This is a genomic window from Pseudoalteromonas sp. 0303 (assembly GCF_013349995.1).
Taxonomy (GTDB): domain Bacteria; phylum Pseudomonadota; class Gammaproteobacteria; order Enterobacterales; family Alteromonadaceae; genus Pseudoalteromonas.
Map to the genome: position 1 here is coordinate 1 of NZ_JABVXF010000002.1, position 57,671 is coordinate 57,671.

The window sequence follows — 57,671 nt, forward strand, 5'->3', positions numbered from 1 at the left end:
AGAAAAAAGAAAATGGCAGGGCTAGACGATGATTATCGCTCAACCCTGTTAGAATCTGGGATTAAAATGCGCTAGCCGTGTCGAGGCATATAAATTAAGCTAAAATAAATTTGCCTCAATCTAATGATTCTGCTATTTATAGCCGCCGGCTAACGCTGGGCAAAATATTAAGGATTTAGGAGAAAGTTATGCCAGACCAAAAAAGACTAGGGTTATTGGCTCAGGCCGGGTTGGAACCATACCAAGAACAACCAGGTGAAGAGTATATGAATGAAGCACAACGTGCTCATTTCAAAAAAATTTTAGAAGCTTGGCGTAACGATTTACGTAACGAAGTAGACCGTACTAAATCGCATATGCAAGACGAAGCAGCTAACTTTCCGGATCCAGTAGACCGTGCAGCACAGGAAGAAGAATTCTCATTAGAACTTCGTACTCGTGACCGTGAGCGTAAACTGATCAAGAAAATTGAAAAAACGATTCAATTAATCAAAGAAGATGACTTTGGTTTCTGTGAATCATGTGGTATCGAAATTGGTATCCGCCGCCTAGAAGCGCGTCCTACAGCTGATTTATGTGTAGACTGTAAAACGCTTGCGGAAATTAAAGAAAAGCAATCTGGACGCGGTTAATTACATCCTTTAATTAGCCCATGTCTACCACAGCCGTTAACACGCCAATGCGTGAATATCGTGGCCGCTTTGCGCCATCCCCTTCAGGGCCATTACATTTTGGCTCACTTATAGCGGCTGTGGGTAGCTTCCTTGATGCAAAAGCCAATCAAGGAAAATGGTTAGTACGCATTGAAGATATCGACACAACGCGTGTTGTAAGCGGTGCTAGCGACGATATATTACATACCTTAGAGGCTTACGGTCTTTACTGGGACGAGCCTGTCATATACCAAACCCAGCGTCATGAGCAATACCAAGCCATTGTTGACGAGTTAATTTCGCAAAACCTTGTTTATGCATGCCATTGCACGCGCAAAGAAATTAAAGCAATCGGTGGAATATACCAAGGCCACTGCCGGTATAAAAACCACGCTTTAACTGATTCAGCGCTACGTTTAACCCAGCAATTTGCAACCAGTCACTACCATGATTTAATTCAAGGTGAAGTGTATGTTGATAGCCAACTTGCCAAAGAAGATTACTTAATAAAGCGCAGCGATGGTTTATTTGCTTACCAACTGGTCGTAGTCGCCGATGATATTACACAAGGTATTACAAGAGTCGTTCGCGGCGCTGATTTACTCGAACCGACGGCACGACAACTCAGTTTGTTTAAGCAGCTAAATAAACCGGCCCCAGAATACGCCCACCTACCTTTAGCAGTAGCTAAACCCGGTTTTAAGCTATCAAAACAAAATTACGCTCCGGCAATAGCAAAATCAGATCCAAAGCCCGCGTTGTTCGATGCCTTGCGCTTTTTAGGCTTAAAGCCAGAAAGCTCACTTTTATCGTTAAATATCGATCAGATGTTAGCTTGGGCTATTGAAACTTACCGCCTTGAACACATACCAAAGGTGCAAGAAATACAAGTTAGCGAGGATCCAAACTCTCCTTTTTGTAACTTTGTTACTATTGAAAAATAAATTGCCAATTTTAAAGGCCGAGTAACTTAATTTTTCAGCCCTGCTGGTATATGATAGCGACCCAAAGTGTGCGAATCATCAACACCTTAATTTAGCGCCATTTAAAACACACTGATTACACGTCAATCTCACATCGGCGAAGTATCAAACAAACGCTATACTTGATGAGTCGCAAAGTCCGCGTCGTAGGAGACAGATTATTATTTCTAAGCTTTTTCAATTTTGTCGGCAGATTATTGGCCCAAATGCCACGACATCAAGTGATGCTTTGCCAACGAGCGAGTTACCTTTGGTGATCGAACGCAGTGAACATGGTATTTCGCGCAAACAATTTAGCCCAAATGCAATCAAAGTATTGTACCGCCTTAAAGAAGGTGGTTTTGATGCCTACCTTGTAGGTGGTTGTATTCGAGATATATTGTTAGGCCAACAACCCAAAGACTTCGACGTTGTAACAAACGCAACCCCAGAGCAAATCAAAAAGCTATTTCGTAACTGTCGCTTAATTGGTCGTCGCTTTCGTTTAGCGCATATTGTATTTGGTCGAGAAATTATTGAAGTGGCGACCATGCGTGGCCATCACGAAGCTGAAGAAAGCAAAAATCAAATTAGCCAATCAAGTGAACACGGCCAACTCCTGCGCGACAATGTTTATGGCAGTATTGAAGAAGATGCTGAGCGCCGCGACTTTTCGATTAATGCACTTTATTACTCAATTAATGACTTTTGTATTTATGACTATGCCAATGGCATTAGCGCGATAAAAGCAAAACAAATTGAGCTAATTGGCGACCCAGAAACACGTTACCGTGAAGACCCTGTGCGCATGTTACGTGCAGTGCGTTTTGCCACCAAACTAGGAATGAGCATTGCACCTGGCACCGAAAAGCCAATTAAAAGCCTTGCTAACTTGCTTGATCATATTCCGCCAGCTCGTTTGTTTGAAGAATCACTCAAATTGTTCTTAAACGGCAAAGCAGAAGAAAACTACTTAATGCTCCGCCAGTATGGTTTATTCAAAGCATTATTTCCTGCGCTTGATAAAATCTTAGATGCCAACCCTGAAGGCTTTGAACATACGTTTATCCTGCAAATGTTTAAAAACACCGATAAACGTATTAATGCTGATAAAAAAGTCACCCCAGCCTTTATTTTTGCAGCCTTATTGTGGTTCCCATTACTGAGCATTACTAAAAAGTTACAACAACGCGATCAACTTTCAGAGTACGATGCATTTGCACAAGCAATGAACAAAGTACTGAGTGAAAACGCGCAACAGGTAGCAGTACCAAAACGCTTCACCTTGGGTGCACGCGATATTTGGCATATTCAGCAACGCCTTGATAAACGAGGTGGTCAGCGCGCTTATAGGCTCACTCAACAGCCTCGCTTCAAAGCCGCTTATGATTTCTTATTACTGCGTGTGCAAGCTGGCGAAGAGCAACAAAAAGAGCTTGCTGATTGGTGGACAACCTACCTAAGCCAAGACATCAATGGCCAAAAAGAGATGGTTAAAAGTTTAGGACATCAAGGTGGCCCTAAGCGCCGTCGTCGCCCACGCAAGAAAAAAGTAGACTAAGTATGCATACCGTTTATTTAGGTTTAGGTGCCAACTTAAACACACCACGTAAACAAATTCATGCTGCTGTCACTGCCCTAAAAGCATTAAAAGATGTTGAGTTTGTTTGTGTATCCCATGATTACGCAAGCAAACCAATGGGGCCACAAGATCAACCCGATTATGTAAATGCAGTCGCGTGTGTTAAAACTGCACTTAAGCCAGAGCAGTTGCTTGATTTAACTCAAGCCATTGAGCTTGAGCATGGCCGTGTTAGAAAAGAAGAACGCTGGGGTCCGCGTACCCTTGATATAGATATTTTATTGTTCGGTAATGACATGATAAACACCCCTCGCTTAACTGTGCCTCATTACGGCTTAACAGAGCGAGAATTTGTTGTTTATCCCTTGTTAGAAATTGCACCAACACTTGTATTACCGAATAATCAATCACTTGCTGATATAACAAAAACGTTGCCTTTAAACGATTTACAACAACTCCCTCAGCAGTAATCAACCAAGGCTAAGCCTTAGAGGAAATTATGTCTAAAATCACCGTTTCAACTCTCAATAAAATGAAACAAGAACAACAAAAAATCACCGCATTAACGGCTTACGACGCCAGCTTTGCTAAATTGTTTCATGATAATGGCGTCGAGGTGATTTTAGTCGGTGACTCACTAGGCATGGTATTGCAAGGTGCTGATGACACCCTTGCTGTAACCAACACAGATATTGCATACCATACTCGCTGTGTGCGTGCCGGTAGCCGCGAATTATTTGTGATTGCTGACTTACCTTTTATGACCTATGCCAACCCAACTGATGCCTGTAAAAATGCAGCAGAGCTGATGCGTGCTGGGGCAAACATGGTTAAGCTTGAAGGTGGCGAATGGCTGCACGACAGCATTCGTGCGATGACCCAACAAGGTATTCCAGTATGTGGCCACCTAGGCTTAACACCTCAGTCAGTGCATGTTTTTGGCGGTTTTAAAATTCAAGGTCGTGAGCAATCTCAAGCCGATAAAATGGTCAGCGATGCGAAAGCACTTGAAGCGGCAGGTGCACAGTTACTTGTTTTAGAATGTATTCCAAGTGAGCTTGCTAAACGTATTACTGATGAGCTAAACATTCCTACCATTGGTATTGGTGCAGGTAATCAAACTGATGGGCAAATCTTAGTAATGCACGACCTAGTTGGTATTTCGGCAGGTTATATCCCTAAGTTTTCAAAGAATTTTTTATTAGAAACCGGCAATATGCCAGCAGCAGTGCAAAAGTATTGTGAAGATGTAAAAAGTGGTGCTTTCCCAAGTACCGAACACGAGTTTAAATAAATGCAATCAATCACTGAAATTAAATCGTTACGCAGCCAAATCAAAGCTTGGCGTCAAGCGGGCCTGAGCATTGCGCTAGTGCCTACCATGGGCAATTTACACCAAGGTCACTTTTCACTTGTTGAAAAAGCCAAAACATTGGCTGATAAAGTGGTTGTGAGTATCTTTGTAAATCCGATGCAATTTGGTGCCAATGAAGACCTTGATAGTTACCCGCGCACACTAAACGAAGATAAACAAGGTTTAGCAGATCTTGGTACTGATATCGTGTTTACCCCATCCGTTGAAACGATTTACCCAAATGGTTTAGGCGAGCAAAGCTTTGTCGATGTACCGGGTGTTTCTATGGGTTACTGTGGAGGCTCGCGTCCTGGTCACTTCAAAGGCGTTGCAACCGTTGTCACTAAGCTATTTAATTTGGTTCAACCTGACTTTGCTTGTTTTGGTGAAAAAGATTTTCAGCAGCTACAGGTTATTAAAACCATGACGCGCGACCTATCTATTCCAGTTGAAATTATTGGCGTACCTACTTGCCGCGAAATCTCTGGTTTAGCAATGAGCTCTCGTAATGGCTATTTATCTGATCAGCAAAAAGACACCGCAAAAGTACTGTTTGCCACACTAAATAATACTGCAACGGCACTTAAACAAGGCAGCGCAGACATTGCAGCACTTGAGGCAGATGCAAAAGTACAGCTTGAAAAGGCTGGACTAAAACCTGACTATTATTCGATTGCAGAGCGCTCAACACTAAAACCAGCCACCGCGGCTGATAAACAACTTGTTATTTTAGCTGCTGCTTATTTGGGCTCAGTAAGATTAATTGACAATTTACAAGTTGAGCTGGATTAAATAGCAACAATCTGGGTAAGATGGATTGCAAAGAAAAGACATAAACTAGGGATAAGCATGAAAAAACTACCAGCAATTGCAGCAACATTGTTTGCTATGACATTACTGTCTGCCTGCTCAAGCAAAATTGACAACCCAGAAATGCAGCAATGTGCTCAGCAAAACTATCAATGCGAAGCAAGCTGTGAGCAACAAAGCACTGCTGACGGCTTAGTTCATAAAGTCTGTAGCAACAAGTGCATTGAAGCTTACAACCAATGTAAAGCTAATGCAGAAAAGTTAGGCGAAGTTAAATAACAACAGCTCGCTTTTAAGGCACTGATAACCTATTCGGTGCCTGCACTCCCCCTCCCGATAACAATTTCGCTTTCACAATTAAGCCTCTGGTAATTTTGTTCATATTTTTGTTTACCCTTTAAGCTATTCATATTAGGGCAAGCTTTCGTTCATTAAACTTCTCCATATTGGTGACGAATAAACAACTGCAACTGTGTAATTGTTTCTCACTAATTTCAAAATTTTACTCTTCGCATTTAGCTGCACCAACTCAAAGCCATTGAGATTATTAGTTTTTATTTTGGGCCCAGCAATTGCTATGAGATATGAAAGAATTAACGTGATTTACGGCTAAAGGAAAATTGAATGAAACCAGAAACCCGAACTAAGCTCTTCAGCGCTATTAAAAAGAAGACCTTCTTGGGCGTATTATTAGCCATCAGCGCAGGTCATAGTTACGCAGTTGAAGACCCAGAGCAGCCAAAAGCAACTGAAACAGCACAAACAGCCGCTGAGGTTCAAGCAACCGCAAATGAAAAACAGCAAGTAGAGGATACTGCTGCTGTTGAGCTTAAGCCTGCAATGATCACGATTCCAGAAGAAAAGCTATTTGAAGTTATCACTGCACGTGCGAAAAAATTAGCCTCTGAGCCGTATGTAGCGCCTAAAGAGTTAGAGCTTGAAGCATTAACTAATATTGGTTATCAGGACTACCGTGCGATTCGTTTTCGTACTGAGCAAGCAATTTGGAAAGATCAAAGCCTGTATGAAGTGCAGTTATTCCACCCTGGCTTTTTATATCGCTCACCAGTTGCAATCAATACTCTTGAGCAAAATGCCGAAGTAAAAAGTTTACCTTTTAAAACAGATTACTATCGTTACGATGCAACTGCTGCCCCGTTAGAGCAAGAGATCAGCACCGCTATTGCCAATACACAACTTGGCCATGCAGGTTTTCGTTTGCATTTTCCACTGAACAACAACCAGTACAAAGACGAAGTAGCTGTGTTCCAAGGTGCTTCGTATTTTCGTTTAGTTGGCCCGCATCAAGTATATGGTCTGTCAGCTCGAGGTCTTGCAGTTGATACAGCACTGAGCTCAGGCGAAGAATTTCCTGTTTTCAAAGAGTTCTGGTTAGTAAAACCTGCACCCGAAGATACTACCATCGTGCTTTATGCATTATTAGATAGCCCTTCAGTGTCGGGAGCCTATCGTTTTGAACTAACACCTTCTACTAACACTGAAGTAAAAACCGAGATGCAAATTTTTGCCCGTAAAGACATTAAAAAACTCGGCATAGCCCCGCTAACAAGTATGTTTTACCACGGCGAAAATAGTACTAAGTTTTTTGATGATTACCGCCCTGAAGTACATGATTCTGATGGCCTATTAATGCAATCAGAACAAGGTCAATGGATTTGGCGTGCACTGAATAACCCAAAAAAATTAAGTGTCACTTCGTTTAGCTACGAGAACCCTAAAGGCTTTGGCCTTGCACAGCGAGACCGAGACTTTAATAACTACCTTGATACCGAAGCGCATTATCACAACCGTCCGAGCATGTGGATTGAGCCAGTGGGTAATTGGGGTAAAGGGCGTGTTGAGTTAGTAGAGATTCCTACAGATACCGAAACCAACGACAATATTGTTAGCTATTGGGTGCCAGAGCAGCCTATGAAAGCTGGTGACAGCTTAAGCTTTAGTTACAAGCTGTCGACTTTCAATGCCACGCTTGCAACTCAAGATAAAGCGAGTGTGTTAAGAACCCGAATTGGTAGTGCAGCATTACCTGGTGAAGACAATCCACCACCAAAAAGCCACCGCCAATTTACCGTTGATTTTAGTGGCGAAACCATTAATCAACTATCAGCTAATTTTGCCATGCAGGCGGACCTTACACTCTCTGCTGGGCAAATAAGCGATAAAACGGTACAGCAGTTACCAAACAATCAAGGATGGCGCGTAGCATTTAAAGTGGCGCCAGAGGGAGATAAGCCTGTTGATATGCGCTTATCGTTAAAACTACGTGATAAAGAAATCAGCGAGGTATGGAGCTATGTCTGGTATCCAAACGACGTCCAATAGTAAAGCATTAAAGGCAACAGCAATGCCATTTAAGAAGACCCGCGCTTGGCTTTTTTCAAGCATAGCGCTTACCATTACCGCCTATGGCGTGTGGATCATGTTCGATATTTTAAATTCTAACGGCATGACACCGCTTGAGTACGCTTTACTAGCATTATTTACAGTTACCTTCGCGTGGATTGTTACAGCCTTTTGTAGTGGCTGTATGGGCTTCATCCTGCAATTATTTCGTATTGACCCGTTGACCTTAAAACGTCAAAAGCCAATCGAGATTAATCAGCATGCCTTGAGCCAAACTAAAACAGCCATTGTTATGCCTATCTACAACGAAGATACAGAGCGTGTCATCGCCGGTTTTGAAGTTAGTTTACGCTCGCTGGCTAAAACAGGGCAAATGCCGCATTACGACTTTTACTTGCTAAGTGATACGCAAAACCCTGAAATTGCACGTAATGAACTTAAAGCGTGGAATGCACTTACTGAGCGCTTAGGTGATTTAGCAAAGCATACTTTTTATCGTCGCCGTGAAGATAATAAACACCGTAAAGTGGGTAACTTAACTGATTTTTGTGAACGTTGGGGCAGCCAGTACGATCACATGATTGTGCTTGATGCCGATAGCATTATGACGGGTCAATGTATGCTTGAACTGACTTCTAGCATGATCAGCAATCCAAAATCAGGCTTGATCCAGACGATCCCGATTCCGGTTCGCCAAGACACGTTTTTTGGTCGCTTTTTACAGTTTGCATCAATTTTATATAGCCCAATGCTGGCAACTGGTTCTGCTTTTTGGCAAACAAACCAAGCAAACTACTGGGGCCACAATGCGATTATTCGCGTTGAAGCATTCACAAAGTGCTGCGGCCTACCTGTTCTAAAAGGTAATGCCCCATTTGGTGGTGAGATCTTAAGTCATGACTTTGTAGAAGCTTCTCTGCTACACCGCAGTGGTTGGGATGTGTTATTGCTTAGCGATGTTGAAGGCAGTTACGAAGAAGTACCAAGTAACATTCTCGATTACGCGATTCGTGATAGACGCTGGGTGCAAGGTAATATCCAGCATTTAGGTTTACTACCTAAATCAGGTCTTAAGCTAATGAGTAAAATGCACTTTTTATTTGGTGCCACAGCGTATATTTCATCGTTGATTTGGTTATCGATGCTGGCATTAAGTACCTTAGATGCAGTAACTCGTGCACTTAATAGCGACGTGTACTTTAACCATGCATATCAACTTTTCCCAACCTGGCAAATTGCAAAAACTGATTTAATTGATTCGTTGTTATTTATTACAGCTGTATTGTTGTTACTGCCTAAATTAATGGGCGTAATTGTGACTTTAGTGCATCGTAATAAAGCCTTTGGCGGTACGATGAAGTTAATTGCCGGTTCACTCATCGAAACTATTTTTGCGATTGTGATTGCCCCTTTAATGATGGTATTTCATAGCTACTTTGTCGTGTGCGTATTTTTAGGCAAAAAAGTTAGCTGGGATGCACAACCTCGCGAAGGCAGAATGGTACCGTGGAAAGAAGCGATTGGTTATACGTTATTTTCGACTATTACCGCGATTATCTGGGGCTCGGTTGCTTACTATTACACACCGACTTTCTTTTGGTGGTTATCACCAATTTTAGTAGGCCTTATTTTAGCAGCGCCAATTGTACGCTATTCAAGCAGCATCGGCTTAGGAGTGAAAATGCGTAAAATGGGTTTATTTTTATGCCCAAGTGAAGTTGAAAACGATGATACCTTAGCGGCACTTCGTGTACATCAACAAGAAATTGGCTTGCCAAAGGATGAGCACGCTGACTTTAGTGTGCCAGCATTACCCAATGAATACCCAACAGTAATGCCTATCCAAAGCTTTAAGGCACCCTCGGGTAAAAAGCGCAAGCAAGTACGTATTGCTCAGCAACGTATTAAAGCCAAGCTCTTTGCCAAAAGCTAAACGAAAAAAAACCGCTCAATGAGCGGTTTTTTCATCTATGTCTGTATGGTTGTTACAGAAGGCCTAGCTTTTTAAGTTCAGCCATTGCCATTTTACCTGAAAGTGGCACATAACCATCTTTCTCAACAATTTTTTGACCGTCTACAGAAAGAACCATTTTTAAGAACTCTGCATCGATTGGTGAAAGCGGCTTGTTAGGGTGCTTGTTCACATAAACGTATAAGAAACGAGATAGTGGGTATTTACCTGTTGCTACGTTTTCTAATGTTGCATCAACAAAGTTATCGCCTTTCTTAGAAAGTGGAACTGTGCGTACACCTGATGTTTTATAACCGATACCTGAGTAACCAATCGCGTTCACTGAAGAAGAGATTGACTGTACTACAGATGCAGAACCAGGTTGTTCATTTACGTTGTTGCGGAAGTCACCTTTACAAAGTGCTTTCTTCTTGAAGTAACCGTAAGTACCTGATACTGAGTTACGACCGTAAAGCTGGATATCTTTTGCAGCCCAATCACCCTCAAGACCTACTTCGCTCCAACGATTAACTTGTTCACTTGCACCACATTTACGTGTAGAAGAGAAAATCGCATCAACTTGGTCAATACGTAAACCTTTGATTGGGTTATCTTTGTGTACGAATACAGCTAGAGCATCGATTGCAACGCGAACTTCAGTTGGCTTGTAGCCGTAACGCTTTTCGAATGCTTCGATTTCTTTTGACTTCATACGACGGCTCATTGGGCCGAAGTTTGCTGTACCTTCTGTTAATGCTGGAGGAGCAGTTGAAGAACCCGCTGCTTGGATTTGAATATTTACGTTTGGATAGAAGCGTTTGTACTCTTCTGCCCAGAACGTCATCATGTTTGCAAGAGTGTCAGAACCAACAGATGAGAAGTTACCAGAGATACCACTTGTTTTAGTGTACTCAGGCATATCTTTATCAACTGCAGCTGCTTGTGCTGATACAAATGTTGTTACAGCCACACCCATTGCGGCAACGAGATTTTTGAATTTCATAGGGGTTACTCCGATTTGTTCGTCCCATTTCCTAACTGCGGTCTACTCTAATGACACTAGATGACAGTTAGATTACCCTTAAATGACATTTTTATGACTTTGCAGTTTTTTTGGTATTACCTGCAATACGCACGACTTTTTCGCTACCAAATGCAAACGCAAAGGTCGAGCCTTGTCCTAATTTACTGCTGATATCTAAACGACTATCATGCCTTGTAAGTACATGTTTTGTAATTGCTAAACCTAGCCCAGACCCACCTGTCGTACGGCTACGAGCTTTATCGACACGATAAAAACGCTCGGTTAAACGGTTAATATGCTCTGCGGCAATACCATCACCATTATCGGTCACACTAAATGCGGCTTGGTTATCTTTAAGCTGCCAATCAACCACAATCTTGCCACCTGGCTTGGTGTAATGAATGGCATTAAAAACAAGGTTAGAAAAGGCACTGCGTAATTCATCTTCGGCCCCTTTAATATCTAAACTCGTATCAACATTAAATATAAGCTCATGGCCTTTGTCTTGGTTCAATGACTGTGCTTCGGTTTGAATATAGGTAAGAAGCTGCGGCACATTGACAGGTTTATCGTTATCTTGACGACGTGCCCCTTCAATACGCGACAACGAAAGTAATTGATTGACCAAGCTATCCATACGCTTACATTGTTCAAGCATGGTTGTTTGCGCTTTTTGCCACATTGCAGGAGGTGGTAAGCTATCTGAATCAAGCATTTCTAAGTAACCGGTTACCACAGTAAGCGGTGTTCTCAGCTCATGAGAAACATTGGCCACAAAGTCTTTACGCATCTGCTCAAGTTGCTTTAAGCGAGTAACATCACGCACCACCATCATCAACTGTGAACTCGCATAGGGCATAACACGAAACTCTAAGGTTTGATCGTAGCTGTGGCCACCATCAAGCTCGAGCGGTTCATCGAAACAGGCTTTATGCATGTACTTTGCAAACTTAGGATCGCGAATAAGATTATCTAAGCGTTGCCCATGATCAGTAGGCCACTGTAACCCTAAAACTTTTAAAGCCAATTGGTTACACCAAATAATGCTTAGGTCTTTTTGTAATACGACAACCGCATCAGGCACAGCCTCGGCGCCGTCACGAAAACGGCGTATTAAGTCTGCCAATTCATTGCGTTTTTTACGGTTGCGGTGTTGTAAATGATAGATCCCTTCAAAGACTTGCTCCCACGCTCCCTCCCCTTCGGGTGGGTTAAAACTACGTTGATTAAGGAGCCAATCGCTGAGGCGATATAATTGATGATAATGCCAAATTAAAAGTGCAAAAGAGCCTAAAAATAAAAGCAAAAAAGGCGCACCTACAAGTACGCCAACTAATAACAAGGGTAAGAAATACATAAACAGGCGTTTTGCTAACGCCTGTTTATTCACTACTCGATACATACACTCACTTTACCTTAAGTATGTAAATTAGCTTGTTAAGGTCATTGCCATGACACTTATAATTTACTTGAAAAACGATAGCCTGCACCGCGAACGGTTTGCACTAAACGGTCATGCCCTAATGGTGCAATCGCTTTACGTAGACGACGAATATGTACATCAACAGTACGGTCTTCTACATATACATTTGTTCCCCATACATGATCAAGTAATTGTTCACGGCTGTAAACACGTTCAGGATGCGTCATGAAGAAATGTAGTAATCTAAATTCAGTAGGCCCCATATCTAATTCACTACCTTCTGATGTTACACGGTGTGAGATTGGGTCAAGGCGTAAGCCATGAACTTCAATGGCTTCTTCTAATGAGGTTGGTGAAACACGGCGAATAACCGCTTTAATGCGCGCCATTAATTCTTTAGGAGAAAATGGTTTGGTTACGTAATCATCAGCACCTACTTCAAGGCCGCGTACTTTGTCTTCTTCTTCACCGCGAGCAGTCAGCATAATGATAGGGATCTGACGAGTATATTCGTTTTGCTTAAATTTCTTAGCAATTTGAATACCGCTACCACCAGGTAACATCCAATCTAATAAAACCATATCTGGGTATGGTTCAACCATAGCTTCAATCGCAGAGTCATAATCTTCTGCTTCAATTGCTTGAAAACCATTTTGCTCTAAAACAAAAACCAGCATCTCTCTGATAGGCGCTTCGTCATCGACGACTAGTACTTTACGTGACATTCCAATTTATCTCTTTCGTTAGCGAACTGGTTTCATTATTATGACTAAGTATGACATTTTTATGAAAGTCTAACGAGTAATTGAAAAAGCGCAAAAAAATCAATGCAAAAATAGCCATTTTTTACGCTTAAATAGTAAATTTCGGATTAAAAGTCATACCTTAAAGTGACTGCAAGATGATCTTCATCAGCATTATTATCTAGTGAAAATTGCGTATACCACATGTACATACGTGCTTGTTTTGACAGGCTTCGTTCAACCCCAATAGAAGTACCACTGCCCGAATCTTTCAACTTACCAAAGCTGCCATCAGTATCTTGATATTGCGCCAGCAACTTATATTTATCTATTTTGTAAGATGCGCTCACTAAAAACCCATCTTCTTTGTCAGAACTGGTGACTTTTTCGCTTTGTTGATACATACCGCCTAAGGTTAAATCGCCTAATTTGCCTTGCGCCGTAAACCGTGTTGTATCATAACCGGCTACTTTACTGTCGTGGGCAACACTTACAAAATAAGGCGCTTTTTTAAATTTACTATCACCATACATAAATGCCGCAGAAACACCGGTTTCTTCATCTTGTTTGGAGTTATCTTCAGCAATATAGGTGACCACAAATTGCATATTGCCAACAATTGGCGAACTGTAATGAACCACATCACCAAGGCGATTTTCACCATTGAACAAGGCTTTAACATCACCATCAAAGTCGTTCATTAAATCAATTTTACCCTGCGATACTTTTAACGCGGTATCGTGACGACCAAGCACTACCTGCCCATAACTGCCTTGTAGACCAACATATTGATTACGCGCGGTAATATTCTCTTCAGTTTTACCATCGCTATCTTGATCTGCCGCATTTACTGCAAATTCAAACTTATATACGGCTTTTAACCCATCGCTTATTTCACCGCTGCCTTTGATCCCCATACGAGAGTTATAGCTCTCAATAGACGTTTCGCTGCCATCGCCAGTGTCGCTATTAGCAACCCCTAAATGGGCCCGACCATACACATCTACAGCTTCGGCAGCACTATGAAAAGAAATAATGCACATTGCAAAGCTCGACAACATCATGGCAGGTTTATTCATGGTAGCGATCCTCAATTTAAGCAATAACTTAAAAATCGAACATAAAGGGCTTTTGGTCAAGGCGAGGAGGAGATATTTCAAATAAAAATCACGGATCACTGATCTACCAACTTAATCAGATCAGGATCAGATTTTTACTAAGAAGATCAACTTCAGATCAGTTTTTTACTTAGAGAATAAGATAACTTGTTGATTTAATGTTAAGGCGCTCAGCATTTCGTTTAAAAGATGAGCAAAGAAAAGCCTGTGATCAGTATACAACTAGTAAAATAATGATCCGTGAAAGCGAAGGTTAGTAAAACAGTGATCCTGAAAAACACGAGTAAGTATATCGCTGATCCGCCTTGATCGAATCATATAAAAAAACCGGCATAAAGCCGGCTTTTTCAAATTACTATCAATTACTTAATTTGTGGATCAAGTTCACCTGATAAGTATTTAAGATGCATATCATCTAAAGAGATAGGCTTGATCTTACCAGCTTGTCCTGCCGTACCAAATGCTTCGTAGCGAGCAACACAGATCTCTGTCATTGCTTTCGTTGCTTCAGCTAAGTATTTACGTGGATCAAAGTTAGCTGGGTTTAAAGCTAAGTGACGACGAATTGCACCTGTTGATGCTAAACGAAGATCGGTATCGATATTAACTTTACGAACACCGTACTTAATACCTTCGATGATCTGCTCTACTGGCACGCCATACGTTTCAGGAATTTCGCCACCGTATTGGTTAATCACTTCTAACCACTCTTGTGGAACAGAAGAAGAACCATGCATTACTAAGTGAGTGTTAGGAATACGCGCGTGAATTTCTTTAATGCGATCAATCGCTAAGATATCGTCTGTTGGTGGACGAGTGAACTTGTACGCACCATGTGATGTACCACAAGCAATAGCAAGTGCATCAACCTTAGTTTTACTAACGAAATCAGCGGCTTCTTCAGGATCTGTTAGCATTTGATCAGTAGACAATTTACCTTCTGCACCCACGCCGTCTTCTTCACCTGCTTCACCTGTTTCCAGTGAACCTAAAACACCTAACTCGCCTTCAACAGACACACCACAAGCATGAGCCATTTCAACGGTTTGACGAGTTACATCAACATTATATTCATAGCTTGAAGGAGTTTTACCATCAGACATTAATGAGCCATCCATCATAACTGATGAAAAGCCTAACTGGATTGAGCGCTGACATACACCTGGTGAAGTACCGTGGTCTTGGTGCATTACAACTGGGATATGAGGCCATTCTTCAACGGCTGCTAAAATCATATGACGAATAAAAGGGGCACCAGCATAGGCACGTGCGCCTGCTGAACCTTGTACAATTACCGGGCTGTTTGTTTTGTCAGCCGCTTCCATAATTGCACGCATTTGCTCTTGGTTATTAACGTTAAACGCAGGTACGCCGTAACCATTTTCAGCTGCATGATCAAGAAGTTGTCGCATACTGATTAAAGCCATTTGGTATTCTCCAAATTGTATCGACAGTAGTTCCCTACTATCTAGTTTGAACGGATAAGTTATTTTTTTGATGCATCACTGCATCACGAAAAGCTCGCGCCTACCGTAACAGCTGTAAATAAAACGAGGGTGAGAGGTATTTTATTAACAGCCAAACCAGCGTAATTACCTAATAACTACGCTGGCATACGCACTAATTACTTAGCACGTTCTTCAAGCATAGCAACTGCTGGTAATTTTTTCCCTTCTAAAAATTCAAGGAAAGCACCACCACCGGTTGAAATGTAAGAAACTTTATCGGCAATGCCGTATTTATCAATCGCTGCAAGCGTATCACCGCCACCAGCAATCGAGAATGCACTTGAGTTAGCAATCGCATCAGCAATAGCACGTGTGCCATTACCAAATTGGTCAAATTCAAATACACCAACTGGACCATTCCATACAACAGTGCCCGCATTAGCAATGATTTTTGCTAATTGGTTTGCTGTATCAGGACCAATATCGAAGATCATGTCTTCGTCAGTTACTTCATTCACATCTTTTAATGTTGCCACTGCAGATTCTGAGAACTCATTACCTACAACAACATCAGTTGGTACCGGTATTTCACCGTTATTAGCTTTTGCCGCAGCACTTAATTTGTTTGCTTCATCAATTAAATCAGCTTCAAATAAAGATTTACCTACTGGGTGACCTGCCGCTGCGATGAAGGTATTAGCGATACCACCACCCGTTACAAGTTGATCAACCACTTTAGAAAGTGAATCAAGTACAGTTAACTTAGTCGATACTTTAGAGCCACCAACGATAGCAACCAAAGGACGAGCTGGGTTATCAAGCGCTTTACCTAGTGCGTCTAGCTCCGCCGCAAGTAGTGGACCTGCACATGCAACATCAGCAAATAAACCCACACCGTGAGTCGATGCTTGTGCACGGTGAGCCGTACCAAATGCGTCCATTACGTAAACATCACATAATGCAGCTAGTTTTTTAGACAGTGCTTCGTCATTTTTCTTTTCGCCAGCGTTAAAACGCACGTTTTCGAAAACAACAACTTCGTTATCAGCAACGTCTACGCCTTCTAGGTAGTCTTTTTCAAGACGAACTGTTTGCTCAAGGGCATCATTTAAATAATTAACCACAGGGGCAAGCGAAAACGCTTCATCATATTCCCCTTCCGTAGGGCGGCCAAGGTGTGTCATCACCATTACTTTAGCGCCTTTTTCTAACGCTAATTTGATAGTTGGTAATGCTGCACGAATACGTGCATCAGAGGTCACTTTACCTTCTTTTACAGGCACATTTAAATCTTCACGAATTAACACGCGTTTGCCGTTTAAATCTAAATCTGCCATTTTAATGACCGACATGGACTTCTCCTTAGTTAACGATACTAATATTATATTTATAAATTATTGGCTTACAGCCATCATCGCACGCGCAGTGTCGAGCATACGATTCGCAAAGCCCCACTCATTATCGCACCACACTAACAACTTTATCAGTCGTTTATGACTAACACGTGTCTGAGTGCCATCTATGATACAAGAATGTGGGTCATGATTAAAATCTACCGATACCAATGGCTCTTCTGTGTAGCTTAAAATACCGTCAAGGCGGTCTTTTGCAGCTAACTTAAGTGCCTGATTGACAGTCGCTAAATTCACATCGGTATTCACTGTTACACTTAAATCCATCGCCGTCACATTGATAGTTGGTACCCTAACAGCAATGGCTTCGAAGCGACTATGAAACTTAGGCAAAATACGCTCAATACCACGAGCAAGCTTTGTATCTACCGGAATAATAGACTGGCTTGCAGCGCGAGTACGACGTAAATCATGATGATACGCATCAATCACTTGCTGATCATGCATCGAGGCATGAATCGTTGTAATAGCCCCGGATTCAATCGAAAATGCGTCATCCAGCACTTTAATTACTGGCACAATACAGTTTGTGGTACATGAACCGTTTGAAACAATCGTATGTTCAGCTTTTAGCTCATCATCGTTAATACCATACACAATTGTGGCATCAACATCAGCATCTGCAGGCTGTGAAAACAATACTTTTTTTGCACCAGCAGCTAAGTGTAGTTCTGCATGTTCACGAGAGTGATACACCCCAGTACATTCAAGAACCACATCAACATCAAGAGTTTGCCAAGGCAGTTCTGCAGGGTTTTCTTCTGCAAATAAGGCTATAGAGTCGTTAGCAACCGTTAAAGTATCTTCGCCAAGATTAACTGGGAATGAAAAGCGGCCGTGAGATGTATCGTATTTAAGGAGATGGGCAATGCCCTTAGGGTCGGCTAATTCGTTAATAGCGACAATTTTGATTTGATCTTCAAGCCCTGATTCATACAGAGCACGGACGATGTTACGCCCGATTCGACCAAAACCATTAATTGCAAGTTTGATTGCCATGAAGAAGAAAATCCACTCTATTTGCTTGCAGATAAAGGCAGCTGCCTTTTAGATGGCGGTATTGTAATCGACCTTACACATTATTATAAGAGGTCAAGTGAAATAAAAGTTGCTTAGCATGTTTTAGATGGCGCAGTTTTGGTAATCGACCTTACACATTATTATAAGAGGTCAGGTGAAATAAAAATTGCTTAGCATGTTTTAGATGGCGCAGTTTTGGTAATCGACCTGAAGAGTTTTTATAAGAGGTCATGTGAAATAAAAGTTGCTTAGCATGTTTTAGATGGCGCAGTTTTGGTAATAGACCTTACACATTTTTATAAGAGGGCAAGGTAAATAAAACTGCGTTAGCGAGCTCATATAGCTTTCTGTATTCCTTTATAGCCAGCGACGAACAGATTTTTTGTATTGCTGGTATGCTGACCCAAACTTCTCTGCCATAAACGTTTCTTCTGGCATAATTTGAAATCGATTCATATAGAGAATAAATACCGGCAACATAATAAAACTCGCAATATTACCAAGATAAATTCCCCAACCAACTAGTATTAGTAACATACCAACATACATTGGGTTACGGCTAAATTGATAAACACCACTTGTAACAAGACTCGCCGACTTTTCTGGAATTCGAGGGTCAACGGTCGTACCTTGTTTACGAAATTGATAAACACCTAATAAAGCAAACACCACACCTAAAAATGCAATGAGTAGTGCTACAAAAGATGATGCGAAAAACGAGAAGCTAAAACTCGTAAACAAGTCTGCTATGCCCCACATCATCAACGCAATGATCAGCAGCAGCAAAACTGGGGGCACTTTTAATTCTAACTGATTCACACAAGCTCCCCTACTTTCAATGCTTTACCACGACTAATTTGATGACACTGGGCTAAGAATAACTCCGCCGTTGCCATGGCATCAGTAAGGGCATGGTGCGAGCTGTAATGTGGTAAGTTGTAGCGTTTACGGCATTCGCTAAGTGTTAAATCATCGTGGCCAATTTCGTGGCCTTGCTGGTGCAGGCGTTTTTTTTCAATAACAAAGGTATCAAGAATTAAACGCGCTTTTGCATCTAAGCCAAGCGTTCTGCAAGCCTGTTTTAAAAACCCCCAATCAAGTGCCGCGTTATGAAACACTAAAATGCACTCACCAAAATGCTGATGCAGCTTACCCAGAATGGTTTCGAGGCTTTCACCTGTATCTATATCTTGTTTTGCAATACCGTGATAAATCGGGCTTTGCTCTAAGCTTTGCACGTCTTTATTTATTAAGTGCTGTGCACCACTGAGTTTAATGCATTGATCTTCTATCATTACCCACGCCACCGAGACAATTTCGTGCTGGCGAGGGTCAAGGCCCGTTAATTCCATGTCTATCACTACATAACGCTCTTTATAAGCATCGACTGCCAAAAGTTGCTTGCGCGCTAAATACCGACTTAACCAGCGTTTAACCATAACGCCTCCTATAAACTACCGCGAGCAAATTTAAATGCGGCCGCTTGCTGTGCCTGTTTAACCAAATAAAATGCTTCTTTTAATTGATGTCGCTCTAATGAATTCAACGCATTTGGGTTAATACAGTTGCTAGGCAATCCCTCTTCGTTAATTTGCGTACCTAAACGCAGCTGGGTTAAAAAGCGCCAACAGTCTTTTAGGTTATATAAGTCATCTTTATTGAGTAGCGAAAACTTCATTAACGCATCAATACGCTCTTGCGTATTAGCGCGTTGAATACCCGCTTTAAGGGAATATAAACGCACTATGTCGTTGATGATCACCACACCGCGTTTTTTTAAGTCGAGGTACTTATGCTGTTTTTCGTCAGTTTCTAATTTAAATTGATTAAACAAACCAATGGGCACTGGGGTATTTTTAATGTCGCTCGCCATAGCTGCATAGAATAAGTCATTTTTAGAAATGCGTTTTAGCTGCTCACAAAAGCGCGCATATAAAGTAGTGGAACCTTCAATAAACCGTAAATCAAAAAATATCTTACAATTGAGCATCGCCTCTGGTGTGGGTGAGGTGATCCACTTATGAAACTTTTCTGTCCAATCGTTAATGCCCATTCGACACGCTGCATTGCTCGCCATAATATTGCCAGGGCAACGTTTTATACCGCACTCAATTAAATGCTCACAGACATACTCGCCCATGCGTTTAAAGTAATCTTGTTGTTCTTCTGTTAAATCATCAGGTAGCAACAGGCCATTATCTTGGTCTGAATGCAGCGTTTGTTCTTCCCTTGCTTGTGAACCAAAACAAATAAAACTAAAGCTGGTTGGTGCCGCGCCATTATCTTCTTGAAATAAACGGATCAAACGCGAAGTCAGTGCATCGGTTAAACCACTTAATAATTTACCAATCAAGGAGATATCATCAATATTGTTCGAAAAGCCTTTTAATAAACCGGGTATCTCTTGCGAATAACGTTTTAAGTCAACCACGCTATGCGCTTTATAAATTCGTCCAATCAATTGTACTGGGTCGCTTTTTTGCTGACGCAGTAAATCAGTACTGGTGAGCATACCAAGCGGTTTGTGATGTTCATCAAGCACAGGTAAATGGTGAATATTGTGCTTAAGCATTAAGTGTAGCGCCGAAAACACGCGGTTATTTTCAAAAATAAACTTGGGTTTACACGTCATGATGCTACTTACTGACTCTTGAGGGTCAACCTCATCGGCCAATACGCGATTGCGCAAGTCTCTGTCGGTGACAACCCCAACGAGGCGATCATGTTCAGTTAGCATAATCGACGAAACACCCTGTTGTTTCATTTTTTTAGCGGTTTGACGAATACTTGCATCTGGCGCCAAGGTGACGGCTTTGCGATTCATCAATTCGCAAATTTTCTTCTCCGACCAACTGTCGTTTTGACTTTTATAATGAGAAGACAATAAACGGTTTTTGTGGGCGCGAACAAAGTATTGCTCAAACACTTTATACTCACGGCGTAAGTAATCAAATGCCGCTTGGTTTAGCATGTAAACAATGCCTTCCTTTTGCACTGAAATGCTATTTTGAATCGCTTCGCCAGTTAACAGTGAAGGAAAACCAAAGTAATCGCCACTCGATAACTTAGTAATCACATCGCCTTTTGGGTCGACTAAATCATAATCGCCAGAGCGAATTAAAAATAATCTGAGATTATCTGAACTTAACCACTGATTTTGATTCTCACGGGTCAGATAAATAATATCGAGATGGTTTACAAAATACTCACTGGCAGCGCCATCAAGCTGATTAAATGGCGTTTGTTGCATCACAAATTGGGCGACTTCCTGTTGCTCGGTATTCATGGTCATTCTCGCTATAAAATAGAGACAATATCTACACTACCCCTGTTTGAAATAAATAAAAAGCCCGACTTAAGTCGGGCTTTTGAACTTCAAGAGTGTGTTCTTATAAAATGGTTTTATTAGTGCGCGTGTGCTGCGCTCGAACCTTTAGGATTACGGATACCTTCAACCATTTCTTGGATTTCAACTGGTGTTTCAGCCGTTAGTTTAAGTACGATAGCTGCAACCACAAAGTTAACTATCATACCAATTAGACCGATACCCTCTGGTGAGATACCAAATAACCAGTTTGCAGGTGCATTCAATTCAGGGCTTACGAACTTGAAGTAGATAATATAAGCCGCTGTAAATGTAATACCTGTCACCATACCCGCAATCGCACCTTCTTTATTCATCTTCTTAGAGAAGATACCCATAATGATGGCTGGGAAGAAGCTCGCCGCTGCTAAGCCGAAGGCAAAGGCAACAACCGAGGCCACGAATCCTGGCGGGTTAATACCAAAGTAAGCTGAAATTACAATCGCTATCATCGCAGCTAGGCGCGCTGCTAGTAGCTCTTGTTTGTCACTTATATCTGGTTTTAAGGTGCGTTTTAATAAGTCATGCGATACCGAGGTCGAGATCACCAATAGTAAGCCTGCTGTTGTTGATAGCGCTGCTGCGATACCACCTGCTGCTACTAATGCAATCACCCATGCTGGTAAGTCTGCAATCTCAGGGTTTGCAAGTACCATGATGTCGCGGTCAACTTTAACTTCGTTTGCGCTGTTTGGATCATCAATCTTACCTGCTGAGTAGAACATTTTGCCGTCACCATTTTTATCGTTAAAGGTGATTAGGCCTGTTCTTTCCCAGTTTTTAACCCAAGCTGGTGCTTCTGCGTACTCTGTACCGCTACCATCTTTACCGTTAATTGTATCAATCATGTTTACACGAGCGAATGACGCTACAGCAGGTGCTGTTGTATAAACAACTGCAATGAAAACAAGTGTCCATGCAGCTGAGATACGCGTGTCTTTAACACGTGGAACAGTGAAGAAACGAACGATTACGTGCGGTAAACCTGCAGTACCAACCATTAGCGCGCCTGTGATTGCGAATACATCAATCATGCTCTTCGAGCCTTCGGTGTACTGCGCAAAGCCAAGCTCAGTACTGAGCCCGTCTAATTTATCGAGTACAAACTGTCCTGAGCCATCGCTAAGCGTTGCACCAAAACCTGTTTGTGGGAAGAAGTGACCTGTCATCATCATTGAAATGAAGATTGCTGGAACAAGGTAAGCAAATACTAGTACACAGTACTGAGCGACTTGCGTATATGTAATCCCCTTCATACCGCCTAATACAGCGTAGAAGAATACAATCACCATACCAATGTAAACACCGGTCTCAATATCTACTTCTAAGAAGCGAGAGAAAACTACGCCCACACCACGCATTTGACCTGCGATGTATGTGAAACAGATAAAGATGGCACATAAAATTGCAACAACACGTGCAGCTTGTGAGTAATAACGGTCACCGATGAAATCTGGCACCGTGAACTTACCAAACTTACGTAGATAAGGAGCTAAACAAAGTGCAAGTAGTACATAACCACCTGTCCAACCCATTAGATATACACCACCGTCATAGCCCGCAAACGAGATAATACCCGCCATTGAGATAAACGATGCCGCACTCATCCAGTCAGCAGCAGTTGCCATACCATTTGCTAGCGGCGGTACACCGCCCCCTGCAACGTAGAACTCATTTGTTGACCCAGCACGAGCCCAGATTGCGATGCCGATATAAAGCGCGAAGCTTAAACCGACGATAATAAATGTGAGTGTTTGAACATCCATTGCTTAGCTCCTATTCGTCTACGCCATATTTTTTATCTAACGTATTCATTTTGAAAACGTAAACAAAAATCAAAGCAACAAAGGTGTAAATAGCGCCTTGCTGGGAGAACCAGAAGCCGAGTTTAAACCCAAAGAAACGTATCTCGTTAAGTACGTCTACCAGTAAAATGCCGAAGCCAAATGACACGACAAACCAAATTGCTAATAATTTAAATAGCAGTGCGAGGTTTTCCGCCCAATAAGCTTTTGCTTGTTCTTCATCTTTAAAAGCCATTTTTTATCCCCTTATGCATTACAAGAAAGTAATGAGTGGTATTAGTTGTCATTAACTAAGTTAGCAAGGGTTCTGATTTATGGAATTGAGACCATAGTCGTAACAGCTGGTTTACGTTTACGTAAACTGCAAAACACCATTTGTTAATGGATGGTAAAAAACAATAGTTAACAACAACTTAACCTATAAAGATAAATTTGCGAAATAGCGAAAATAGTAAAAACGAATGATCTGCGACATTAGTCTAATAAAGATACATAAAACAGTACTATTCATTAATTTTCAATAACTTGCATTTCATTAATTATTATTACAAAAAATCTTGCCATCGAAATCGCGCATAATTCTGGTAAGGTAGTGTTATTACAATAATTACTGAATTTAAACATGACAGCTGCGCTTTTATTTGTTGCACTCGCCTATATTGGCGTGTTGTTTTGGTTGGCAAATTGGGGAGACAAAACCACTCCTCTTGCTAAAAGAATTAGTCACCACCCATTTGTTTATTCTTTTTCATTAGGGATTTACTGTACGTCTTGGACCTACTACGGTTCAGTTGGTACAGCAGCCACCAGCAGTTGGAATTACTTACCTATTTTAATCGGCCCTGCGTTGCTTTTTTTCTTTGGCCAAGGGTTTTTACGCAAATTAGTACTGGTCAGTAAAAAACAAAATATTACTACCATCGCCGACTTTATTTCAGCTCGCTATGGTAAACGGCAAACCACCGCCATTATGGTGACAATTATCGCTTTATTGGCGACGATTCCGTATATCGCTCTGCAATTAAAAGCACTGAGTAGCAGCTTCTTACTGCTGCAAAACGACGATCGTATTTCTGGCTCTGTGCTGGCCCTTTCGGCAACACTCATTATGGCGATGTTTGCGATATTCTTTGGTACTCGTAAAGTCGATGTAACCGAATATCGCTCAGGGCTAATGCTCGCTGTCGCCTTTGAATCTATGATTAAGTTATTAGCTTTGGTGGCCGTTGCTGGGCTTGCTTTATACACATTATTTAATTTAACTACGGTGCAGACCGAGCAGCTAACGGGCTCAATTTGGCAACATTGGCAGAACTTCGACTTTTTTAGCTTTAACTTTATCGGCCAGTCATTAATGGCCGCAGCGGCGATTATCTGTTTGCCAAGGCAATTCCACGTAACTGTGGTCGATAACCAAGATAAACGCCACCTTTATACAGCCCGCTGGGCATTCCCCCTGTATTTGTTACTAACTGCTGCAATGATTTTCCCTATTGCAACGGCAGCTATTCACCCAGGCATTGGCAGTGGCTTCTCACCAGATAGTTTTGTATTAGCCCTACCGCTGATGCACGAAAACGCCTTTTTAACGACCTTTGTATTTATCGGCGGTCTATCAGCGGCTACGGCGATGATTGTTGTAGCCACACTCACGCTCAGTACCATGATTTCAAACGATGTAGTGTTGCCGTTAATGCTGCGTCGTAAGTTTAAACGTAACCTCATTACTAGCAGCTATAAGTCGCAAATCCTGTTAGTGAGACGCTTCACAATTGCTGGCATTTTGATTTTGTCGTATTTCTACCAGCAATGGTTTGGCCATGGTAAAGCGCTGGCTAGTATGGGTTTAGTGGCCTTTTCTTTGGTATCGCAATTACTCCCAGCTATTGTTGGCGGCTTATACTGGCGAAAAGGCCATGCTTATGGTGTTTATGCTGGGTTATTAGCAGGCTTTATTTGCTGGGTTTTGTTCTTAATGCTGCCTATTTTAGATGCAGGCAATACCTTAAACGCAGAGCTGCAACAAACACTTATTACTCGTGGCACCCTAATCGCCTTATTTGCCAATATTGGCTGTTACATAAGTTTTTCGCTCGGTGCAGATGAGCGTTTAATTGATAAAATTCAAGCAGCTGCTTTTGTAAATCCAAAAGAGCAAGCGGTATTCGCCAGACGTTTAAATAAAAACGTAAAAGCCACTGTTTACGACTTTAAAGTACTGCTACAAACCTTCTTAGGTGTGCAGCGCTCGCAGCAAGTGCTGGCTCACTTTGCGTTGTCGCATAACTTAGATGACAACAACGCGCACCCAGAACCTGAGTTTATTGCTTATTGTGAGCGCGCCTTAACCGGTGTACTTGGCGCCTCTTCAGCACAAGCGCTGATCCACACGGTTGCTTCTGGTAAACGTATGGCCTTTGAAGAAGTGGTTAACTTTTTTGATGAAACCACACAAGCCCTGCAATTTAATCAAAACTTATTATTTACCTCTCTCGAAAACCTCAGCCATGGTATTTCGGTTGTTGATAAAGAACTTAATTTAGTGGCGTGGAATAAGCGCTACGCAGAAATGTTTGCTTACCCAGATGACTTTCTCGAAGTAGGCCAACCAATTGAAGATGTGCTTAGATACAATGCCGAGCGCGGTGAATGTGGCCCCGGTGAAGTTGAACGCCATGTAGAAAAGCGCGTGCAGCATCTTAAAAACGGCACGCCCCATCACTTTATTCGTCACCGCCGTAATGGCCAAGTGTTCGAAATGATTGGTAACCCACTGCCTGATGGCGGCTTTGTGACAAGTTTCTCTGATATTACCACGCATATCGAAACGCAAAATGCGCTTGAAGAAGTAAACATGGATCTTGAAAACCGTATTGAAGCGCGTACTCAAGAAATCCGTACTATCAATAAAGATTTACAAGCACAAATCGATAGCCGAGTACAAACTGAGCAAGCACTTACTTTAGCTAAAAAAGAGGCAGAACAAGCTAATGACAGTAAAACGCGATTTTTAGCCTTGGCTAGCCATGATATTTTACAACCGCTGAATGCGGCGCGCCTGTACCTTGCTGCTATTGATGATAAAACCCTTTCGAGCAACAACTTAAATAACTTTGAAAAGCTGGGTGCAAGCTTAGATTCAACGGTGCATTTGATGTCGGCGCTGTTAGAAATTGCCAAGCTCGAACAAGGAGCAATGACCCCTACTCCGCGTCACTTTAGTATTGATGATATACTTGCCCCGCTGAAAAATGAATACGCCATTATGTCGAGCGAAAAAGGCTTAAAACTGACGGTACGTTCAAAAGGAGTTATCGTTCACAGTGATATCACTTATTTACGACGAATTATTCAAAACTTGGTGTCAAATGCGGTTAAATACACCGATAGTGGCCGAGTTTTAATTGCTTGTCGCAAACGCAAACATCATTTACGGATTGAAGTATGGGACACAGGCCCCGGCATTACAGAAGTAGAGCAAGCGAAAATCTTCAATGACTTTTACCGTATTGAAGCGGGAGATAACAAAGGGGTTGGCCTTGGCTTAGGAGTTGTAAAACGAATGGCCGACTTACTCTCTTTACGTTTAGATGTCAGTTCAACGCCTGGCAAAGGTAGCCGCTTTAGTATTGAAGTACCTTATGGTGAAAGCCAATTTATTCAACAAAAAGATACGCCTAAAAAAGGGGTTGAGAACCGCAGTGCGATGAACATTATTGCAGTGGATGATGACCCTGAAAACCTTAATGCCATGGCAAGCCTATTGCAAAAGTGGCAGGCAAATTATCAGCTCTTTGATCAAGTTGAAACCGTGATGGCCTATGCCAAAGAGCACCGAGCGCCCGATGTGATCTTAATGGATTACCAGCTGGGTCATGATTGCGATGGCATAACCCTTATTAAAACCCTAAGAGAAATTTGGCAAAGTCCAGTGCCTGCCATTTTAATCACAGCGGTGCGTGATGAAGCCCTAAAACAGCAAACCAAAGAAGAACAAATTCATTACCTTAGTAAACCCGTTAAGCCCGCAAAACTCAAAGCACTGCTTAATCACAGTACTTAACAATAGTGCTTAACCAACGTATTTAACAACACCGATTTAAGGCAAAGCAGTAGGCTTTGCCTTAAATTTTTGGAACAACCAACTAAGCGCCACTAACGACAAGCCTAAGCCGATAAACGAAATAGCCCGCAGCAACCCGGTTAAGTTTGCCATATCAATCAAGAACACTTTTAACACCACCAGCGCCAATAAGCCAAAGCCGAGCTTTTGTAATACCGTAATGGTTCTTAACTGCCCCACCACAACCACCAAGGCACCGATAACAAGCCAAACTAAAGAATAACTGTAAAGCTCGGCATCTGAGGTTGGCAAAGCAATATTTATAAACTCACCTTGCCAGTTATGGCGAATTTCCGCATTGATATATAAAACACTCATCACACCTGCAAGTGCTGTAAACAGCTTTTGTAAATAGTGCTGAGATTTAGTCAGTTGGCTTGCCCAAATTGCAATACAGGCGGGGACTAACCAAAGTAATAGTAACCAGTTAATAATCGGCCAACTGCCTATATTTATCGGCTCAAAAAACGGATTTACAGCAGTAAAGCTTTTCAGTATTAGTAAGCCACTCAGTGTTAATAACGCAAAACCTGCTACTTGATAGAGTTTTGCCAATTGCGCAGTAAAGCGTGAACGCAGTAAATAAACACAACCTAATATACCCCAGTTACAGGTTAATAAAATATGCTCATACACAGACAAGTTCTCAAAGTCTGGGTAGTGCCCCACCAACTGATAGCTCGTCTCTGTGGTAATAAATAAAGCAATACAATGAAGCGTTGCACCTTCTAGCCACACCCGAACAGATTGCTGCTGCCAGTGCCTCGCTGCAAAGTAAAATAAGCAAGCGCATACTGGGTATACAACCAAACTCCAGTGCACACCGAGCAGCAACGCACCACTGTAATCAGCTGACCAAGGTGCAAAGCTTAACCTAACTAGTAAAGCGCCAACTAAGCCCTTAAGCGGCCAAGTAGGTATGCTGAGTGACTGTTTATTGACATAAAAACTGATCAACAACACCTGCACAGCAAGCGCTAAGGTCAAGCTGCTGCCTTCAAGGAGCATGGTTAGCGCTAAGCTAATATTGGCATTACCGCCAAGCCAGTAAATAAATACCCGCATTGGATTTGTGCTATTAAGTGATAACTTAAATAACCCAGCAGACAGTGCCAGTAATACAAAGCACCAAACCGGATACGCCGTCATCAAGGCATGATCGGGAGTGATGACATATAAGCAACTAATAATCACAAAACTTGAAAGTGAAGCGGTTAGAGCAAAACCTAAGCGTTTGGGGTATTTACGACCAAACAAAAACCCATAACCCGCAAACAAAGCAATAAAAAACAGCCCTGCTCCGTAATTTTGCCGAAATACAAAAAGTTGCTCAGAGTAATCAACAGCATTGTATTGCCCTGTGAGCAAACACATTACACTCACAACAGCTAGTATCAGCCAGTGATCCCATGCACTGTTTTTTAATACCAAAAGAAGCAGTAAAGCCACTAACGACAACATACTAAGCTGCCAAGTAAGCAGTTGGTTACTGCTCATGAGTAAAAGATAAAGTGGCACGACAACAGCTATCAACAGAGGGTTGTCGGGCAGTTGCTTAAGTAGTGTTTTAAAGCGATGTGGACGGTATTCTATTTGTTTAATACTCAGCCCTAGGCGCGGAATCGCAATTAACAATACGATGCTAAATAGAGCATAAAGATTAATAAACCAATGCAGGTTTTTAGCTGCACTCATTGCAACTAGGTAATACCAGCCTAAATGACCCGCCCATAACAGATACCACAACCAATGCCGTTTTACGTAATGAGCAACTAGCGAAGCCGATACACTAACAAACGCAACATAAGTTAGCAGTGCTATAAAGTCATTGCTCCCGGTATTAACCCAAACCGGCACGCTGTAGGCGCCAATAATGCCAATGACTGCTAGCACAGGACCAAAACGTAGAGCCATCCAGCTTGCTGCTACAGAAACTAAGGTTAAAATGCTAAATGCAGGTAAAGCTTGCAGTAAGCCATAATGGCTGTAGGCCAGCAAAGTCAATGCAAAACAACTAATAAAGCCGCCACTTGCCAGCGCCGCGGGAATATAGTTGCTAAACCCATCAAAGATAATACCTTTACGATGTAAAACCTCAGCCGCAACAATTAAGCTCAAACCAAAAATAGCGCCAAGCGTGAGTCGCATGGTTTCAGATAATAAGCCTGCCTCCAGTGAATAGCGGGCTAAAAAGATACCGCCAAAGGCAAGTGCAACCGCTCCTACCCAAGTTAACCAATTGGCTTTGATTTGTGTAACGAGTTGGCTTACTAGCGGATTTAAAGTCGCAGGCTTGGGTTTTGTTTGCTCGGGCTTTTTAGGGATAGCCTCAATCGGCTTACTAATGATTACAGGCTCTGGTTCAAATTTTGCTGTGTCAGTCAGATCTTCGTTTGAATTATCAAACTGGTTTGCAGTATTTGTTTGTGGATGTTGGGTATATGTCGCGTTAAGTTTGACTCGAAGAGCAGCTACCTCTCGCTTTAAACTAGAGAGTTGAAAAAAGGCAAAAATACCCGCAATTGAGCCACCTACAACAACTAGTGCTAGTAATATTAGTAACGCAATACCGCCGTCCATATCCTCTCCTTGTGTACGCTTTAAACAAAAAAGCAAAAAGCCTTAATTGTTTATACAATAAACACTTAGCAAGAGTAAATAAACAACGATATTGCGTTTTAGCCGGTTAAGACTGTTCAGTCACCGTACGCTCTAAGGTCATTTTAAAACCTGAGTCTGTGGTTTCATCGTGTTCAATCACCAAGATATAGTTACCTTCTTCAGTAAAATCCATATCGCTTTGTTGTAATAACACAATCTGTTGACCGTTATCTTCAAACACCACATAAGTTGTATAAACTTCGTTATCAACCACCTGCTCTTGTTGGTCGTATTGATCTAACCCTTCTACAACATTGCTAGTATCTTCAACCGTTTCACCATTGAGGGTGAAGTACACATCAACTTCGTCAATCTCTTGCCCTGCATAACTATCAATTAAGTTAACCACAGTAACTGCGTGGCTGTAGCTGCTTGGAGTTAGGTTTTCTTCAATGGTCATCATACGAGGCCCGTAATCTTTGTCATTGTAGAAAAGACCAACCGCACTTTGCTCACGTTCTAATGTCATTAAGAAGTTATCTACAATCGTGTCACCCGCTTCATCTAACATGGCGACGCTGTAACTATTTGGCGACATGCTCATGTATTCAGAGTAACTATCGTTGCTAACAACTTCGGTGTTAGTCGCCGTTGTGCCTCGGGTTACTTTAAACTGGGTTTGTGTGTAATCATCAATAGTATTGATAAAACGCAGCTGACCTTGCGCGTCTTGGTGGTTTAGTTGTGTTACTGAGCTACTAGCCGTCACAACATCAAGCGTAATGCCATCTTCCTCTGTTGCATAACTTGGACGGATCATCGCCATGTACGTTGCTTCATCATTAAAGTACACGGTTGGTGATTCAAAAATCACATCAGTGCTGCCGCTAGCAGTAATATAAATAGTGTAATAACCTTCCTCAAGCGTCGCTAATTCTGGCTCAACGAGGTATTGCGAAGTCATTAATAACTCAGCGGTATCAAACAACCCGTCGTCAGTAGCAACGTATACATCGTAAAGGTTATCTTCACCAACGATATTAAAAAAGCCAACATTGAATTCATCTTCATCGCTTGACGTCGGCACACTGAGCTCAGTAAAAATTGGTTCAGCAAAATCACCGTTCATTACTAGCAACTGAGTTTGATCATTTTTAATTTTGATGGTTTCTTCATCGATGGTGATATAACTATCATTGGCATCAACATATTCAAAACTGAGTTCATACTCCCCCGAACTGTAGTTATGACGAGTTGATACATCACCAAAATCTGCGCCCGAACGTTCAGTGTCATCAACAAATAAACGTGTGTATGGGCTGTTGTAAGAGCCATTGTACAGTTGCACATAGCCACTGTTGCTACTGCTGCTGTCATCGCTTGAACAGGCAGCCAGTACCGAAAGCAAACTTGAGGCAACAATTGTTTTAAGCAGAGTGCTTTTCATGGAATTTTTTCCTTATTGTTTGTAATACCCCATTCTGACTCGAATAGTGTGAAAAAATTCTATGTTTTACAAACTATTACCTTCACTTACAGTTACTTACGATAAGGTTAAAAAGTGTAGAAAATGATGTAGAAAAGCACTTAATTAATCATAATTATGGACAGAAAATCACATTTATAGTGAAAGCAGCTTACTTTTACACGAAAAGTAAATAATGATTACATTTTAGGCGCTTATGCAATCAAATCAGATAAATTATTAGATAGTTAAATTTGCGCTATGCAGCACAAAAAAATTAGCAAATAATGGTGTTCACACACACGGGATTAGAATGAGGACTATGAACACGATTTTAACCACACAATGCGATGATGATGTTGGTCTAATTGCCAAGATCACCGGCCTTTGTCATCAGCATAATTTAAACATTACACGTAATAACGAATTTGTAGATAAAGACGCTAAACGCTTTTTTATGCGTACAGAGTTAAGCGGCGTTATTTCAGATGACTTTTTACCAAGTCTTGCTGAGCTACTTCCTGATGGCGCAGAGCTTGCCCTGCACAGCAGCGAAAAAACGAAAGTGGTATTGCTTGCCACCAAAGAAGCGCACTGTTTAGGTGGGGTATTACTAAAGCAATTCGAAAAAGCCTTAAACATCGAAGTACTGGCTGTGATTGCCAACTACGCCGACTTAGCGCCACTGGCTGCAGGCTTTGGTGTGCCATTTCATGTGGTATCGCACGAGGGTTTAAGCCGTGCAGAGCATGATCAACAAGTCGGTGATTTAATAGCCAGCTATCAGCCTGATATCATCGGCCTTGCTAAATATATGCGTATTTTAAGCCCTGAATTTGTGGCGCGCTTTGAAGGTAAGATTATTAATATTCACCATTCATTTTTGCCTGCCTTTATTGGTGCGAAGCCTTACCATCAGGCATTTGAGCGCGGTGTAAAAATTATTGGTGCGACCGCTCACTTTGTTAATAATGAGCTCGATGAAGGGCCAATTATTTTACAAGATGTGACGCATGTCAGTCATGCTGATACCGCAGAGATGATGGCAAAAATGGGTAAAGATGTAGAGAAAACAGTGTTCTGCAAAGCGTTGCAACTCGCATCTGAACATAAACTGTTTATCAATGGAAATCGAACCGTGGTGTTCGCTTAGGCAATAAAATGAAGAGGCTGAGTGGCCTCTTTATTGTTTTTATTATCGTTTGTTATGCCGACTCAATAGGCTCTAATTGTAACTTAGAGGCAATTAATACCGCTTGAGTACGGTTATACACACCTAGCTTTCTAAAAATTGCTGTAATGTGTGCTTTGACTGTTGCTTCAGAAATATGTAACTCGTAAGCAATCTGTTTGTTTAGCAAGCCTTCGTGCAAGTATTGCAACACCTTGTATTGCTGCGGCGTCAGTGAAGCCACTTGCGCTGCAATTTCCTTGTCTTCGCCATCTACGGCAGCCACCTTATCTTTAAGCTCAAGTGGAAGCCAAACATCGCCTTCAAGAATGTGGTTAATTGCCAGCGCAATATCATCTGATGAAGATGATTTAGGAATAAATCCCATCGCACCATAACCCATTACTTTAGAAACTACATTGATGTCTTCGCTGCCAGAAACAACAGCTATTGGTAAGCTTGGATAGTCTTCGCGAATGCGAATAAGGCCGTATAAATCGCCATTGCCTGGCATGTGAAGGTCTAGTAGTAAGATATCAAGATCTTCTTGTTCGCTCAGCACCTGCAAGGTGGTATCAAAGTTTTCCGATTCAAACACTTCTAAATCAGCGAACTTAGCACTCAATGCCCCTTTCAGCGCTTCACGAAATAACGGATGATCGTCCGCTATTAAAAACTGACTCATGGTTCACTCCTAATAAATTCGGCTGACACCTATTTCTAAGTGACAGCCGATATACTACGTTTAGAATCAACTTCTAATCAAGTTTTTAACGCGATTTTAACGATTTAATCGGTTTTCGATTAGCTCATCAACAACGCTCGGATCGGCTAGTGTAGAAGTATCTCCAAGCTGTTGGTGCTCATTTGCCGCAATTTTACGTAAAATTCGACGCATGATCTTACCAGAACGAGTTTTCGGTAAACCTGGAGACCATTGGATCATATCAGGTGAAGCAATTGGGCTTAATTCTTTACGAACCCAGTTACGTACCTCTTTTGTTAGTTCATCGCTTACTACAATCCCCTCATTTGGAGTGATGTAAACATAGATGCCCTGACCTTTAATATCATGTGGGTAACCTACGACTGCAGCTTCTGCTACTGCTTCGTGAGCAACCAATGCACTTTCGATTTCTGCAGTACCTAGGCGGTGACCTGATACGTTAAGTACGTCATCTACACGGCCTGTGATCCAGTAGTAGCCATCTTCATCACGACGACAACCATCACCTGTGAAGTACACGCCTGGGTATGCTGAGAAATAGGTTTGTTCAAAGCGTTCATGGTCTCCATAAACTGTTCGTGCTTGTGATGGCCAGCTATCTAAAATAACAAGGTTACCGTCAACCGCACCTTCTAGTGTATTACCCTCAGCATCAAATAGTGCTGGTGCAATACCAAAGAATGGACGTGTTGCTGAGCCTGGCTTCATATCTGTCGCACCTGGTAATGGTGTGATCATGATGCCGCCAGTCTCTGTTTGCCACCAAGTATCTACGATTGGGCAGTTTTCGTTACCAATATGTTCGTAATACCATGCCCACGCTTCTGGGTTAATTGGCTCACCTACAGAACCCATAACACGAAGACTTTTACGAGTTGAAGTCGCTGTTGGCTCATCGCCTTTCGCCATTAGAGCACGAATAGCAGTTGGTGCTGTGTAAAGAATAGTCACGTTGTGCTTATCAATTACTTCACCCATACGGCCCGCTGTTGGGTAAGTTGGTACACCTTCAAATACGACTTGCGTGCAGCCATTCACTAATGGGCCATAAGCAATGTAGCTGTGACCAGTGATCCAGCCCACATCGGCACTACACCAGAAAATATCGTCTTCTTTAAGATCAAACACATATTCATGTGTCATAGATGCATAAACAAGGTAACCACCGGTAGTATGAACCACACCTTTTGGTTGACCCGTTGAACCTGAAGTATAAAGAATGAAAAGCGGATCTTCTGCATTCATTGGCTCTGGTTCGCACTCGGCTGGTAAGTCAGCGACAAGCTCATGCCACCAAACATCATGACTATTCCACTCAACTTCACCACCCGTTAGCTGATGAACAATAACGTGCTCAACTGTGGTTACTGAGTCTTGTGATACCGCTTCATCAACATTTGCTTTAAGTGGTACGCAGTTGCCAGCACGGCGACCTTCGTCTGAAGTAATTACCACTTTAGCGCCTGAGTCATTAATTCGGTCAGCAATCGCTGATGGAGAGAAACCACCAAATACTACAGAGTGAATAGCACCAATACGCGCACACGCTTGCATAGCGTAAATAGCCTGCGGTGTCATTGGCATATAAATAGCAACACGGTCACCTTTTGATACACCTAATTTTTTAAGGCCGTTGGCTAGCTTAGCTACTTCGTCGTGAAGCTGTTGGTAGCTAATATTTTCGTTGTGTTCAGGGTTATCGCCTTCCCAAATAAGAGCTGTTTTATCGGCTTTAGTGGCAAGGTGGCGATCAATACAGTTGTAAGATGCGTTAAGTTGGCCGTCTTCATACCAGCGAATGCTGATGTGGCCTTTGTCGAATGAGGTGTTCTTTACTTTGTTATAAGGAGTTGACCAATCAAGGCGTTTACCGTGCTCTCGCCAAAATCCTTCAGGGTCATCAATAGATTGCTTGTACAGTGTATTATATTTATCGTTATCAACTAGTGCTGCATTCTTGATATGCGCTGGTACTGGATAGATACTTTCTGACATTGTTGTCGTCTCCATTTTAATTACTTGCCTACGGCCTGCTTCAAGGATCACTCAGCAAAGCCCCTGAAAGTATTAGACCTTAGTTGTATATCTTGTCATTTAACAAAAAACTTTAAAATTGCCTTCTATAATCTAGTCCAATGTTAGGTTGGATGCGATTTAACTACCCATTCCACCTTAGTCTAATAGACCAATAGATAATTGAGAGAAGTCATTTCTTAAACAACAGTGATACAACAACATTAATGCAATCAACAAGTAGCTTCGACAGGAATACACATTATGACAACAACAAAAGTAACCGCATTAAAAACACTCACAGCTTCGGCTGTTTTATGTGCACTTGCAGGTACTGCTAACGCCGCAACCATTGGTAACACAGACGTCTCTTATGGTGGCTATGTAAAACTTGATGCTATGTGGAGTGATTACTCTGCAGGCGTACCAGCTGGCGGCAGCATTGGCCGTGACTTCTATGTACCAGGTACAACACCGGTAGGCGCAGACAGCGACAGCGATGCAGTATTTGACATGCATGCACGCCAATCTCGCTTTAACCTAGGTACAGCAACAAAATTAGACGATGGTAAAACCATCAAAACTAAAATTGAAATAGACTTTATTGCTTCAGCGCCAGGCGGTAACGAACGTGTTAGTAACTCTTACGCGCCTCGTATTCGTCAAGCATTTGTGACTTATGATGGTTGGTTATTTGGTCAAGCTTGGTCAAACTTTCAAAACGTAGGTGCATTACCAGAAACACTCGACTTCGTTGGTCCTGCAGAAGGTACTGTGTTCGTACGTCAAGCACAGGCACGTTACACTACCGGTAATTGGTCATTCTCTATCGAAAACCCAGAGAGCACTGTCACAGTTGGCGGCGCACGTGTAGCTACTGATGATGCATCAATGCCTGACTTTACAGCACGTTACGCACATAAAGCTGACTGGGGTGAATTAGTATTTACCGGTCTTGCTCGCCAGTTAACTTATAAACAAAATGGCATTGATGCAGATACATCATCGTTCGGTATCAGCGCCTCAGGTAAAGTAAATTTTGGCCAAAACAACCTTAAATTTATGCTAACTCAAGGCTCAGGTTTAGGCCGCTACATTGGTTTAAACGTAGCAAATGGTGCTGTGCTTGATGGTGATGATTTAGATGCAATTGATTCGACATCAGGTTTCATTGCCTATCAACAACACTGGAACAGCCAATGGCGCTCAACTTTCCTTTATTCATTCTTTTCAGCAGATAACAACACAGATTTACTTGCTGTGACTGGCGACCCTACAGAAATGAGCCAAAGTTATAGTGCCAACCTTTTATATTCGCCTGTTAAAAAGCTTACATTTGGTGTTGAGTTTAAACATGCTGAGCGTGAACTAGAAAGCGGTGCTGACGGCGATATGGACCGTCTGCAGTTCTCTGCAAAATACGTATTTTAAGATTTAAACTTATTTTACTTCCTGAAGCGGCTTCGGCCGCTTTTTTTATATCTCCTTTTTATATTTCTGTGCCCTTTAAACTTTTTGCAAACAATTACTCACCAAAACAGCAAGACCTAATTGTAAATTATTTTCATTTAGATTAAATTACGCATTAATTTCACTATTCATTGAACTAATTGGAACTTTGCATGTCATCAACAAAATTTTTGCGCTTATCTCAATTAAGCCTTGTGACCTCAGCACTTTTAAGTGGCCACGCTTTTGCAGAACAACAAAAAGAAGAACAAGCAATTGAAAAAATTGCCGTGTATGGCCAGCATCATAAAAACTACATCACTGAAGAAGCACAGTCAGCAACCAAATTAGGGCTAACAATTAAAGAAACACCACAGTCAATCTCTGTTGTATCACGTGCGCTAATGGATGACTTCTCACTCGATAATTTAAACGCTGTACTTGAAAGCACACCGGGTGTCACTGTTGAGCAAATCGAAACTGATCGTACTTATTTTAAAGCTCGTGGTTTTGAGATCACCAACTTCCAAGTTAATGGCATGGGTATGCCGCAAGACAACGGTTCAATCCAAGGTACTCTTGATACTTCTATTTTCGATAGTGTTGAAATTGTACGTGGTGCCAATGGTTTAATGACAGGTGCTGGTAACCCATCTGCAACAGTCAACATGGTTCTAAAGCGCCCTACTTATCAAACGCAAGTCAATGCGTCTGTATCGTATGGTTCTTGGGACAACAAGCGTTTAGAGCTTGACGCTTCAACTGCTATCAACGAAAACCACGCTGTACGTGCTGTATTCACAAAGCACAAAACTGAGTCATACCTTGACCGTTACGAGCAAGATAAAACTATTTATTATCTAGCCTACGAAGGCCAGCTAACTGATAGCACAGTTGTCACTGCAAACTATGTAAATCAAAAGAAAGATGCCGACAGCCCACTTTGGGGTGCATTACCGCTCTATTACAGTGATGGTTCGGCAACAAACTTTGACGCTTCAACTAGCACAGCGTCTGATTGGTCATACTGGAATAACACAACTGAGCAGCTGTTCTTATCAATTGAGCAAGCAATCACCAATACTTGGTTCTTAAAAGCAAGCTACGCGCACTTAGAAAATGAGCAAGATTCTGAGCTTTTCTATGTTTACGGTACACCAGATAGAGAAACAGGTCTTGGCCTAACTGGTTATGCCAGTGAATATGATCACAAAGATAAGCACGACATTTTAGATATCTACGCAACGGGTAAATTTGATTTATTTGGTATGGAACATGATCTATCGTTTGGTGTAAACCAAGCAGATATGGATAACAAAGATAAATCATTGTATGACTACACCACAGGCAATGGTTTCCCTGCAATGCCAGAGCTAGGTGGTTGGGACGGTGTAGCGCCAGTACCAACACTTACTGATGGTTTAACAGGAGCTGATATCACTAGCCGTCAACGCTCTGCATATATTTCGACACGCATTCGTGCAACTGACGCATTCAGCATTTTAGCAGGTGTGAGCCAAGTAAATTGGGAAACTGAAGGTGCCTCTTACGGCGTTGCAAAAGACAAAGATAGCGACCAAACAGTGCCATACTTCGGTGCTGTATATGATATCAACGAAAACTTCTCAACTTACGCAAGCTACACAGAAACCTTCGTACCGCAAACAGAGCGTGACATCAATGGTGATTACTTAGATCCAATCACAGGTAAAAGCAGCGAAGTTGGTGTGAAAGCACAGCTACTTGATGACGACTTATTTGTAACAGTTGCTTACTTTGACGCTAAACAAGTTGGCCTTGCTGTTGCTATCCCTGATTCATTACCTGATGACACTCGCTACTATGGCGCAGATGGTATTAACAGCGATGGTATTGAAGTAGAACTTAGTGGTCAAATCAACGAAACACTAAGTGCAAGCTTCAGCTACAGCAACCTAAACATTGATGGTGATGAGTTAGTAAAAGACTACACACCTGAAAACCAGTTCAAACTTGCTGTAACTCATAAAGTGCCTGAGATTGATGGTTTAACCTTTGGCCTAAACTATCGTTGGCAAGACGATACAAAGCGCGTACAAGTGCGTGATGCGGCTACGAATACTGCACTTATCACCACAACGCAAGATGCGTACGGCCTATTAAACCTAATGGCAACGTACGATATTAACGACAATATGAGCGTTAACTTGAACGTTAATAACGTGACCAACGAAAAGTACATCCACAGTCTTTTCTGGGCTCAAGGTTATTACGGCGCACCGCGTAACTACTCAGTGTCTTTCAACTGGCAGCTGTAAGCTTTGAGCTAGAAGCTGAAAGTTTTAAGCTTTAAGTACATGAAAAGCCGCATCATATGCGGCTTTTTCATGAAAGAGTTGCAAGAGTAAAGTTTACCTTTTCTAACTTTACTCTTTCTAACTTTACTCTCGCTAACTTTACTCTTTCTAACTTTACTCTTTCTAACTTTACTCTTTCTAACTTTACTCTCGCTAACTTTCACCCATAAAAAAACCGCTAACTGTGTAGCGGTCTTTTTTGTGTTAAGTGCGGGTCAAATCACGCTTAACTGTACTCTTTTGCGGTGTTTATAGCTCGTCTTCAGCTAATAGGCCAGCATCTTCACCATCTTCTGGTTGTTCTGTTGCCTGAAGTAATAGCATCTCACGTAACTTACCTTCGATCTCATCTGCGATCTCTGGGTTGTCTTTTAAGAACTTAATTGAGTTTGCTTTACCTTGACCAACTTTGTTGCCATTGTAGCTGTACCAAGCACCTGATTTTTCAACAATCTTATGCTTAACACCTAGGTCAATTAACTCGCCTTGTTTAGAAATACCTTCACCATACATGATGATGAACTCAGCTTGTTTAAACGGCGGAGCAACCTTGTTCTTAACAACTTTAACGCGGGTTTCGTTACCTACAACCTCGTCGCCTTCTTTCACAGAACCAATACGACGAATATCGATACGTACTGAAGAGTAGAATTTAAGTGCGTTACCACCTGTTGTTGTTTCAGGGTTACCAAACATAACACCAATTTTCATACGGATTTGGTTGATGAAAATACATAGTGTGTTTGAACGCTTGATGTTACCTGTAAGCTTACGTAAAGCTTGTGACATTAAACGAGCTTGTAGACCCATGTGTGAGTCACCCATGTCACCTTCGATTTCAGCTTTAGGTGTTAAAGCTGCTACCGAGTCAACAATCACAACATCAACAGCACTTGAACGAACTAACATGTCACAAATTTCTAATGCTTGCTCACCAGTATCTGGTTGAGAAACAAGTAAGTCGTCAATGTTTACACCCAATTTTTGTGCGTATACAGGATCTAGAGCGTGCTCAGCATCTACGAATGCACACGTTTTACCTTGCTTTTGAGCTTCAGCGATAACTTGTAAAGTAAGCGTTGTTTTACCTGATGATTCAGGACCATACACTTCAACAATACGACCCGTAGGTAAACCACCAATACCTAGTGCGATATCGATACCTAGTGAACCTGTTGAGATTGCTTCAATATCTAGGGCTTTATTGTCGCCCAATTTCATAATTGAGCCTTTACCAAATTGACGCTCAATTTGTGATAAAGCAGCGTCTAAGGCTTTTTGTTTGTTATCGTTCATTCTGTTCTCCAAATCCGGCTAATGCAGACAGTATACTGTATGAAATCACAGTATCAAGCTAATTTTCAGATTTTATCAACTCAATTATATTTTTCAATGAATAAACAATAGCTTGCAGTCTAACTTCAGCTCGATCGCCAGAAAAAACTTGCTGACTTGGGTAGTTTTGACCAGCAAAATGAATGCAAAACCATACTAATCCCACAGGTTTATCCAGTGTTCCACCACCGGGGCCTGCTATTCCCGAAATAGCTATTGCGATATCTGCATTTGCTGCTTTTGCTGCCCCCGATGCCATTTCAACAACGGTTTGCTCACTCACCGCACCAAAGCTGTTTAAGGTCTGCTCGCTAACGCCAATGAGCTCATGTTTTGCTTGGTTACTATAAGTGACAAACGCTCGGTCAATATAATTAGAACTGCCTGGGGTATCGGTTAGTGCATAACTCACTCCACCACCAGTGCATGATTCTGCGGTAGTGATCCATAAGCGTTTATCCGTTAAAATAGCTCCTAATTTCGCAGCAAGTGTTTTAATCTCTTGATGTAATTCCATATTCAGCCTTTGGGTAAATACATGTCGTTTGATCTTTATGCACCGCACACTATAAAACAACAAACCCCTATGATGCAGCAGTATCTAAAAATAAAAGCCGAGCATCGGGATATTTTATTGTTTTATCGTATGGGCGACTTTTACGAACTTTTCTTTGATGATGCCAAGCGTGCAGCGCAACTTCTTGATATTTCTCAAACCCATCGAGGTAAAGCCGGTGGCGACCCCATTCCAATGGCGGGCGTACCCTATCACGCAGTCGAAAACTATTTAGCTCGCCTTGTACAAATGGGTGAGTCAGTAGCTATTTGTGAACAAGTTGGTGACCCAGCGACTAGCAAAGGCCCTGTTGAGCGTAAAGTTGTACGTATTGTTACACCGGGCACAATTTCTGACGAAGCATTATTACAAGAACGCCAAGACAACCTGCTAACCAGTGTATGGCAAAACAAACAAGGCCTATATGGTATTGCTTATTTAGATATTAACTCTGGCCGGTTCAATGTGTTAGAAGTTAATACCGACGAAGCATTTAGCTCAACATTACAGCGTTTAGCCCCTGCTGAGCTACTTTACAGTGAAACATTTGCAAATGTGCACTTAATTGAACATATCAAAGGCGCGCGTCGTCGCCCGGAATGGGAATTTGATCTAGATACTGCGCAGCATTTACTTTGCGACCAATTTGGCACCAAAGATTTAGTTGGTTTTGGAGTAGACAAAGCACACGCAGCTTTAGTCGCTGCAGGCTGCTTAATGCAATACGTAAAAGACACTCAGCGTATTGCCCTGCCGCATATCCGTGCAATCACCCTTGAACAAAACGAACACGCGGTGATCTTAGATGCAGCAACTCGTAAAAACCTTGAACTAACGGTTAATTTATCGGGTGGTTACGAAAACACGCTTGCGCAAGTACTTGATAAAACAGCCACAGCTATGGGTTCACGCTTATTAAAGCGTCGTATTCATACCCCTGTGCGCAGCAAAACAGAGCTCAACTCTCGACTAAACGCAATTAGCGCAATTATCGATGCGCAATTATGTGGTGAGCTACAAGAGTCATTAAAGCAAATTGGCGACATTGAGCGTGTTATCGCCCGTTTAGCGCTTTGCACAGCACGCCCGCGTGATTTAACGCGCCTGCGTAGCGCACTGCAAGCTCTTGCGCCACTTCACGAACTATTACTGGATGCTAACGATCCGCGTATTAGTCAAATTATTGCTAAGTCGCAACAGTTACCTGAACTACAAGACTTACTAGAGCGTGCTGTAATCGAAACCCCACCGGTGCTTATTCGTGATGGGGGTGTTATTGCACCAGGTTACAACAGCGAGCTTGATGAATGGCGTGCCCTAAGCCAAGGTGCAACCGATATTCTCGAAAAGCTTGAAGAACGTGAGCGTGAACGCACAGGCATTAGCACCTTAAAAATTGGCTATAACAAGGTGCATGGCTTTTTTATTGAGGTAAGCCGCGCGAACTCGCACTTGGTTCCTGCGGATTATATTCGCCGCCAAACGCTAAAAAATAATGAGCGCTATATTATCCCAGAGCTTAAAGAGCACGAAGATAAAGTACTTGGTAGCCAGTCAAAAGCGCTAGCGCTTGAAAAACAGCTTTACGAGCAACTCTTTGAGTTTATTGCTCCGCACATTGAGCAGCTACAAACAATGGCAGCTGTCCTAGCAGATTTAGATGTACTGAACAATTTAGCCGAACGTGCGCAAGCGCTTAATTATGCTAAGCCAACTCTGTGCGATAACGATAATATCAGTATTAAGCAAGGTCGCCACCCGGTAGTAGAGCAGGTAATGAAAGACCCGTTTATAGCTAACCCTGTGGAGCTTAATAACGACCGTAAAATGCTGATTATCACAGGTCCAAATATGGGTGGTAAATCGACCTATATGCGCCAAACTGCACTTATTGTTCTAATGGCTCACATTGGTTGTTACGTTCCTGCTGATAGCGCAGAAATTGGTAATATTGACCGTATTTTTACGCGTATTGGCGCAAGTGATGACCTAGCATCAGGACGCTCAACCTTCATGGTTGAAATGACCGAAACAGCAACTATTTTAAATAACGCCACAGCACAATCACTGGTACTGATGGATGAAATTGGTCGCGGTACTTCGACTTATGATGGCTTATCGCTTGCCTATGCAACGGCTGATTATTTAGCATCAAAAATTGCCGCTAAAACCTTATTTGCAACTCACTATTTTGAGTTAACCGAACTGGCCGAACAAAAAACGGGATTGGTTAATGTGCACCTAGATGCCATTGAACACAACGACACCATTGCCTTTATGCATACCGTGCTTGAAGGCGCAGCAAGCAAGAGCTTTGGCTTACAAGTTGCTGCCTTAGCGGGTGTACCAAAAGCGGTGATCCAACAAGCAAAACAAAAGCTTAAAATGCTTGAGAACCATCAACCTGTTACTGCCCCTATTGAGCAACAACAGCAAACATTAAGTTTTGATGATGAGCCTTCTGAGCTTGAATTAACCTTAAAACAGCTTGATCCAGATAGCTTAACGCCAAGACAAGCACACCAACTACTGTATCAATTAAAAGATTTACTGTAGTGCAATAAAAGAGGCATAAAAAAAGCTGACGTAAACGTCAGCTTTTTTGTGTGTTCTAGACCCGAAGGCCTATGTATTGTTGTCAAATTAGGTGAATTGGTCGAATAGGCTATCTGTACTTAACCCTTCGTGTTGCAAAATGTCTTTTAAGCGACGTAATGCTTCCACTTGTATTTGTCTTACACGTTCACGTGTTAAGCCTATTTCACGACCAACATCTTCAAGGGTTGATGGCTCATAGCCTAGTAAACCAAAACGACGAGCAAGTACTTCACGCTGTTTCGGGTTTAATTCTCCAAGCCAATCAACAATATGCTTGTTGATGTCATTATTTTGTACTTCGCCTTCTGGACCATAGTCTTTTTCATCGGCGATAATATCTAATAACGCTTTGTCATTTTCACCGCCGATAGGTGTATCCACCGAGGTGATTTTTTCGTTTAAACGCAGCATCTTAGTAACATCTTCAACCGGCTTATCTAAGCACTCTGCAATTTCTTCTGCGGTTGGTTCATGGTCAAGTTTCTGAGTTAATTCACGGGCTGTTCTTAAATAAACATTAAGCTCTTTGACCACGTGGATAGGTAAACGAATCGTACGTGTTTGGTTCATGATGGCACGTTCAATGGTCTGACGTATCCACCAAGTTGCATAAGTTGAAAAACGAAAACCTCGTTCTGGGTCAAATTTCTCAACGGCTCTAATAAGGCCTAAATTACCTTCTTCAATAAGGTCTAGTAGCGCAAGGCCACGGTTGTTGTAGCGGCGGGCAATTTTCACCACTAAACGTAAATTACTTTCAATCATTCGCTTGCGAGAGGCTTCACAGCCTTTCAGTGCTTTTCGAGCAAAATAGACTTCTTCTTCTGCGCTTAGCAGCGGAGAAAAGCCAATCTCACCAAGATACAGCTGTGTAGCATCTAAATTCTTGGCAACTTCTTCTTTTGCAAAAATTTCATCTTCGTTGTCGACTTCTTCAAGTAATTCAGAAGACTCTTCTTCGACTACCGTGTCATCAAATTTATCGTCAATCGCGTCAGTTTTTTTCTCAAGTTTTGCTGTGTGACCCATAAGCGTCCTCCCGAGCAAATATGTGATTGAGCTAAATCACTTTATCAATACCCTAAATGGCTAAGGTAGATACTTAGCAGGATTGACTGCTTGACCCCGATAACGAATTTCAAATCTCAAAGCCGTAACCGAAGAGTCTGAACTGCCCATTTCTGCTATTTTCTGCCCTGCCTTTACTTCCTGTTTTTCCTTTACAAGCAACTTTGAATTGTGCGCGTAAGCGCTTAGGTAATCATCATTGTGTTTCAATATGATTAAATTACCGTACCCCCTCAATGCGTTGCCCGCGTATACCACAGTTCCATGTGCAGCAGCTAAAACAGAAGCCCCTTGTTTATTAGTGATCTGTAATCCTTTAAAGCCGTTCTCTTTATTAGAGAAGCGTTTTGTGACTTTACCTTTTGCAGGCCAGCCCCATACAACTTTGGCATTAGAATTACGCTTTTTTTCACTAATTATTTTGTTGGCTTGTTTCTGAACATACTCTCGTTGTTTTGGCTGACCAAGCTCTTTCTTTAATTTTTTGTTATTTTTTTGTATAGAAACAGTAGACTTTTTACTCGAATTCGTATATTTTTTCGTCTTTCTTGATTTTTGTGCCGATTTTGTGAGCGAAATACTCTGCCCAGGGAAGATGGTATAAGGTGCTGGAATATCGTTTATTTTTGCGAGCGTTCGAAAATCTTGCTGAGCGCTAAAAGCAATTGAATACAAAGTATCGCCCTTTTTGACTACATATTTTGAGCCAGAGATATTTACTTTGCGTGTGGCGGGTTTAACTTTATTATCTAAACTACTAACCGGTGCCGGTGCTTCGCGAGAAGTACAACCAAAGAGCAAAATACTAAGAAACAAAGTAACATAGACTGTTAACTGCCTGCTCATCGTAAAATGCTCCTTATCGTACTAGTTTAATGGTTTTACGGGTTATCGTAGTAAAAAGTACGCAACCACAACTAAAACAACTAATCCCCAGCCAAGCGCTTCAACATATTGACGTAATTTTTGCTCCATTTTAACGCCGCCCCACTTCATTAAAGCCGACACTAAGAAGAAACGCGCGCCACGACCTATTGCCGAGGCAATTAAAAATGGCAAGAATGCCATTTGCATCAAACCTGCACCTATGGTGAAAACCTTATAAGGTATAGGAGAGAAGCCCGCTAAAAACACCACCCATACACCATAGTTTTCAAACCAACTTAGCGCTGTGTCAAATTTAGCTTGCCAACCCATTTGCGCAATCAGCGGTTCAACTACCGGTTCGAATAACCAAAAGCCAAGTAAATAACCTAAAATACCGCCAATCACTGAAGCAATAGTCGTAAAGCTGGCAAAGCGCCATGCTTTATCTGGCTGAGCAAGCGACATAGGGGCTAGCATGACATCCGGTGGCACCGGAAAAAAAACAGATTCAGCAAAACTCATCCCTGCTAAATAACGCTCTGCATGGCGATGTTTGGCCCATACCAGCGCCATATCATATAACTTAGTAAACAACTTCAAAGTTTAACGTCCTATTCAATATCACCAGGTACCAAAGGTACAAATCGTACTGGTGCAACTTTATGTTCTGTAAAAGTGTCGCCATTTCTAACGACCATCATTAATTGCTGATCTTGCTCACCAATAGGTGCAATCATAACGCCCCCATCAGCAAGTTGTGCCAGAAGTCCTTGTGGCATAGTGGCCGCAGCGGCAGTAACAATAATCCCCTCAAATGGAGCTTGCGACTGCCAACCTTGCCAGCCGTCACCGTGTTTCATGGTGACATTATATAAATCAAGCTTGTGCAAACGGCGTTTTGCTTGCCATTGTAATGCTTTTATACGCTCTACCGAGCACACTTTAGTGAAGGTTTTTGCCAGTATTGCCGTTTGGTAGCCAGACCCTGTGCCAATTTCGAGCACTTTATCACGAACGCCTGCTAAGCGAAGTAGCTCTGTCATGCGTGCGACAATATATGGCTGCGAAATCGTTTGCCCTTGGCCGATTGGCAGTGCGGTATTTTGATAAGCTTTGTGCTGCAAAACATCATCGATAAAAATGTGTCTGGGTGTTGAGGCAATCGCTTCAAGCACAGTACTATCTTCTACACCCTCGCGTTTTAATAGTTCAGCTAATGCCAGTGCACTGCGATTATAATTAGTCAGCACTATTAATCTCCATATTTGCTAACCAGCTATCGACGGCTTGTAAGCTCTCTTTCGCCGTCATATCAACACTAAGCGGGGTCACTGATGCATAACCATTATTAATGGCATAAAAATCAGTGCCTTCACCTGCATCACTTTCAGCACCAAGGGTACCATACCAATAAATGTCACGGCCCCATGGGTCTTGTTGTTTCGTCATGGTTTCAGCTTTATGACGCGAACCTAAACGGGTTACCTTAACTCCTTTTAGCTCAGTAAGCGGAATATCTGGCACGTTTAAGTTGATGATTTGATCTTTCGGTAATGGGTGCGATGCCAACTCTTTGATAATACTCACCGCAACCGCAGCTGCAGTTTCAAAGTGATTTCCTTCTTTAGAGCATAACGACACAGCAATCGCCGGCAGTCCTAAGTGGCGCCCTTCAGTGGCCGCTGCTACTGTACCTGAATACAAGGTATCATCACCTAGGTTGGCGCCGTGGTTTATTCCTGCAACCACTAGATCTGGCTGCTGCTCGACTAATTCATTAACTCCCAAATGCACACAGTCAGTCGGCGTGCCATTAATCGAAATAAAGCCATTATCAAGGGTGGTTGCACGCAATGGGTTCATGAGCGTTAATGAATTACTTGCGCCACTACAATTACGATCTGGCGCTACTAAGGTCACATCTGCTATTTGCGTCAATGCATGATACAAAACCGCAATCCCTTTAGCATGTACGCCATCATCATTGCTCAATAAGATTTTCATTTACGCATCCTTTTGTTTTTGTTCTCTGGGGCTTGCATCTTGATAGTCCACCAGCTCACGCAGCAGGGCGGTAGCAAAACAGCCTTTTGGTAAACCAAAACTTAACTTTAAAGTAGTTTCATCAATCGTTTCAACAGCTAATGAATCAGGAATAAGTCGTAACATTCTACGCTCATTCTTAAGGCCAAGTTCGCTAAGGCCCTCTATCCAAGACTGATAAGGTTCGAGCCACACTTTTTCGGTTTCGGTCAGGCCTTTTTCGCCTTTACCAACCATAGGTGCCGACATCACAATATCGCCAGACGCTAAGCGCGCAATATTGTCATCACTAATATTGTCTTCAAAAAATGCATTACTGCCGCTGAGCATAAACACTTCGCGGTGCATTGTTTTCGCAAGGCCATGCTCGGCAACTCGCATGCTCACGATTTCATTAAACACATAAGAGCGTGCAGCTGAAATAACTAAGCCACGCAATTTTTTATCGCGGATACGCTCTCCAGCAAACATGCGCTTTGCCATTTCAAGGTTGTGACCACCATGGCCAAAGCGCTGCTCGCCAAAGTAATTAGGCACACCAGCACGCACCGCGTTGATACGGCACAAAATATCCAGCGGCTCAGTGACATTACGTAATGTAATGGTAAAGCGGTTGCCTTTATGGCAGCCAGTTCTGAGCTTACGATTATGGCGCTGTTGCAATATTACAAAAAATTGCTCGTTATTCAGTTCACTAAATTCTATATGCTTTTTAATTGGAACTGGCACGCTAAACCATTGAGTACACACGCCATGGCGGTCTTTTAAGCCTGCATAACTCACATCACGTGGAGATACCCCTGCTTTTTCGGCAATGCGTTTCGCAATAAACTGAGTATTTTCGCCTTTTTTTACAACCTGCAAGCAAACATGTTCACCAGAACCGGTAAACTCAATACCTAAGTCTTCATCAACCATGAAGTCTTCGGCGTGAGTTTTAAAGTCAGCCTTAGAAAGAGGTTTACCGTATAGGTAGTTTAACTCACTCATGCGCTTTGTTTGCTCATAATCACCACTGCGTGGCTTGAGATACCTTCTTTGCGGCCTTCAAACCCAAGCTTCTCAGTGGTTGTTGCTTTCACATTAACTTGTGAAATATCAGCTTCAAGGTCTTGGCATAAGTTTTCACGCATAGCTTGAATATGCGGCAACATTTTTGGTGCTTGCGCAACAATCGTCACATCGGCATTGCCAAGTACATAACCTTGCTCTTTAGCAAGCCCAACCACGTGGCGTAGTAAAATTCGGCTATCAATATTTTCGTATTCGCTAGCAGTATCAGGGAAATGCTTGCCAATATCACCCATTGCCAATGCGCCTAAAATGGCATCACACAATGCGTGAATGGCAACATCACCATCTGAATGAGCTAAAAAGCCTTGTGGGTAATCTATTTTTTCACCACAAATTACCAACGGGCCTTCGCCGCCAAATTTGTGTACATCAAAGCCATGGCCAATTCGAATCATGAGGTACTCTCGTTTTGTTGTTTTTGCAGTAAAAATGCTGCTAAATCTAAATCTTCTGGGGTGGTGATTTTAATGTTGTCACTGCGACCTGCAACCAGCTTAACAGGCTGCTTAGCCCATTCAATTGCCGATGCCTCATCAGTGATAGTCACACCATTTTTAAGGGCACTTGATAGCGCATTAGTCAGCGCCTGATAGGGAAAAAACTGAGGGGTGAGTGCCTGCCATAAATCATCACGTGGCACCGTTTGCTCACTGTGTGTATGACCGCGCTTAATGGTGTCTTTTACTTTTGACGCTAAAATACCGCCTTCATTGGCAGCAATACATTCAGTCATTAAACGCTGAATATCTGCCAGACACACTAACGGCCTTGCCGCATCGTGAACAAGTACCCAATCAGGTGGGTTGTCAGCAAGTGATAGCAAGGCGTTAAGCACAGAATCAGCGCGCTCTTTACCACCACTCACACGCTCAATACGCTTATCTATGTGTGGTAAATCAGCAAAATAGCCGTCATCATCGCTAATTGCTACTTTGATGGTGTTTAATTCGTTAAGTTCTGCAAGTTTACTTAAGGTATGTTCTAAAATAGTTTTACCCGCAAGTTCAATATACTGCTTTGGCGCCGAATGCTGCATTCGACTCCCAACTCCCGCAGCGGGAACAATGGCGGTGATAGTTTGCTTAGTGTTCATTTTGCTGTTGACCTGGTAATACGCGAATAAAGGTTTCGCCAGGTTTAATCATTCCTAATTCATTACGCGCCCGCTCTTCGATGCCCTCTTGACCGAGTTTTAAGTCTTCAATATCGGCTTTGAGCACTTTATTGCGCTTTAATAATTTCGCATTGGTGTCTTGATGAGAGGTAACCGCTTGTTTTAAACGAGTGTAATCTTGCACCCCATTATGGCCAAACCATAAGCGGTACTGAATAAATAAAGCCAAACACAACAAGGCGAATTGAAAAACCCGCATTGAACACTCCTTCGCGGTTAAATTAAGTCAAAGGGCGTTTTAAATTACGCCAATTTATATTGCTTGCTAGCAGCATTTCTCTTAATGACAAACGCTTAGGTGTGATGCGTTTATTAAATTGCCATTGATGACCGCAACACGCAGCTGCCATCACCGCCTTTGCAGGCTTAAGCAATTGAATATGCGTGTTTTCTAGCGATTCACCGGAAGTATCAAACCAACCAAGCTCGTTGCAATGTACCTTATTGTCGCTTACTTGATCTAAGCTGTCTATGCGCACGGTTGTACATTGCTCGTCATTAATTAGCACGGGAACAATTAACCCGCGCTTAGCATGTTGACTATAAAAGTCTTTTGAGTCTTTTTTATTATAAACAGGCGGCGTTGTTTTTTGTTTTTCAAGCCAACTGCCATTTTGTGAATCGAGCTGTAGTGGCGCATCACCACTGACAATACGCATAGCTAAACGCTCAATATAGTAAGGCAGGCTTGCTAATAAACGTTTTAGCCTTGCTGTATCAGGTTCATCAACTAAACGCGGGATCTCACGAGCATAAAATGCATTACATAACTGCGCATACAAAGCTCGCTCGGCATCAGTTTGCCAAATTTCGGCTTGTTGCGAGTGTTCGCTCTGTGAAGTTGGTTTAGACAATGCGCGCTCTTATAAAACAATTGCTTGACTGTTTTATAGCATAGAGCGTTTATTGAGCGCTACTTTACTGCGCCTTTTTTACCCAATTTTGCGTTACCAGTTTCTAAAAACTGCACCACTGCATCACGCTTTTTACCTAATAACAAACTACCATCAGCTAAAAACATAAAGTTTTGCCAACAACGTTTAAAAACAGCAAAGCTGGTTTCAATGATGTTGTCGCGAGCCATGCAAAAATAAACAGTGGTGTTTGCTTCCCACGCTAAGTGGTTAAGGATTTCTTCTGGTAACTGCTCATCGCCCGCTTCCCATGCGTTTTCCCAGTTAATGGTCTCTGAAAAGCTGTCGTCTTTGCCGCACCAATCTGTTTTATCAAAAAAGTCAGGGTGATCATGCTCGCGGCTCACCATAGTAGTCCATAAGACCGCAGCGCGTTCAGCACTCATTGGTTTAATTTGTGCTGCGTCTTCGCTGCTTATCGGCATATCTTTATGACGAAAAACCCAGGCTTTTTTGTATTCATCTAACGAAATATAATTCATAGTTTAGGCAGTTTGTTTCAGCGTAAAATGTGCAAACTGCAATTATACCCAAATGACTCCAAGATGCGAGATAAACACATGACAATCAAACCCGGTATTTATCAACATTACAAAGGTCCAAAATACAAAGTTGAATATGTTGCTACTCATAGCGAAACGAATGAGCCACTGGTAATTTATCAAGCGCTATACGGCGAATTTGGCATGTGGGCACGCCCGCTTAGTATGTTTACAGAAACCGTCACTGTCGAGGGTAAAACGATACCGCGTTTTGCATACCTTTCAGACGCCGACTAACTGTGGCATCATGACGCTATTAATCACTGCTCAGACCAGATAAGGTGACATCGTGCTTTTTAATTCAACCGACAACTACATTGCCAGTAACTCATTAAAACAAGCGGTTAACGCAGCGATCTTGCTCGAAAAGCCGCTGCTAATAAAAGGTGAGCCCGGCACAGGTAAAACCATGCTGGCCGAGGAGCTTGCAAAAAGTTTAGACACCACGCTAATTCAATGGCACATCAAATCAACCACTAAGGCGCAGCAAGGCCTGTATGAATATGATGCGGTATCGCGCCTTCGCGACAGCCAGTTAGGTGATGAGCGTGTGCACGATATCAGCAACTACATTGTAAAGGGGAAATTATGGCAAGCCTTTACCTATGGTGAGCAACATAACAAGCGCCCTGTGCTATTGATTGATGAAATCGACAAAGCCGATATTGAATTCCCCAACGACTTGCTATTAGAGCTCGATAAAATGGAGTTTCATGTTTATGAGACCGGTGAGCGAGTTATTGCAAAGCAACGTCCGATTGTGATCATCACGTCAAATAACGAAAAAGAGCTGCCAGATGCCTTTTTACGTCGTTGTTTTTTCCATTACATTGATTTTCCAAGTAGTGAAGAAATGGCGCAAATTATCGATGTGCATCACCCGCATGTTAAACAAGATTTAGTACGCCAAGCACTTGAGGTGTTCTTTAATCTACGTGAAGTAAACGGCATTAAGAAAAAACCATCAACCAGCGAATTACTCGACTGGTTAAAGCTACTGATGGCCGAAGATATTGATGCTAAAACACTGCATGATAAAAGCCAAAAAGGCGGCTTAATGCCCATGTTTGGAGCACTATTAAAGAACGAGCAAGACATTAGCTTAATCGAAAAACTTGCGTTTATGAGCCGCCGTTAAGATGTTAATTGCGTTTTTCTTTAAGCTTCGCGAATACCGTTTACCAGTAAGTTTGCGAGAGCTACTTGATTTGATCAATGCGCTCAAGCAAGGAGTTATTTTTGCCGACGTTGACGCGTTTTATTATTTGGCGCGTACCATCATGGTAAAAGATGAAACCCACTTTGACCGTTTTGATAAAGCCTTTGCAGATTATTTTAGTGGTGTCGCCGACCTTGATCTGCTCGAAAGCTTAAAACAGCAACATGCCTTGCCTGATGATTGGCTACGCAAAGAGTTTGAAAAACACTTAAGCGAAGAAGAAAAGGCGCAATTACAAGCCATGGGCGGCCTTGATAAACTCATGGAAACCCTCAAGCAACGCCTTGAAGAGCAGCAAAAGCGCCATGCTGGAGGTAATAAGTGGGTAGGTACCGGTGGCACTTCGCCATTTGGCGCCTATGGTTATAACCCTGAAGGTGTGCGTATTGGTCAAGACGGTAACCGACATCGCCGTGCGGTAAAAGTATGGGATAAACGCAGCTACCGAAACCTTGATAGTGACCGTGAAATCGGCTCGCGCACCATTAAACTCGCTCTAAAAAAACTGCGTAAATTTGCCCGTACTGGTGCAAGCGATACTCTCGATTTAACCGAAACAATCCGCGCAACTGCAAAACAAGGCGGCATGCTCGATGTAAAAATGGCTCCAGAGCGCCATAATGCGGTAAAAGTATTGATGTTGTTTGATATTGGCGGTTCAATGGATGATTACATTCATACCTGCGAAGAGCTATTTAGCGCCGCTCACAGCGAGTTTAAACACCTTGAGTTTTACTATTTTCATAACTGTTTGTATGAGCATGTTTGGCAAGACAACGAACGTCGTCACTCTAACGTCATTGATACCATGACCTTGATTAACAAGTTCACCAGCGACTACAAGGTGATCTTTGTTGGTGATGCCACCATGGGTCCCTACGAAATCGCCTACCCCGGTGGCAGCGTTGAGCATTGGAATGAAGAGCCCGGCAGCGCTTGGTTAAACCGCATAACCAATCACTTTGATAAAGTCGCTTGGCTCAACCCACAACCCGTTGAACATTGGCGCTATTATCAATCAATTGATTTTATAAAGCAGTTAATGGACAACCGCATGTACCCACTCACGCTAGACGGGATTAGTAATGCGATTAGGGAGTTGAGTTAGAGCCGTCAGCCGTCAGCCGTCAGCAGTCAGCAGTCAGCAGTCAGCAGTCAGCAGTCAGCAGTCAGCAGTCAGCAGTCAGCAGTCAGCAGTCAGCAGTCAGCAGTCAAACAGCATAAAAACTGAGAAATGAATGTAAAGTTACAATTGTTTATAAACGCAAATAACTAAGCACCTTCTCGATCAGCTAAAAACTGACGGCTGAAAGCTGACAGCTCCCATTACATTACCTTCCAAACCAAAAACACCAGCGTAAAGCCCACTAAATAAAGCAAGCCTAGCCAGCTTAAGGTGCGTAATAAAGGTGAGTGATGAATGCTGGGTTCTGAGCGCACTAAACTAAAGTTCAGCCATGCAAAGACAGGAGTGGTTACAAAAGCGAGGGTCATAGCAAAAGTAAGCATTGGGCCAAGGGCTGATTTAAAGAATAAAATCACTGCCATACCTGCAAATGCTTGTAGTAATAACCACATATTTAAACTGTGTTTAGATTGTTTAATCGGTAGCAGTTTATGCGACTCATTTAATGTTCTGGCGTAGCCATCAAGCACTGTTAGCGTAGTGCCAAACATACATAAAAAAGCGATTCCAGAAACCAAAGGCCTTGCCCATTCGCCCATAGTGAGGGCATACATATCAATTAGCTGCTTCGCAAAGGCGACTCCACCTAATTGCACTGCTTGTGCTTGGCCATATTGCACTAACACTCCTAATGAAAAAAACACTAACGCAAGTGCTGCGGTAAGCCAGTAGCCCAAATTAAAGTCAAACAAGCCTTGTTGCTTTGTCACGGCTTGTTGATGCTGCTTTTCTTTTAGCCACAGTGAGCTAATTGCTGATATTTCAATGGGTGCAGGCATCCAGCCCATGAGCGCGACCATAAAGCCAAGCATGGCAAGTTCATACGGCGACGGGCCCACATATTCAACTGGCGCCATAGCACCATTATTAATTGCCACAACCAACGCAGCCACGGTTGTAACCGTTAACAGCCCCATAATGAGCTTTGAGACATTATCGAGCGCCTTAAAATGCCCCAGCAACAAAATAAGCAAACACACAGCTAAAATCAGCCAGCATAATAAGGTTACAGAAACGGTGACAGGTAATGCATAGTGCAGCAGACTGGCCGTTAATAATAAAACCCCCGCAGTATTTACTACCGCAGCGACAATATTAAGCGCAATAAAACTATAGAAATACCCCGGCCCTTTTTGCTTGTAGCCCTCAACTAAACTTTGTTTAGTCGCGAGCGTGTACTCCATGCCAAATCGAAAGAATGGATACTTCAATACGTTTACTACAATGATTAGCCAAAATAGCTGCCAGCCGAATAACGATCCTGCTTGTGTTGATGCTACTAGATGTGAGCCACCAATGGCGGCTGTAGCCATTAAAATTCCCGGCCCTAATGCATTTAATTTAGATTGCCAATTTGATACTGCTGATTGCATAAGTTGTGTGTGTTTTATTCTTAGTAACAAGCAACTTACAGCGTTTTGTGTGAGATTGGAAGCAGAGCAAGTTAGCAAGTTAGCAACTTGCAATCTGTGTCAAGTAACTCACTAACTTTACTCTTTCCCCTAGCAACTCGCTAACTTTTGAATTTTAATCTGACGGCTAAATATTAAAACCAAAAAAGCCAAGCGTTTCGCAACGGTTGGCTTTTTCAGATTTAGTTTTAAGTCTAGCCGCTTAGGCTAGTGCTCTGTAATTAGCTCAGGTTCATTTCCTGAATGATTTCGTGGGCAATTTCCGGTGTAGTACTGACCGGCTTTTCGTGTAGTTTGGCTTTCATTTGCCCTTTACGATGTTTTAGTGATGCATCAAGTTTTTTTGCAGCACCTGCGATAGCTGGGTACATCACATCATCTTCAGCTTTTACTGATAAACGTGCGCCTTCATAGGTTGTACTAATCTCAGCCTGATACTTATTGTGTTCTTTTGAAAGAATAATATCGAGTGATATTAATGATGGAAAATGGCTAGCAATTTTCGAGAACTTCTCGTTGATATGAGCTCTAACAGCCTCAGTAACGTCAACATGATGACCAGAAATATTAATCTTCATAGGGTATCCTTTTTTCTTGTTACCTCACAGTTAGTATTGGGGGCGAATTGAATTAACACAAGCGAAAATTGCAGATAATTAGTAATTGATTGTAACCACAGATGATTTAGATCATGCGTTGCGGATAAAATATGCAAAAGCCCGCATCACACGGGCTTTTCAGAGAGGTTAACAACTGCTCATTAACTATACGAACAACAGTAATCTGCAAACTCGCTCACTTTTACTTGAAAACTCACATTCGCATCAACTGTAAATGACTCCCCTGCTTGCATCGTTTGCCATTCGCTCTCACCGGGTAATAGCACTTGCCAACTGCCACCGTTAAGCTCCATCAACTCTTTTTGGCTTGTTGCAAATTCAAACTCACCCGGTTGCATAAAACCTAACGTTTTCGTGCTGCCATCAGCAAATACCACAGTACGGCTAGACACTTTACCTTCAAAATACACATTGGCTTTTTTCAGCACACTTACATTATCAAACTGAGACATCCTCACTCCTGCTGTTTTGTTATTAAGTTACAGACAGTGCCAGTTGTCGGTTTAGCATTCAAGGGGAGCTGGGTGAGAAATAATCAAGTCGGGCTAGCTGTAAGCTGTCAGTTTTAAGCCGAAGGTGAAAATAGTGGAGTTGCGGATTATCACCTTGATTCGTTTATCAATGAGTTAGATAACGAAGAAAGAAAATGAAGCCCTTTCAATTAACTAACAAGGCAAAATCTGACTTCTGGTATTCAACTAAAAAGCATAACTTTTCACGCGAAATAAATTTCACGCCTACGGTGAGGGGTTTTTAAAACTGATGACTGACGGCTGAAAGCTGCGAATGTGTTGGGTTTCACTCCGTTCTACCCAACCTACGGGGGCATAAAAAAGCCCGCGCTGTGGTTATACAGGGCGGGCTTCTAAATTTTAGCGACTAAAGCTTAGAACAAGGCGTTTGCTTTGTTTACGATGTTTTCAACAGTGAAACCAAAGTGCTTGAATAACTCGCCTGCAGGTGCTGACTCACCGAAGGTCGTCATACCAACTACTGCGCCGTTTAGGCCTACGTATTTGTACCAGTAGTCTGCGATGCCCGCTTCGATTGCTACGCGACGTGTTACGCTTGCTGGTAGTACGCTTTCTTTATACGCAGCGTCTTGCTCATCAAATAAATCAGTTGAAGGCATAGATACCACGCGTACTTTTTTACCTTGTGAACGAAGTTCTGCAGCAGCATCTTGTCCAAGCTGTACTTCAGAACCTGTTGCAATAAGGATAAGCTCTGGCTCACCGTCACAGCTAAGTACGTAACCACCTTTTTTCACATCTGCTAACTGCTGTGCAGTACGCGTTTGTTGCTCAAGGCCTTGGCGAGTGAAAATCAGTGAAGTTGGGCCATCTTTACGCTCAATTGCTTGTTGCCATGCAATAGCAGACTCAACTTGGTCACATGGGCGCCAGTTCACTAGATTAGGCGTTAAACGCATGCTTGCAATTTGTTCTACCGGTTGGTGCGTTGGACCATCTTCACCTAAACCAATTGAATCGTGCGTGTATACGAAGATGCTTGGCTGCTTCATTAATGCCGCCATACGTACTGCGTTACGTGCGTATTCCATGAACATTAAGAAGGTAGCACCGTAAGGAATAAAGCCTTTGTGCAATGCAATACCATTCATAATCGCTGACATACCAAATTCACGTACACCGTAGAAAATGTAGTTACCGCTAGCATCGTTTGCTTCTAGGCCTTTTGAGCCATCCCAAAGTGTTAAGTTAGAACCTGCAAGGTCAGCAGAGCCACCCATGAATTCTGGTAGTAACGGACCAAACGCGTTTAATGCATTTTGTGATGCTTTACGTGTTGCTGGGTTTGCTGGGTTTGCTTGAAGCTCTTCAATGTAAGCTTGTGACTTTTCAGCCCAATCAGATGGTAACTCACCATTTGTACGGCGTTTAAACTCAGCAGCAAGTTCAGGATGTGCACTTGCGTAAGCGGCAAACTTTTCGTCCCAGCTTGCTTCTAGTTGCTTACCTTTTTCTTTGCCATCCCACTCGCTGTAGATATCAGCTGGGATTTCAAATGCATCGCCAGTCCAACCTAGGAACTCACGAGATGCTTTGATTTCGTCTTCACCTAGTGGCGCACCGTGACAATCATGGCTACCTGATTTGTTAGGTGAACCGTAACCAATCACTG

General features: G+C 42.3%; 50 protein-coding genes and 2 pseudogenes (1 of these 52 running past the window's edge). 18 read left to right on the top strand and 34 right to left on the bottom strand.

Annotation, left to right across the window (positions count from 1 at the left end; translation table 11 throughout):
• The first annotated feature begins 188 nt into the window (after window positions 1-188).
• The 9 genes from dksA to mdoH all read left to right on the top strand — a co-directional run bounded on the left by dksA (window position 189) and on the right by mdoH (window position 9,658).
• Window positions 189-632, top strand: a complete 444-nt coding sequence (gene dksA, locus HUS62_RS02150) for an RNA polymerase-binding protein DksA (RefSeq protein ID WP_135925983.1) — start codon at window positions 189-191, stop codon at window positions 630-632.
• Window positions 633-652: 20 nt separating this feature from the next.
• Complete coding sequence (gluQRS, locus tag HUS62_RS02155) at window positions 653-1,597, top strand: tRNA glutamyl-Q(34) synthetase GluQRS (protein ID WP_175078404.1); 945 nt, start codon at window positions 653-655, stop codon at window positions 1,595-1,597.
• A 292-nt stretch (window positions 1,598-1,889) separates the two neighbouring features.
• Window positions 1,890-3,176 carry a polynucleotide adenylyltransferase PcnB gene (gene pcnB / locus HUS62_RS02160; protein WP_236702902.1) on the top strand — a complete coding sequence of 429 codons (1,287 nt, stop codon included), beginning with the start codon at window positions 1,890-1,892 and terminating at the stop codon, window positions 3,174-3,176.
• A gap of 2 nt (window positions 3,177-3,178) precedes the next feature.
• The gene (gene folK, locus HUS62_RS02165; RefSeq protein ID WP_175078405.1) at window positions 3,179-3,667 is read left to right on the top strand and encodes a 2-amino-4-hydroxy-6-hydroxymethyldihydropteridine diphosphokinase; all 489 of its coding nucleotides are present in this window, start codon (window positions 3,179-3,181) and stop codon (window positions 3,665-3,667) included.
• Window positions 3,668-3,696: 29 nt separating this feature from the next.
• On the top strand, window positions 3,697-4,491 hold the full coding sequence (gene panB / locus HUS62_RS02170; RefSeq protein WP_063530220.1) for a 3-methyl-2-oxobutanoate hydroxymethyltransferase: 795 nt from the start codon (window positions 3,697-3,699) through the stop codon (window positions 4,489-4,491).
• A complete protein-coding gene (gene panC / locus HUS62_RS02175; protein WP_175078406.1) occupies window positions 4,492-5,343 on the top strand; it encodes a pantoate--beta-alanine ligase in 852 nt (283 codons plus the stop codon).
• 57 nt (window positions 5,344-5,400) lie between these two features.
• Window positions 5,401-5,640 carry a hypothetical protein gene (locus tag HUS62_RS02180; protein WP_058585751.1) on the top strand — a complete coding sequence of 80 codons (240 nt, stop codon included), beginning with the start codon at window positions 5,401-5,403 and terminating at the stop codon, window positions 5,638-5,640.
• Between the two features lie 345 nt (window positions 5,641-5,985).
• Window positions 5,986-7,704, top strand: a complete 1,719-nt coding sequence (locus tag HUS62_RS02185; RefSeq protein ID WP_175078407.1) for a glucan biosynthesis protein — start codon at window positions 5,986-5,988, stop codon at window positions 7,702-7,704.
• The gene (gene mdoH, locus HUS62_RS02190; RefSeq protein ID WP_175078408.1) at window positions 7,676-9,658 is read left to right on the top strand and encodes a glucans biosynthesis glucosyltransferase MdoH; all 1,983 of its coding nucleotides are present in this window, start codon (window positions 7,676-7,678) and stop codon (window positions 9,656-9,658) included. Before HUS62_RS02185 ends, mdoH begins: the two co-directional genes overlap by 29 nt.
• A 52-nt stretch (window positions 9,659-9,710) precedes the next feature.
• On the opposite strand, the gene HUS62_RS02195 is transcribed toward mdoH, so the two are convergent.
• The 12 genes from HUS62_RS02195 to HUS62_RS02250 form a co-directional block, all read right to left on the bottom strand.
• A complete protein-coding gene (locus HUS62_RS02195; RefSeq protein WP_054560880.1) occupies window positions 9,711-10,679 on the bottom strand; it encodes a PstS family phosphate ABC transporter substrate-binding protein in 969 nt (322 codons plus the stop codon).
• A gap of 91 nt (window positions 10,680-10,770) precedes the next feature.
• Window positions 10,771-12,102 (bottom strand): phosphate regulon sensor histidine kinase PhoR, encoded by a 1,332-nt coding sequence (gene phoR / locus HUS62_RS02200; protein ID WP_175078409.1) that lies wholly within the window; start codon window positions 12,100-12,102, stop codon window positions 10,771-10,773.
• 56 nt (window positions 12,103-12,158) lie between these two features.
• Window positions 12,159-12,848 carry a phosphate regulon transcriptional regulator PhoB gene (gene phoB / locus HUS62_RS02205; protein ID WP_054551169.1) on the bottom strand — a complete coding sequence of 230 codons (690 nt, stop codon included), beginning with the start codon at window positions 12,846-12,848 and terminating at the stop codon, window positions 12,159-12,161.
• Window positions 12,849-12,994: 146 nt separating this feature from the next.
• Window positions 12,995-13,945 carry a porin gene (locus HUS62_RS02210; protein WP_175078410.1) on the bottom strand — a complete coding sequence of 317 codons (951 nt, stop codon included), beginning with the start codon at window positions 13,943-13,945 and terminating at the stop codon, window positions 12,995-12,997.
• A gap of 401 nt (window positions 13,946-14,346) precedes the next feature.
• Window positions 14,347-15,411 (bottom strand): class II fructose-bisphosphate aldolase, encoded by a 1,065-nt coding sequence (gene fba / locus HUS62_RS02215; RefSeq protein ID WP_054560883.1) that lies wholly within the window; start codon window positions 15,409-15,411, stop codon window positions 14,347-14,349.
• A gap of 197 nt (window positions 15,412-15,608) precedes the next feature.
• On the bottom strand, window positions 15,609-16,784 hold the full coding sequence (locus HUS62_RS02220; RefSeq protein WP_175078411.1) for a phosphoglycerate kinase: 1,176 nt from the start codon (window positions 16,782-16,784) through the stop codon (window positions 15,609-15,611).
• A gap of 42 nt (window positions 16,785-16,826) precedes the next feature.
• Window positions 16,827-17,843 carry an erythrose-4-phosphate dehydrogenase gene (gene epd, locus HUS62_RS02225; protein WP_054551164.1) on the bottom strand — a complete coding sequence of 339 codons (1,017 nt, stop codon included), beginning with the start codon at window positions 17,841-17,843 and terminating at the stop codon, window positions 16,827-16,829.
• Between the two features lie 378 nt (window positions 17,844-18,221).
• The gene (locus HUS62_RS02230) at window positions 18,222-18,683 is read right to left on the bottom strand and encodes an isoprenylcysteine carboxylmethyltransferase family protein (protein WP_175078412.1); all 462 of its coding nucleotides are present in this window, start codon (window positions 18,681-18,683) and stop codon (window positions 18,222-18,224) included.
• A complete protein-coding gene (locus tag HUS62_RS02235; protein WP_175078413.1) occupies window positions 18,680-19,303 on the bottom strand; it encodes a 3'-5' exonuclease in 624 nt (207 codons plus the stop codon). The genes HUS62_RS02230 and HUS62_RS02235 overlap by 4 nt, the downstream gene beginning before the upstream one ends.
• A gap of 8 nt (window positions 19,304-19,311) precedes the next feature.
• On the bottom strand, window positions 19,312-21,150 hold the full coding sequence (locus HUS62_RS02240) for a DUF294 nucleotidyltransferase-like domain-containing protein (protein WP_058585783.1): 1,839 nt from the start codon (window positions 21,148-21,150) through the stop codon (window positions 19,312-19,314).
• Window positions 21,151-21,269: 119 nt separating this feature from the next.
• Window positions 21,270-22,994 (bottom strand): sodium:solute symporter family protein, encoded by a 1,725-nt coding sequence (locus tag HUS62_RS02245; RefSeq protein WP_175078414.1) that lies wholly within the window; start codon window positions 22,992-22,994, stop codon window positions 21,270-21,272.
• A 10-nt stretch (window positions 22,995-23,004) separates the two neighbouring features.
• Window positions 23,005-23,268, bottom strand: a complete 264-nt coding sequence (locus tag HUS62_RS02250) for a DUF4212 domain-containing protein (RefSeq protein WP_054551160.1) — start codon at window positions 23,266-23,268, stop codon at window positions 23,005-23,007.
• 387 nt (window positions 23,269-23,655) lie between these two features.
• On the opposite strand from HUS62_RS02250, the gene HUS62_RS02255 reads away from it, so the two are divergent.
• Window positions 23,656-27,096 carry a PAS-domain containing protein gene (locus HUS62_RS02255; protein WP_175078415.1) on the top strand — a complete coding sequence of 1,147 codons (3,441 nt, stop codon included), beginning with the start codon at window positions 23,656-23,658 and terminating at the stop codon, window positions 27,094-27,096.
• A gap of 36 nt (window positions 27,097-27,132) precedes the next feature.
• Here HUS62_RS02255 and HUS62_RS02260 read toward each other — a convergent pair whose 3' ends face one another.
• Both HUS62_RS02260 and HUS62_RS02265 read right to left on the bottom strand, forming a co-directional pair.
• Window positions 27,133-29,736 (bottom strand): DUF2339 domain-containing protein, encoded by a 2,604-nt coding sequence (locus tag HUS62_RS02260; RefSeq protein ID WP_175078416.1) that lies wholly within the window; start codon window positions 29,734-29,736, stop codon window positions 27,133-27,135.
• Window positions 29,737-29,842: 106 nt separating this feature from the next.
• Window positions 29,843-31,204, bottom strand: a complete 1,362-nt coding sequence (locus HUS62_RS02265) for a hypothetical protein (protein ID WP_175078417.1) — start codon at window positions 31,202-31,204, stop codon at window positions 29,843-29,845.
• A gap of 340 nt (window positions 31,205-31,544) precedes the next feature.
• Between HUS62_RS02265 and purU the strand changes: the two genes are divergently transcribed.
• Entirely contained in the window at window positions 31,545-32,375 is an 831-nt protein-coding gene (gene purU, locus HUS62_RS02270) for a formyltetrahydrofolate deformylase (protein ID WP_055021009.1), read from the top strand.
• A gap of 52 nt (window positions 32,376-32,427) precedes the next feature.
• Here the strand turns inward: purU and HUS62_RS02275 are convergent, their stop codons facing one another.
• Both HUS62_RS02275 and acs read right to left on the bottom strand, forming a co-directional pair.
• Window positions 32,428-33,078 carry a response regulator transcription factor gene (locus HUS62_RS02275; protein ID WP_054551155.1) on the bottom strand — a complete coding sequence of 217 codons (651 nt, stop codon included), beginning with the start codon at window positions 33,076-33,078 and terminating at the stop codon, window positions 32,428-32,430.
• A gap of 96 nt (window positions 33,079-33,174) precedes the next feature.
• Window positions 33,175-35,115, bottom strand: a complete 1,941-nt coding sequence (gene acs / locus HUS62_RS02280; RefSeq protein ID WP_175078418.1) for an acetate--CoA ligase — start codon at window positions 35,113-35,115, stop codon at window positions 33,175-33,177.
• A 282-nt stretch (window positions 35,116-35,397) separates the two neighbouring features.
• Between acs and HUS62_RS02285 the strand changes: the two genes are divergently transcribed.
• Window positions 35,398-36,564 (top strand): DcaP family trimeric outer membrane transporter, encoded by a 1,167-nt coding sequence (locus tag HUS62_RS02285; RefSeq protein WP_130050708.1) that lies wholly within the window; start codon window positions 35,398-35,400, stop codon window positions 36,562-36,564.
• A 191-nt stretch (window positions 36,565-36,755) separates the two neighbouring features.
• The gene (locus HUS62_RS02290) at window positions 36,756-38,879 is read left to right on the top strand and encodes a TonB-dependent siderophore receptor (protein WP_175078419.1); all 2,124 of its coding nucleotides are present in this window, start codon (window positions 36,756-36,758) and stop codon (window positions 38,877-38,879) included.
• Window positions 38,880-38,946: 67 nt separating this feature from the next.
• Here HUS62_RS02290 and HUS62_RS23470 read toward each other — a convergent pair.
• The 3 genes and pseudogenes from HUS62_RS23470 to HUS62_RS02305 form a co-directional block, all read right to left on the bottom strand.
• Window positions 38,947-39,063: pseudogene (locus HUS62_RS23470) on the bottom strand (pentapeptide repeat-containing protein); the annotation flags it as partial.
• A 104-nt stretch (window positions 39,064-39,167) separates the two neighbouring features.
• Window positions 39,168-40,214 (bottom strand): recombinase RecA, encoded by a 1,047-nt coding sequence (gene recA, locus HUS62_RS02300; RefSeq protein ID WP_175078420.1) that lies wholly within the window; start codon window positions 40,212-40,214, stop codon window positions 39,168-39,170.
• Window positions 40,215-40,272: 58 nt separating this feature from the next.
• Entirely contained in the window at window positions 40,273-40,770 is a 498-nt protein-coding gene (locus HUS62_RS02305; protein WP_054560895.1) for a nicotinamide-nucleotide amidohydrolase family protein, read from the bottom strand.
• Window positions 40,771-40,791: 21 nt separating this feature from the next.
• Here HUS62_RS02305 and mutS point away from each other — a divergent pair, with 21 nt between their 5' ends.
• Entirely contained in the window at window positions 40,792-43,365 is a 2,574-nt protein-coding gene (gene mutS, locus HUS62_RS02310; RefSeq protein WP_055021014.1) for a DNA mismatch repair protein MutS, read from the top strand.
• 87 nt (window positions 43,366-43,452) lie between these two features.
• Here the strand turns inward: mutS and rpoS are convergent, their stop codons facing one another.
• From rpoS to HUS62_RS02365, 11 genes are read right to left on the bottom strand one after another with little or no spacing between them, the layout of a single operon-like run.
• Complete coding sequence (gene rpoS / locus HUS62_RS02315) at window positions 43,453-44,436, bottom strand: RNA polymerase sigma factor RpoS (protein WP_054551147.1); 984 nt, start codon at window positions 44,434-44,436, stop codon at window positions 43,453-43,455.
• Between the two features lie 60 nt (window positions 44,437-44,496).
• Window positions 44,497-45,321, bottom strand: coding sequence for a peptidoglycan DD-metalloendopeptidase family protein (locus HUS62_RS02320; protein WP_175078421.1), 825 nt, complete (start codon window positions 45,319-45,321; stop codon window positions 44,497-44,499).
• Window positions 45,322-45,363: 42 nt separating this feature from the next.
• Window positions 45,364-45,942 carry a YqaA family protein gene (locus HUS62_RS02325; protein WP_054551145.1) on the bottom strand — a complete coding sequence of 193 codons (579 nt, stop codon included), beginning with the start codon at window positions 45,940-45,942 and terminating at the stop codon, window positions 45,364-45,366.
• Between the two features lie 11 nt (window positions 45,943-45,953).
• On the bottom strand, window positions 45,954-46,592 hold the full coding sequence (locus HUS62_RS02330) for a protein-L-isoaspartate(D-aspartate) O-methyltransferase (protein WP_054551144.1): 639 nt from the start codon (window positions 46,590-46,592) through the stop codon (window positions 45,954-45,956).
• On the bottom strand, window positions 46,582-47,346 hold the full coding sequence (gene surE / locus HUS62_RS02335; protein WP_054560899.1) for a 5'/3'-nucleotidase SurE: 765 nt from the start codon (window positions 47,344-47,346) through the stop codon (window positions 46,582-46,584). Before surE ends, HUS62_RS02330 begins: the two co-directional genes overlap by 11 nt.
• A complete protein-coding gene (gene truD / locus HUS62_RS02340) occupies window positions 47,347-48,375 on the bottom strand; it encodes a tRNA pseudouridine(13) synthase TruD (RefSeq protein WP_175078422.1) in 1,029 nt (342 codons plus the stop codon).
• Window positions 48,372-48,854 carry a 2-C-methyl-D-erythritol 2,4-cyclodiphosphate synthase gene (gene ispF / locus HUS62_RS02345; RefSeq protein ID WP_055198208.1) on the bottom strand — a complete coding sequence of 161 codons (483 nt, stop codon included), beginning with the start codon at window positions 48,852-48,854 and terminating at the stop codon, window positions 48,372-48,374. The genes truD and ispF overlap by 4 nt, the downstream gene beginning before the upstream one ends.
• Window positions 48,851-49,552, bottom strand: a complete 702-nt coding sequence (gene ispD, locus HUS62_RS02350) for a 2-C-methyl-D-erythritol 4-phosphate cytidylyltransferase (RefSeq protein WP_175078423.1) — start codon at window positions 49,550-49,552, stop codon at window positions 48,851-48,853. Before ispD ends, ispF begins: the two co-directional genes overlap by 4 nt.
• A complete protein-coding gene (gene ftsB, locus HUS62_RS02355) occupies window positions 49,542-49,832 on the bottom strand; it encodes a cell division protein FtsB (RefSeq protein WP_054560903.1) in 291 nt (96 codons plus the stop codon). The genes ispD and ftsB overlap by 11 nt, the downstream gene beginning before the upstream one ends.
• A 22-nt stretch (window positions 49,833-49,854) precedes the next feature.
• A complete protein-coding gene (locus HUS62_RS02360; protein WP_054560904.1) occupies window positions 49,855-50,487 on the bottom strand; it encodes a hypothetical protein in 633 nt (210 codons plus the stop codon).
• 59 nt (window positions 50,488-50,546) lie between these two features.
• Window positions 50,547-51,029, bottom strand: coding sequence for a DUF2947 domain-containing protein (locus HUS62_RS02365; protein ID WP_138599731.1), 483 nt, complete (start codon window positions 51,027-51,029; stop codon window positions 50,547-50,549).
• Between the two features lie 63 nt (window positions 51,030-51,092).
• Between HUS62_RS02365 and HUS62_RS02370 the strand changes: the two genes are divergently transcribed.
• The 3 genes from HUS62_RS02370 to HUS62_RS02380 are packed head-to-tail and all read left to right on the top strand — an operon-like array spanning window position 51,093 to window position 53,416.
• Window positions 51,093-51,326: a DUF1653 domain-containing protein gene (locus tag HUS62_RS02370; protein ID WP_371319660.1), complete on the top strand. Its 234-nt coding sequence runs from the start codon at window positions 51,093-51,095 to the stop codon at window positions 51,324-51,326.
• Window positions 51,327-51,378: 52 nt separating this feature from the next.
• On the top strand, window positions 51,379-52,227 hold the full coding sequence (locus HUS62_RS02375) for a MoxR family ATPase (RefSeq protein WP_063703233.1): 849 nt from the start codon (window positions 51,379-51,381) through the stop codon (window positions 52,225-52,227).
• A gap of 1 nt (window position 52,228) precedes the next feature.
• Window positions 52,229-53,416 (top strand): VWA domain-containing protein, encoded by a 1,188-nt coding sequence (locus HUS62_RS02380; RefSeq protein ID WP_054551134.1) that lies wholly within the window; start codon window positions 52,229-52,231, stop codon window positions 53,414-53,416.
• Window positions 53,417-53,634: 218 nt separating this feature from the next.
• Here the strand turns inward: HUS62_RS02380 and HUS62_RS02385 are convergent, their stop codons facing one another.
• The 3 genes from HUS62_RS02385 to HUS62_RS02395 all read right to left on the bottom strand — a co-directional run bounded on the left by HUS62_RS02385 (window position 53,635) and on the right by HUS62_RS02395 (window position 55,978).
• Window positions 53,635-54,807, bottom strand: a complete 1,173-nt coding sequence (locus HUS62_RS02385) for an NRAMP family divalent metal transporter (protein ID WP_404936063.1) — start codon at window positions 54,805-54,807, stop codon at window positions 53,635-53,637.
• Window positions 54,808-55,127: 320 nt separating this feature from the next.
• Window positions 55,128-55,484 (bottom strand): ribosome hibernation-promoting factor, HPF/YfiA family, encoded by a 357-nt coding sequence (gene hpf / locus HUS62_RS02390; protein ID WP_054551132.1) that lies wholly within the window; start codon window positions 55,482-55,484, stop codon window positions 55,128-55,130.
• A gap of 182 nt (window positions 55,485-55,666) precedes the next feature.
• Window positions 55,667-55,978: a pyrimidine/purine nucleoside phosphorylase gene (locus HUS62_RS02395; RefSeq protein ID WP_175078425.1), complete on the bottom strand. Its 312-nt coding sequence runs from the start codon at window positions 55,976-55,978 to the stop codon at window positions 55,667-55,669.
• A 126-nt stretch (window positions 55,979-56,104) separates the two neighbouring features.
• Between HUS62_RS02395 and HUS62_RS23475 the strand changes: the two are divergent.
• Window positions 56,105-56,176, top strand: a pseudogene (locus tag HUS62_RS23475) (hypothetical protein); the annotation flags it as partial.
• Between the two features lie 236 nt (window positions 56,177-56,412).
• Here the strand turns inward: HUS62_RS23475 and tkt are convergent.
• Window positions 56,413-57,671, bottom strand: the 3' portion of a protein-coding gene (gene tkt / locus HUS62_RS02400; RefSeq protein ID WP_175078426.1) for a transketolase. Its footprint extends 733 nt past the window's final position; the window shows 1,259 of its 1,992 coding nt (coding positions 734-1,992); its start codon lies beyond the right edge, outside the window; it ends in the stop codon at window positions 56,413-56,415.

What these genes read in the sequence shown, in the direction of transcription:
- dksA (WP_135925983.1), top strand. Translation starts at nt 189, where the DNA reads ATGCCAGACCAAAAAAGACTAGGGTTATTGGCTCAGGCCGGGTTGGAA.
- gluQRS (WP_175078404.1), top strand. Translation starts at nt 653, where the DNA reads ATGTCTACCACAGCCGTTAACACGCCAATGCGTGAATATCGTGGCCGC.
- folK (WP_175078405.1), top strand. Translation starts at nt 3,179, where the DNA reads ATGCATACCGTTTATTTAGGTTTAGGTGCCAACTTAAACACACCACGT.
- panB (WP_063530220.1), top strand. Translation starts at nt 3,697, where the DNA reads ATGTCTAAAATCACCGTTTCAACTCTCAATAAAATGAAACAAGAACAA.
- panC (WP_175078406.1), top strand. Translation starts at nt 4,492, where the DNA reads ATGCAATCAATCACTGAAATTAAATCGTTACGCAGCCAAATCAAAGCT.
- HUS62_RS02180 (WP_058585751.1), top strand. Translation starts at nt 5,401, where the DNA reads ATGAAAAAACTACCAGCAATTGCAGCAACATTGTTTGCTATGACATTA.
- HUS62_RS02185 (WP_175078407.1), top strand. Translation starts at nt 5,986, where the DNA reads ATGAAACCAGAAACCCGAACTAAGCTCTTCAGCGCTATTAAAAAGAAG.
- mdoH (WP_175078408.1), top strand. Translation starts at nt 7,676, where the DNA reads ATGTCTGGTATCCAAACGACGTCCAATAGTAAAGCATTAAAGGCAACA.
- HUS62_RS02195 (WP_054560880.1), bottom strand. Translation starts at nt 10,679, where the DNA reads ATGAAATTCAAAAATCTCGTTGCCGCAATGGGTGTGGCTGTAACAACA.
- phoR (WP_175078409.1), bottom strand. Translation starts at nt 12,102, where the DNA reads ATGTATCGAGTAGTGAATAAACAGGCGTTAGCAAAACGCCTGTTTATG.
- phoB (WP_054551169.1), bottom strand. Translation starts at nt 12,848, where the DNA reads ATGTCACGTAAAGTACTAGTCGTCGATGACGAAGCGCCTATCAGAGAG.
- HUS62_RS02210 (WP_175078410.1), bottom strand. Translation starts at nt 13,945, where the DNA reads ATGAATAAACCTGCCATGATGTTGTCGAGCTTTGCAATGTGCATTATT.
- fba (WP_054560883.1), bottom strand. Translation starts at nt 15,411, where the DNA reads ATGGCTTTAATCAGTATGCGACAACTTCTTGATCATGCAGCTGAAAAT.
- HUS62_RS02220 (WP_175078411.1), bottom strand. Translation starts at nt 16,784, where the DNA reads ATGTCGGTCATTAAAATGGCAGATTTAGATTTAAACGGCAAACGCGTG.
- epd (WP_054551164.1), bottom strand. Translation starts at nt 17,843, where the DNA reads ATGGCAATCAAACTTGCAATTAATGGTTTTGGTCGAATCGGGCGTAAC.
- HUS62_RS02235 (WP_175078413.1), bottom strand. Translation starts at nt 19,303, where the DNA reads ATGGTTAAACGCTGGTTAAGTCGGTATTTAGCGCGCAAGCAACTTTTG.
- HUS62_RS02240 (WP_058585783.1), bottom strand. Translation starts at nt 21,150, where the DNA reads ATGAATACCGAGCAACAGGAAGTCGCCCAATTTGTGATGCAACAAACG.
- HUS62_RS02245 (WP_175078414.1), bottom strand. Translation starts at nt 22,994, where the DNA reads ATGGATGTTCAAACACTCACATTTATTATCGTCGGTTTAAGCTTCGCG.
- HUS62_RS02250 (WP_054551160.1), bottom strand. Translation starts at nt 23,268, where the DNA reads ATGGCTTTTAAAGATGAAGAACAAGCAAAAGCTTATTGGGCGGAAAAC.
- HUS62_RS02255 (WP_175078415.1), top strand. Translation starts at nt 23,656, where the DNA reads ATGACAGCTGCGCTTTTATTTGTTGCACTCGCCTATATTGGCGTGTTG.
- HUS62_RS02260 (WP_175078416.1), bottom strand. Translation starts at nt 29,736, where the DNA reads ATGGACGGCGGTATTGCGTTACTAATATTACTAGCACTAGTTGTTGTA.
- HUS62_RS02265 (WP_175078417.1), bottom strand. Translation starts at nt 31,204, where the DNA reads ATGAAAAGCACTCTGCTTAAAACAATTGTTGCCTCAAGTTTGCTTTCG.
- purU (WP_055021009.1), top strand. Translation starts at nt 31,545, where the DNA reads ATGAACACGATTTTAACCACACAATGCGATGATGATGTTGGTCTAATT.
- HUS62_RS02275 (WP_054551155.1), bottom strand. Translation starts at nt 33,078, where the DNA reads ATGAGTCAGTTTTTAATAGCGGACGATCATCCGTTATTTCGTGAAGCG.
- acs (WP_175078418.1), bottom strand. Translation starts at nt 35,115, where the DNA reads ATGTCAGAAAGTATCTATCCAGTACCAGCGCATATCAAGAATGCAGCA.
- HUS62_RS02285 (WP_130050708.1), top strand. Translation starts at nt 35,398, where the DNA reads ATGACAACAACAAAAGTAACCGCATTAAAAACACTCACAGCTTCGGCT.
- HUS62_RS02290 (WP_175078419.1), top strand. Translation starts at nt 36,756, where the DNA reads ATGTCATCAACAAAATTTTTGCGCTTATCTCAATTAAGCCTTGTGACC.
- recA (WP_175078420.1), bottom strand. Translation starts at nt 40,214, where the DNA reads ATGAACGATAACAAACAAAAAGCCTTAGACGCTGCTTTATCACAAATT.
- HUS62_RS02305 (WP_054560895.1), bottom strand. Translation starts at nt 40,770, where the DNA reads ATGGAATTACATCAAGAGATTAAAACACTTGCTGCGAAATTAGGAGCT.
- mutS (WP_055021014.1), top strand. Translation starts at nt 40,792, where the DNA reads ATGTCGTTTGATCTTTATGCACCGCACACTATAAAACAACAAACCCCT.
- rpoS (WP_054551147.1), bottom strand. Translation starts at nt 44,436, where the DNA reads ATGGGTCACACAGCAAAACTTGAGAAAAAAACTGACGCGATTGACGAT.
- HUS62_RS02320 (WP_175078421.1), bottom strand. Translation starts at nt 45,321, where the DNA reads ATGAGCAGGCAGTTAACAGTCTATGTTACTTTGTTTCTTAGTATTTTG.
- surE (WP_054560899.1), bottom strand. Translation starts at nt 47,346, where the DNA reads ATGAAAATCTTATTGAGCAATGATGATGGCGTACATGCTAAAGGGATT.
- truD (WP_175078422.1), bottom strand. Translation starts at nt 48,375, where the DNA reads ATGAGTGAGTTAAACTACCTATACGGTAAACCTCTTTCTAAGGCTGAC.
- ispF (WP_055198208.1), bottom strand. Translation starts at nt 48,854, where the DNA reads ATGATTCGAATTGGCCATGGCTTTGATGTACACAAATTTGGCGGCGAA.
- ispD (WP_175078423.1), bottom strand. Translation starts at nt 49,552, where the DNA reads ATGAACACTAAGCAAACTATCACCGCCATTGTTCCCGCTGCGGGAGTT.
- ftsB (WP_054560903.1), bottom strand. Translation starts at nt 49,832, where the DNA reads ATGCGGGTTTTTCAATTCGCCTTGTTGTGTTTGGCTTTATTTATTCAG.
- HUS62_RS02365 (WP_138599731.1), bottom strand. Translation starts at nt 51,029, where the DNA reads ATGAATTATATTTCGTTAGATGAATACAAAAAAGCCTGGGTTTTTCGT.
- HUS62_RS02370 (WP_371319660.1), top strand. Translation starts at nt 51,093, where the DNA reads ATGCGAGATAAACACATGACAATCAAACCCGGTATTTATCAACATTAC.
- HUS62_RS02380 (WP_054551134.1), top strand. Translation starts at nt 52,229, where the DNA reads ATGTTAATTGCGTTTTTCTTTAAGCTTCGCGAATACCGTTTACCAGTA.
- HUS62_RS02385 (WP_404936063.1), bottom strand. Translation starts at nt 54,807, where the DNA reads ATGGCTACAGCCGCCATTGGTGGCTCACATCTAGTAGCATCAACACAA.
- hpf (WP_054551132.1), bottom strand. Translation starts at nt 55,484, where the DNA reads ATGAAGATTAATATTTCTGGTCATCATGTTGACGTTACTGAGGCTGTT.
- HUS62_RS02395 (WP_175078425.1), bottom strand. Translation starts at nt 55,978, where the DNA reads ATGTCTCAGTTTGATAATGTAAGTGTGCTGAAAAAAGCCAATGTGTAT.